Raw genomic sequence first — 41,403 nt, 5'->3', positions numbered from 1 at the left:
CAAAAAACGATATTTACTCAGATAATTCCGCTTTAAGGTTAGATCATTATTGATGTTCCGCATAATTGAATTAACGTTTTTTATTGCTTGTTAATTCTGTTACCGAATTATCTAACCTTTACAATTGCGAGCATAGCGCGGCAATCGCACGGATGCATGGACGCCCTGTATAGCATGCGATTGCCACGTCGCGCCCATCGCACCAGCCCGAAAGCTCCTCGCAATGACATCTGTTTATATTGACATCCGTTTACAATACCGACTTAATGCACACCATCGTTCTTCGCAACTTTGCGAACCTCAACGATATTACCATCGCCCTGCAAAACCGGGCAGCCTTTGGCAAACTCAACAGCTTCATCAACCGATTCAGCTTTTACCGTTACAAAACCGCCGATAGTTTCCTTGATCTCGCCGAAAGGGCCATTGGTAACTACCCCGCCATGGCCAACAATTTTGGCATCGGCAAAAGGCAAGCCGGTACCGCTTACAAATTTATTTTGCGCTGCGATGCCTCCTATCCAATCCATAGTTTGTTTCATCCATACCTGGATCTGCTCTGGAGATGCTACCTTGTTGCCATCCTCGTGCCTGAAAATTAAAACGTACTCGTCCATTTTTTTAGATTTTAAAGGTTAATAAATATATGAATTACACCTCTATATCAAGTGGGACGGAAGGAATAGGACAGGGGGGAGAAAAATATTTTATCTGAATCAGAATTTACAGAATTATAAGATTAACAGAATGAAAAATGCCTACACCTATATTCTGCCAATTCTAAAATTTTGTAAATTCTGATTCAGACAATTCAGCGTTTTTTTACGCCAATGCAAGCTCCGGCTTCAACTCGCTTAAATGCCTGTTGTACCAGTTTACGTGATTGTACTGGGCGTTGATATCGTAAATTTCGGGTTTGAGCTTAAGGAGGTTAATAATATCCTGGCACGAAAAACGGTGGCACACCGGATAAAGCTCTTTAAAAACGCGTTCGATAAAATAGTAATCCTCCGGGTGATCGATGCCGAAACGGTGCGACATGCTGTAGTCTAACCCTGTTTCCCAGCTTACATTGCCTATATTAAAAATGAGTGGATTTTCATATATAAACGGTGAAGTATGCTCCAAACCATATGGGCGACCGGCATTTTCCCAGGCTTTTTTCAAACAGGCCATGGTCATCACCTCAACGTCATTACCATCTGGATAAGTTGCGGGCTGCATGTTGCTTACATAATCGTACTTATCGCTAAAAAAACGTTCAAGTACTTTATCAACAATCCGCGGATCTATAAGCGGGCAGTCGGCCGGGATCTTTACTACCACATCGGCATTAAAAAGTTTTGCGGCCTGATAATTCCTGTCAATCAGGTTAACCAAACTGCCACGGTAGTACGGTATGTTAAGTGCTTCGGCCTCTTTAACTATTACATCATCCTCGGGGCTTTCGGTGGTGGCAATCACAATTTCGGCCAGGTGCTGGATCATGCCCAGGCGTTCAATCATCCTTGCCAATAAACTTTTGCCCAATACCGGCAACATTACCTTACCATATAAACGGCTCGAAGCCATGCGGGCAGGTACTACAATCACTACGCTCTCTACCATATCTCCGGAAAATTTGAGGTTTACTAAAATGCTATTATCGGGTTAAATGTATAATGGCAACATTTAAATATGGCGAAGTTTGCATTATGAAATTGTTAAGCCAAAGCCCATGTAAAACAACAAAACCCGGCACAATCTGGCCGGGTTTTGTTCTAAGTAAATGTTGCTTAATAATAAATAACGTTGGTTTGAATATCCGCGCTTAGTTTTTTACTATCAGTTGCCGAAGCAAGGCCCTGCAACCAAACGGTATATACCGAACCTGAGCGCAAATTAACGTTAGTAAGCGTTGCCAATACGGTAGTAGTACCTTTGCTACGAATGTTAAGCGTGTAGTTATTGCCGGCCTTAATGGTTTTAAAGCCCGAAACACCTTTGTAGGCTTTGTTGGTAGCAAGTACGCTATCTGTTGAAGTAACAAGGTCAACCGCTCCCGCGTCTGAGCTTAGGTTAGCTAAACGGATAGTAGCAAAACCGGCCGCGGGTTGTGAAACCGAATCGGTAACAAAAATAACATCGCGATGGCCGGTAGTGTTGGCTACATACAACGAGTAAAGTTTTTTGGCTACAAGGGTAATAGTGTCTTCTGCTACTTTTTGGCCTGTGGCTGCATCATAAAATGTAGCGGTACGTTTGCCGGGGTTTGCGCGCACATAATCGAGGCCATCGCCATAGCGAACAGGGTAAGCATTTGCCCTGTTAGGCTGTAAAAAAAAGTTAAGACCACCCGCATCAGGCGAGGCGTTAATGAATGATACAAGGGCTACCGGCTGCTCAACGTAATCACGACGATCATCCTTTAAACATGAGCTAAGCGTTGCTGCCAGCAAACATACCATCCCGATGATGCCTGCCCGCCCTGTTAGTTTTTGCTGAACTGTTTTCATAAAATATAAAATATTGGTGTAAACTGATATTTTAAACTTTACGTAATCAGCAGGCATTACGCTACTAATGATCAAAAAAATTTCGGGTGATTGGTTAAGCTAATTACGTTTAGGATTTTGTTTTAGTATGTGAGAGCAAGGAAATTTGAAGCGAAGGCGCGGAGTTTACTCACCCGGCCTTCGCTTCGCTGGGCCACCCTCTCTGCGGCAAGCCGCAAAGAGGGTAAGGAAAATAAAAATCCCCGAAAGTTAAAATCTCCTCTTTACGCAAAGCGTAGAGAGGGGTGGCGAGCGCAGCGATGCCGGGGTGAGTCGGCACCGTTATGCCTATCAACAGCACAATTATATTATCGGCACAGTTCCCCCATCAATAGTAAACTCGCCGCCGTTTAAATAAGCGGCCCTATCAGATACCAGGAAGGCTACAAGTTCTGCAACCTCTTCTGGTTCGGCAGGGCGACCCATGGGGATGCCACCTAACGAATCCATAATTATTTTGAGGGCTAATTCCTTATCGCCTCCATTTTGCGAGGCGATATTGTCGATCATTCCCTGCGCGCCGCCCGTATTGATAAAACCCGGCGCTACCGAATTAACCCTCACTCCTTTCGGCGCGAGTTCTTTAGAGATCGCTTTACTATAATTACTTAGCGCCGCCTTGGCTGCCGCGTAGGGTATTGTAGACTCAAAAAGTGGCATCTTACGTTGGATGGATGAAATGTGCAATATCACACCCTGTTTTTGAGCCAGCATAGCTGGCAGCAATCCCCTATCCAACCTTACCGCAGCCAGCAAGTTGGTTTGCAGGGCATTCTCCCAATCCTCGTCGCTTAATACCATAACGCCGCCACTTGGCGCATCCGAACCGCCGAGGTTGTTGATGAGGATGTCAATACCGCCTAAACGTTTCAGGGTTTCGCTGATCACATGGTCTGTGCCTTCTTTCTTGCTCAGATCGGCCTGGATAAAATATTGCGGATCGATATCATCTGGTTGGGTGCGGGCGGTAGTTACAATGCTTGCACCGGCCTTAAGCAGGCGTTCAAAAATTGCTTTGCCCGCGCCCTTGGTCCCGGCGGTAACCAATATCCTTTTACCGTCAAATTCGCTTGGATCTATGTTAAATTTTGCCTTTGAAATCATTTTATGTCGATTTTTGTTTGTTAGAATGATACAAAGTTCGGCAAGTGCGACAGGCAGGTCAAGTACGGAAAAATGATTCAATACGGATAAATTTATCCGTATTGGTTTGTCAATCCAGCTTTTAAAAACTGATTTTTATGTACGAGAGAAAACTCCCCATACAAGAAGAATGCGGCCTCGACCTTATCCGCGAGGTAATATTTGGCAAGTGGAAAATTCACCTGTTGTATTACATATCGCAAGGCATAAGCCGACCGGGGCAACTGCAAAAAAATATCCCCGAAGCAGCACGCAGGGTGCTCAACATCCAGCTTAAACAACTGGAAGATGATGAGTTGGTTGCCAAAACGGTATATGACCAGCAACCGCCAAAAGTGGAGTACTATCTTACCGATCTGGGCAAATCCATTATGCCCATTGTTAACCAGCTTGGCCAATGGGGTGATGATAACAGCGAGCACCTGCAACGTGTTATTAAAAAGCGTTTATTACTTCCTGAGATAAACTAAGCACCGACTATATATTACACATTTAAGTATAGTTTTTATCTATAGCTATTTTTTAAGTCGATTTTCTATCAGGTGTTGCAGCTTATCTTTAAACTGATCATCAAGTTTGAGGTTTGCCGGTGGATGGGGCATGAACATACTTTTAACCATACAATTGATGATCACCGCTTTTTTTCTGAATATCCTGAAAAGCCATAGCACTGCCTTTTTGCTTTTGTAAAATATAGGATCCATATCTTTTAATTTTGATTGGTTGTATATGGAGGTTAGTCGGGCAGAGGAAGCAGAACCTTACAAAATATTTTTTTTGATAATATTCAACCATGTCATTGCGAGCATAGCGCGGCAATCGCATACTACACAGGGCGGATTTGCTTGCGTGCGATTGCTTCATACCTATCTGGGACGTATTTAAAATGGGTGTCATGCTGAGCTTGTCGAAGCATGGCGGGTAGGGCCTCTGCGCGCGACCCTTCGACAAGCTGCCATTGACAAGTCTATAACGCGTTGATAATCAGGTCTGAAAAAATGTCATTTCCAATGCGATTATTTGTGCGCAAATATACCCCAACTCAGGGTGACAGGCCACCCCGCCTAATGTGATATGCTCATTCATAGGCCTCCGCTTTTAGTTACTCGCAATGACATCTTTTTATGAGAGCGATCCATAAAATGACCTCACTATGAGACGAATTACTAAAACCTTTCAACAATACATTTGTAACTTTAACGTATTAAAACTAAACCCAATTTGATATGGCAACCATCGAGAGCATCCAGAACGCGTATATTGATCATGTATTAACTGAGGGCGAGCAGCCTAAATCGGTGTACATTTTTGCCAAACAAAACCAGATGACCGAGACTGAATTTTACCAGTTTTACGGCTCATTTGAGGCGGTAGAGCAAGGTATCTGGGCCGATTTGGCTAATAAAACCCTTACCGAGATCCGCGCTCAGGAAGTTTGGCTCGGTTATACTGCCCGCGAAAAGGCCTTATCATTTTTCTATGGCTTTTTCGAATTGCTGAAAGGTAGCCGCAGCTTCGCGGTTTACAGCGTTAAAAAACAGCCTAAAGGTTTTACCACACCAAAAGTATTTGCTCCGCTAAAAGATATTTTTGAAGCTTTTGCCGATGAGATCATGAAAGAAGGTATTGAAAGTACCGAACTGAGCGATCGTAAATACTTCTCTAAAAAATATAAAGACGCCCTTTGGATCCAGTTTGTGTTTGTACTCAATTTCTGGATCAATGATAACTCGGCAAACTTTGAAAAAACCGATGAGGCGATTGAAAAAGGCATCAACGTTACGTTCGACCTGTTTCAGCGCTCGCCTATCGATAACCTTTTTGAGTACGGCAAATTCCTGGTGCAAAACGGCGGGATAAAAGACAGGATGGGATTTTAATAATATCATGGCAGATGACAACGCGGGAGCAACTCCCGAACAAAATAGCATACCAACCACCAAAGTTGAGCGCTCGGCAAAGTTTATAAAAACCGGCGTTAAAATTGGTGGTAATTACATCAAGCATTATTCAAAAAAACTGTTCAATCCCGGCATGGATAAGTCGGAATTGAACGAGGATAACGCCGCGGATATCTATCAATCCTTAAGCGAGCTTAAAGGCAGCGCCCTTAAGGTTGCGCAGATGCTGAGCATGGATAAAAACCTGCTTCCGCAGGCTTATGTGGATAAATTCACCCAATCGCAATATAACGCGCCACCGCTTTCGGGGCCGCTTATTGTACAAACCTTTAAAAAGTATTTCGGCAAAAATCCGGATCAGATCTATGATAAATTCAACATCAGGTCAACCAATGCAGCATCAATAGGCCAGGTACACCAGGCCGAACTTAACGGCAAAAAGCTGGCGGTAAAAATTCAGTACCCCGGCGTTGGCGATTCGATCTCGTCGGACCTGAAACTGGTAAAACCATTCGCCTTCCGGATGCTGGGTATGAGCGAGCGCGAACTGGATGTTTACATGAACGAAGTAGAAGAACGCCTGCTGGAAGAAACCGACTATGAGTTGGAAGTTCGCCGCTCTATCGAATTTTCGGAAGCATGCGCTAACCTTAACAATGTTGTTTTCCCAAAATACTACCCAGAGCTAAGCAGCAAACGCATTATTACTATGGATTGGCTGGAAGGCAAACACCTGAAAGAGTTTTTAGCCACCAACCCATCGCAGGAGTTACGGAACCAGATAGGCCAGGCGCTGTGGGATTTTTATAACTTCCAACAGCACGAACTCCGTGCCGTACATGCCGATCCTCATCCGGGCAACTTTATGATCACGCCCGATGGTAAGCTTGGCGTTATTGATTTTGGCTGCATTAAGGTAATGCCCGAGGATTTTTATTATCCCCTTTTCTCCCTTACCTCAACCAATTTATTGGATAACAAGGAGGAAACCATCAAAGCCTTCCGCCAGCTGGAAATGATCCATAAAAACGATACTCCGGCGCAGGTTGAATTTTATTATACGCAATACAAGGAGATGATCAGCCTGTTCGCGCTGCCCTACATTACCGATACTTTTGATTTTAGCGAAACTGCCTTTTTCGATAAGCTATACAGCTTCGGCGAACGCATTTCAAAAATGCCCGAGTTTAAACAGGCCCGAGGTGTAAAGCATTTTATCTATGTTAACCGTACCAATTTTGGGCTATACAATATTTTGCATGAGCTTAAGGCCAAAGTTAAAACGGATACCTATAAACCGCATGTGGTGCTGGAGTATTAATGCGGCTGGCAGTTTTGGGTTTACAGTTAGTAGTCTTTTTAATTGAGTAAATGGGCTATATTTGACCAGATCTACACCCACAAAATGAAATTACATCACCTGTTAATAGTAACCTGCTTTTTGGCGGCCTGCAAATCAAAGCCAACTAAACATGAACAGGATACAACTAAAAGCAAAACGGTTAAAGTTTTACCGGCATCTTTTAAAGCAAGTAGCAAGGTTACCCCTACAGATACATCAGACTTTGACGAGCTGCGTGATGCTTATGCCGACTATTATGTTGTAGTTGCCGATACCGGGCTTAATTATTATACATTAAGAGACAGAATGTTTGATTTAAGCCGCAACGCCGGATTAACCATTGATACCGGCGGGCAATATTACGACAAACAAAAAGATATGATCAGGCTTCCAGATAATGATGAAGATGAGGTTTTGGCCGGAGAATACGTTATGCGAAGATATCCATCTAAAACTTTAAGTCTTGAATATCTTGCATCTTATAAAGATAACTCCGCAGAAAAAACTATCGCATTAGTAACCGGAATTTATGAGAACAAGGCCAGCGCCGATAGCGCCCTTGAAGCCTTGCAACCAAGCAAAACAGCTTTCGCTATCAAATCGCATATTTACATAGGTTGTATCCATTAAATCAAAATTCCCTTAACCGAATTAATAACAATATGCCAATACTTCAAAACACCTTTGTACACCACGTACACTTTTGGCTTAACAACAAGGCCGATAAAGATAAACTGATAGAAGGTTTAAATATCCTGCTCCCTATCCCGCATATCCGCGATATCCATATCGGCGTGCCGGCCGATACCAACCGCGATGTGATCGACAGATCGTACGATGTATCGTTGTTGATATTATTTGATTCGCCCGAGGCGCAGGAAGCTTACCAGGTTGATCCTACCCATGTTATTTTTGCCGAGCAGTACGCTAAGCCGCTGTGTAGTAAAGTAGTAGTGGTTGATAGCGTGAATATTTAAATAATAAAGCACAATAAAATAAAAAAAGTAAGGTTAATAGAGCATAAGTAACCTTACTTTTACACCTTACACAAATAATATGTTCTCTAAACTAACCTTCCTTATTACAGTTGTAGTATTATCGTTTTCATTTTCAAAAACCTACTCGCAAACTGATACAACCCAATATGATCTGGGTCGTTTAAAAGCAAAAAAAGATTTTATCCAAAGTATCACCATTAAGCGTGCAGATCTGCAGCGTCAGCCATTTGCTTCCCTCTCAGATGCTATTAATGTATGGTTTTACGGCACTTACACCAATGCCAATACCGTTGTTTATGTAATTGATGGCAACATTATCAATGATATTAACGCCTACAATATAAATGATATTGAAGAGGTAACGCTGGTTCAAACCGCCTTAAACCAGGTTAACGGGGCCGGTGCGGGCAAACAACTCATATTGATAAAAACCAGGCGTAACCGCTCGGGAAAATCGGGATTGGAGGTTGCCGGGCAAACTAACATTGTTAATATGCGCAACACCACCGGCGATGCTGTTAAAAGCACCGATAATTTTTTTCACCAGTACTATTTATCTGCCTATAAAAATACCTCCGATGTTAACGTTGGAGTATCTGCTACTTATTTAAGAGATATCAGCCCCTTTCTAAAAAGCAATACTGAAAACATTGCTACGCCACTAAACTTAGATCGGTTTAATTTTAACGCCTACGCCGATATTAAATTAGGCGCTAAAAACAGTATCAATGCCAATGCAACTTACGCTCCGCAAGTAACTGATTTGAAATACCAGTCTGTTGTAAATAGTAATACACCCTACCAATCACAATTGGCGGTAAATGATCATATCAAGCAACAACTATTTAATGGAGGACTTGCCTTAAATTCAATCTTAGCTCAAGGACTGCAAAATAAACTTTCGGCTACATACGGCCACTATCAATACAATGGCAATTATAATTTCAACCAAATGCAGGGATCGGATGCTTCCGGTTACCAGGCGGGCATTTCTTCGGCCATTAATAAAGGGCATGATAATATCACATTGATCAGAGATAACCTAAGCTACCACAAATCAGTAGGCGATTTCAGTATCGCCCCATCGGTAGATCTTAGCTATCGTTATACCAAAAGTGTGGTAACAAGTTCAAGTTCATACCTAACTTACTACAACAACGCGGGTTTACCTGCAAGCGCTACTCAAACTACCGATTCTATTACCCAAAAACGTAAGGACTGGTTATTAACGCCATCATTAAGTGTAGCGTACAAAAACTACCTTACCGTTACCGGTGGCGTGGTGGCCGTACTCAATTCAAAAAAAGATATGGGATTGGGTAACGATGCCGACTTAAAACGTATATTTCCTTATGCTTCAGCTTCGTTAAACTTTTCGGCACTTACAGGCATTAAAACCGTAGGCATAAAACTGTATGGCTCATACGCAAAGCAAAACATGTTGCTACAGGCAGATGGGATGCATCTCAATAATTTAAATGAAACTTTCAACACCAGCACTACATTAAGCTATAGTTACCTTTACAGCTATTCTTATACAACGGTAAATTACAACCCGTTAAAACCATTCAATTTTTACATGGCCGGTGCAAACTTTGATATATCACCACTAATAACGGTTAATTACAACTACGAACGTGGTGGCATGCAGGTTTCTGTATTAGTTTATACGCCGCAGCAAGACAATTCTGTAGCTATCACAGAAATGTTTAATGATTCAAAATATACCCGCAACAGCATCGGGATAAACTTCAACATCATTAATAAAGCAACTGCACGTTTTACTACCGGCCTAACCACAACCAATATCAATCAAAAAATAAACGGAACTGGATTTGACGCATCATGGGGCACCAAAATATGGACCGGCGGCTGGGTTAACCGCCTTGATGTAAATAATATTTTTGCAGGACTTGATGTATTGTACCAAACCGGTAAAGGCAACGCCTTATATACCTATGCTTCTCCGTACTCTTCGTTATATTACCAGGCGGTTAACTCTTTTTCCCTGCAAAACATTTACTTTGGTTACAGGCTAAAAAACCATCTGTTTAAAAACCTGGAGCTATTTGCAAACGGCCGTAACGTATGGCAAAACAAAAAATCAAACATTACCGACAACCGTAGGTTTTACGGCCTCGGATTTAAGTTGGGCTTGTAAAACAGCCCGCCTTTTTTGTTGTTTGAGTATGCATGAAGGTATTACTTGCCGGTGCTAACGGATACATAGGTACAAGGCTCATCCCCATTTTGCTGGAGGCCGGCCATGATGTGGTTTGCCTGGTACGCGATAAGCGGCGCTTTCATGAACAAAGCGACTATAGCAACCGGGTTACCCTCATCACCGGCGATTTGCTCAGGGAATCAAAGGTCGAGGCCTTTCCGGAGGATGTTGACGCGGCTTATTACCTGGTGCATTCCATGTCGCAATCGGATGATTTCGCAGTGCTGGAGGCATTATCGGCCCATAATTTTATTATCGCGCTTGATAAAACCAATTGCAGACAAACCATTTTTTTAAGCGGGATAACTAACGATGATAAGCTATCAAAACACCTGCAATCAAGGCGGCATGTTGAAGATGTGTTGCGCGAAGGCAAAGCAGCGCTTACCGTTTTAAGGGCGGCTATTATTATCGGATCGGGGAGTGCTTCGTTCGAGATCATTCGTGATCTTACCGAAAAACTGCCCATCATGACGGTACCGCGCTGGGTGAATACCCGTTGCCAACCCATCGGTATCCGTGATGTGCTGGGATATTTAGAGGGTGTGTTGGTTAATGAAAAATCATTTAACCGCACCTTTGATATCGGCGGACCGGATATATTAACATTTAAGCAAATGATGCTTACCTATGCCGAGGTGCGTAAGCTGAAAAGACATATCATTACCATACCATTTCTCTCGCCTAAAATCTCATCATATTGGTTGTATTTTGTTACTTCTACCAGTTACAGCCTTGCGCAAAGCCTGGTTGATAGCATGAAGAACGAAACCATTATGCGCGATCATAGTATTGATGAGGTTGTACCCCGCCAATGCCTAACCTATAAAGAATGCCTGGAGCTTGCCTTTGTTAAGATAGAGCAAAACTCCATCGTATCCAGCTGGAAAGATGCTTTTAACCAGGGCTATCTCAATCCTGGTTTTATGGACCAGATAAAAGTACCACAAAACGGCACGCAAGAGTACAAGGTAAAAATGCCCTTTGAGCGTGCAAGCGACGAGGTATTTACCAACGTATTATCCATAGGCGGCAACCGCGGCTGGTATTATTGGGACTGGATCTGGAACATCCGCGGTTTTTTGGATAAGATCTTCGGCGGGGTAGGCTCGCGCCGGGGGCGCACCAGCAATGTCAGTATCTCGCCCGGTGATGTGATCGATTTTTGGCGTGTGCTCTTGGTCGACCGTGAAAACAAACGCCTGTTGCTTTATGCCGAAATGAAACTGCCCGGCGAAGCCTGGTTGGAATTTAAAATAATTGAGCGCAACAATAAAAAAAGTTTAAGCCAGGTAGCTACCTTTAGGCCCAACGGATTGTGGGGACGGTTGTATTGGTACGCCATGTGGCCTTTTCACCTGTTTATTTTTAACGGGATGGCGAGGGAGATTATTAATTATCATTGATGGTCATTTCGCGATGCTGTCATTGGGTCATTAAGTCATTTTGATTGCGTGGCGGAGAGGGTACTCACCCGGTCTACGCTTCGCTGGACCACCCTCTCTCCGGCAAGCCGCAAAGAGGGCAGGAAAAATAAAATAAGAAAATAAAAAATCCCCTCTTTACGCGCAGCGTAGAGAGGGGTGACGAGCGCAGCGATGTCGGGGTGAGTAAACGAAGCGACAAGTCCTCATCAAGCAAAAAAATGACCTAATGACGCGAAAGCAAATGCCCCAATGACCGCGCAGCGAAATGATGCGCAGCAAATGATACAAAGTAAAATGACACGAAGTATATTACTAACCGGCGGATCAGGATTATTAGGCAGGCACCTCACCAAGACATTGCAAGCTAAAGGCTATACCGTAAGCCATTTAAGCCGCAAGGCTGGCAATATCCCCAACGTAAAAACTTTTATCTGGGATATTGACAAGGGTATTATTGATGAGCATTGCATTGATGGGATTGATACCATAGTACACCTGGCCGGCTCAGGTATTGCGGAAAAGCGATGGACAGATGCCCGGAAAAAAAACCTGATAGATAGCCGGGTAAAATCCATCGAGTTGATCTATGATCTGCTTAAACGCAAACAGCACCAGGTTAAATCGGTAATATCAGCATCTGGCATTGGTTATTACAGCAACAGGGGCGATGAGCTGATGTATGAAACAAGTGCGCCTACCTCCGATTTTATTTCGCAGTGTTGTGTACTTTGGGAAGCCGCGGTTGATGAAGGCGAGAAGCTGGGCATACGGATCTTAAAATTCCGTACCGGGGTTGTATTGGATAAAGACGGAGGGGCCTTGCCTACCCTTGCACAGCCTATTAAATTATATGTAGGTTCGCCCATTGGCAGCGGCAGGCAGTGGGTTCCGTGGATCCATTGGCAGGATGTGGTGGATATGTACCTGCTGGGTATTGAAACCAATACCATGAGCGGCGTTTATAATATGGTAGCGCCAAACCCTGTAACCAATAAACAGTTGACACAGGCTGTAGCCAAACATTTGCACAAACCTTTGTGGGCGCCCAATGTACCGGGCCCTGTTTTAAAATTGATGCTGGGCGAGATGAGTAGCATTGTACTGGGCAGTACCAAAGTATCGGCACAAAAAATTGAGGATGCCGGTTTTACATTTAAATATGCCGATATCAATACGGCATTAACCGAAATTTATGGATCATAAAACACCTGTAAGCATATTCTGGTTCCGTCGCGATTTACGCTTAGATGATAACGCCGGACTTTACCGTGCCTTAAAAAGCGGCAACTCGGTTTTGCCTGTTTTTATTTTTGATAAAGAGATCCTGGATCAACTGGAAGATAAGGATGATGCGCGTGTTACGTTCATCTACCAAACCATCGAAGATTTAAGCGCCGAACTGCATAAACACGGCGGCAGCCTGCTGGTGCTATATGATAAAGCCTTAAACGCCTGGGATCACCTTATTAAAGAATACACCATTGCCGAGGTTTACACCAATCACGATTATGAACCATACGCCAACAAGCGCGATGAAGCTGTGCGTGAAAAACTGGCTAAACATAACATGCCCTTTAAAACTTATAAAGACCAGGTAATATTTGAAAAGGACGAGGTAACTAAAGACGATGGCAAGCCTTACACCGTTTACACGCCTTATCAGCGTAAGTGGTATAGCAAGCTGAAACCGTTCTATTTAAAAAGCTATCCCACAACAAAATATTTAAAAAATCTGTATCAAACCAAACAGCTGCCCATCCCTACGCTTAAGCATATGGGTTTTGAAAAAAGCGACCTGCCCCTACCCGATAAGCAGTATAAAGATGTGATACATGATTACAAGCAGGATCGCGATTTCCCGGCCATTAAAGGTACATCGCACATCGGCATGCACCTGCGCTTCGGTACGGTAAGCATCCGTCAGCTGGCTCATACCGCCCATGGCTACCAGGATAAAACCTGGCTTAACGAGTTGATATGGCGCGAGTTTTATATGATGATATTGCACCACTTTCCGCATACCATGGATCATGCCTTTAGGCCAGAGTACGACCGGATTGAGTGGATCAACAACGAAAAGCAATTTGAGGCCTGGTGCAAGGGCGAAACCGGCTTCCCCATTATTGATGCCGGCATGCGCGAACTTAACACCACCGGCTTTATGCACAACCGTGTACGCATGATAGTAGCCAGCTTTTTAACTAAAGATCTGCTGATCGATTGGCGATGGGGCGAACGTTATTTTGCCCACAAACTGCTTGATTATGAAATGGCCAGCAACGTTGGCGGTTGGCAATGGGCGGCCGGCTCGGGTACTGATGCGGCACCGTACTTCAGGATCTTTAACCCTGATGCACAAACCAAAAAGTTCGACCCGGAACTGAATTACATAAAAAAATGGGTTCCGGAATATGCCGACTTCGGCAAGTATCCAAAACCCATTGTTGATCACGCTTTTGCACGCGATAGGTGTTTAGCGGCTTTTAAAAAAGCGCTGAAGTAATGTTATTATTTAGTTTGCAACAGCTGATATAACAAAATCAAAATACAATGGAGTATTCGGACCGATAGCTCCTGAGTTACCAGAAGTACCGTAAGCCCACCTTGAAGGAATAATTATCGATACTGTAGCTCCGGAAGTTTGGCCGATCAAGCCTTCCTGCGCTCCTTTGATCAGGCCACTAACGGTAAATGACGTTGACGATGTAGCGCTATCGAATACTGTTTGAGCCTGGTCTAAAAGTTTGCCGGTGTAAGTACAGGTGATATACGAATCCGCATCAATTACATCAGTACCGGTACCTGGCGTAGATATTTTAACATACACGCCATCAGCAGTTTTAGTATAACCTGTCAGGCTGTTAGCTTTCATATAGTTTTTAATAACAGCGTCATCGTAAACCTCCTGGTTCGAGATCAAATTGATATAGTAATCCAAACTTTGGTTACCGCCAACATGCGAGTTGGCATTACTTGAGCTACCTAATCCATAACCATTTACACCGTAACCAATATGTGAAGGAATAATTACCCTTGCAGTTGTTCCTTTATATTTAACAAGGTCATGAATAGCCTTCTGTAACCCTTTAGGCAACGGAGGTGAAGATGTTAACTGACTGCCGCTAATATGGCCCACAAAACCGTAAAAATGATTTAAACTAACCGAATCTGTTGAAATGTATTTACCATCAAGTGTACGCATGGTGTATACAAATGATACGATGTCAGAATAATCAATTGGCGTGGTGCTGGTGCCCGGCGTTAATATTTTGTAATAAATACCCGATGTATCGCCGGTTACTGTATCGCGCTGCATGCCGGTAATACCGTTGGCTGCAATATAATTTTTGATCTGGGTGTCGTCGTACTGTTTAATATCCGGACTGTTCTTGTCTTTGCGGCACGATACCAGGCCTATAGAAATAAGTAATAAGAGCGTAAAAGTAATTTGTTTCATTTATTGTTTATTTATCCCGGCCTCGGGTTAATTTTGCTCCTTTTGGCCCTTATTTTATTTTACCGGATACCGGCTTTTAGTTAGTAACATTATACAATTGGATCTGAAAATCCATTACCGAATTAGCAGGCAGTTTTAACGAATCCTGTGGATACGGCCCATAAGCATAGCGCGATGGCACCAACAATCGCACATTACCACCCGGCTTAATTTGCGGGATCCCCAGCTGCCAGCCTTTTATCACACCACCTAAAATATAGGTAGGGTGAAACTTATCTGTTTGCGCAACCACCGTTCCCGAGGTTAAAATTTTGGCGGTATAACCCACCGTAACCTGGGTCGAGCTGGTGTATAACACATTGCCTGATCCCTGCTCGCCATCTTTAATAACATACCATACACCGGTTGTATCAATCCGTTTGGCATTTAAACCGGCATTGGCAGCAATATAATCGCTAATTATTTTATCGTCAATAGCCTTCTGGTTCTGATATTGCACCACAGGGTCAACACCCGATTTACCGCAACCATATATAATGGCGCTTAACAGTAATAAAACTAACAGTATCCTGTTCATCAATTTAAAAGGCAAATTTATTCTTTTAAAACAGAAAAACGGCAGGTTAACACTTTTTAACAATTAATAAAAAGCCGGAGCCGTTTTAAAACATCTTTCCCTAAGTGTTTTGGAGGTAGAACGTTGGATTTTTATTAAAAGTGTATTGGGGTGGGTCATTTACTTTGTGTCATTAGGTCATTGAGTCATTTTTTAACAGAATTAAAAATACTAAAGCAAATGACCTAATGACTGCGCAGCAATAATGATACGTAGTATAATGACCTAATGACTACGCAGTAAAATGACTTAATGATGCGAAGCTAAAGTGACGCAAAGCATAATGACCTAGTGACTGCGCAGCAAAAATGACGCGCAGCAAAAATTACGGTTTATAATTAACCGTAAGCTTATTCAACTTTTTCAGCGTCTCGATCAGGTGGTTTTTATCCGCTTCGCTGATATTGGCATCAAGGTAATTATTAAACTGCCGTACTATCACACGGGCCTGGTGGCGTTTTTCTTTGCCGAGGGGTGTAAGGTAGATCTTAACCGAACGTTTATCGCCGGCGTTGCTTTCCCGGTAAATAAGCCCGGTGGTTTCCAGCTGGTTCAGCATGCGCGAAAGGCTGGTTGATTTTAAACCCAGCAAGGCAGCCGCCTGTGACACGGTGGTGCCTTCCGTTTCGTCGATATTAATAAGCAGGTAACCGATAGATTGGGTGATGCCAAACTCGGTAACCAACTGGTTGTATCGGTTGGCCATAGTTTGCCACACTATTTTCAAAAAATAGTCGATGGTTTCCTGGTGTTTTACATTGTTATGCATGCATACCAAACGTAAGAAATGGTTATTGAATACGCAAGGGCTTCGCTCATTATGTCATTGGGTCATTAAGTCATTGATCTTGCGTGTAGAAAAATCTAATATTGCAAGGCAAAAATGACTCAATGACCCAATCAAATAATGACCATCACTACCACCCCATCGCCGTATCATCCCCCCTTGGGTCGGCGCCGCCTTCGTAGTAGCCCCATTGGGTTTTTAGGATGGCGTCAACGCGGCCTATGCCATTTCGGGTTACTATTTTGTAGCCTTTGCTTTGCAGTTTGCTAACCGTAGCGCTGTCAACGCCATCACGTTCTATGGTCACTTCATCGGGTAGCCATTGGCTGTGGAAACGTTTGGCGCTTACTGCCTGCTGCATATTTTGGTCAAACTCAATTACGTTTAATATGGTCTGAAATACGGAGGTAATGATGGTGGATCCGCCAGGTGTGCCCACTACCATAAACAATTGACCATCTTTTTCAACAATGGTAGGCGTCATTGATGATAGCATACGTTTGCCGGGCTGGATACTGTTGGCCTTGCCACCAATCAATCCATACATATTTGGTACGCCCGGTTTCGAGCTAAAATCGTCCATTTCGTTATTTAACAAAAAGCCCGCGCCCTGCACAAATATTTTGGAGCCGAAGGTATCGTTAAGGGTAGTAGTAATGGATACCGCGTTGCCCTCCCTATCCACAATAGAATAATGAGTGGTTTGATCACTCTCGTACCCAACAAAACTGCCGGGTTGGATACTGGTACTGAGCGTTGCTGTATCCCAGCTGAAGCTTTTCATGCGCGAGGTAATGTATTCCGGCCTCAGCAAAATATCAACCGGTACTTTATAAAAGTCCGGGTCGCCAAGATATTTGGAACGGTCGGCATATACCCGGCGCTCAGCCTCAACCATCAGGCGGATCGTCGAATCCTGGTTATGGCCATATCGTTTAAGCGGGAACTGCTCAACCGATTTTAGTAACTGCAACAACGCTATCCCACCGCTTGATGGCGGCGGCATGGTGATAATTTTATAGTTTTTATATTCTCCTATAATAGCTTTACGCCAAACTGCATGATAATCTTTCAGATCTTGTTTAGTGATAATGCCATCACCCTGCTTCATTTCGGCTACTATCATATCGGCAACCGGGCCATCGTAAAAGCCATCACGGCCCTTATCACGGATCTGCTCGAGCGTTTTGGCAAGGTCTTCCTGTACCAGTATATCTCCCTCTTTCCAGCCGCCCTCTTTCAGTAAATAATTTTTACCGGGGTTTAGTTTGATAAATTGAGCCGACGCCCAGTTCAAATCAGAAGCGAGGTGTTTGGTTACTTTAAAACCGTTACGGGCAAGGTTAATGGCGGGCTGCACCAGATCGGCCCATTTCAGTTTGCCGTATTTTTTATGCGCTTCAACCATACCAGCAACCGAGCCGGGTACGCCCGAAGCTTTGTGCGTATATAAATTCATATCAGGCACTACATTCCCTGCCGAATCAAGGTACATATTGGCATTGGCACTTCCGGGGCCTTTCTCCCTAAAATCGAGGGTATTGGTTTTTCCCTTTTTTGATCGATACACCATGAAACCGCCCCCGCCTATGTTGCCGGCCTCGGGCAGGGTAACGGCCAAAGCAAATTGCACAGCAACCGCGGCATCTACAGCGTTGCCGCCTTTTTTCAAAATATCAATCCCAACCTGCGCGGCATCCGGGTAGGCACAAACCACCATTCCGTTTTTATATTGGCCGCTATTGTTCTGCCCAAGTTGGCCTTGCACACAACCTGTTGGTACAACAAACAATATGATCAGGAATGATAACAGATACTTTGGAGTATATAATTTACAGGCAAATTGACTCATTATTCAATCTTAATTTTTTCTAAAATAAGCTATTGAGGTTCATAAACCAACAATCAAATAAGTATTCTTTACAACTGAAAATCAAAGCCATACAAGCACAATAGCTATGTTTTTGTTACAAAGTACCATAAAAAAGTAAATTTGCCGTTTACTTACCGGTGCATTAAAGTTTAAAATTGCTGTAAACAAGCAGGCTACTTTTGTGTTACCGCTACATTATCTTTCATTTAAATTCATCTGCATGAACAAATTAACGTACATCTTACTACTTTCCGCTGCTTTCTTATTCATTGGTAAAAAATCGCAGGCACAGGATTATCAAACTGCTATAGGCTTAAAATTTGGCGCTTACGAGGTTGGTCCCTCAATTAAATATTTTACTGATAAAAATACCTCGCTTGAGGGTATCATTGGCATCCGCGATCATGGCGTGGTATTTACTGGCCTGTACGAAAAAAGCACTACAGCTTTTAACGTTGATAAACTGAGCTTTTACTACGGCTTTGGTGGTCACCTGGGTTCGGTTGGCAGCGGCTATTACAAACGCTTTGGCGGCGACGATGAGTACTACAACGGGAAACACATTTTAATTGGTGCAGATGCAGTTGTTGGCCTTGAATATGTTATTCCTAACGCCCCAATTGCTATCAGTCTTGACCTTAACCCACGCTTAGAATTAGCCCGCGGACCATTCTTTGATATCGCGCCGGGATTAGGTATTAAGTATACCTTTTAAGTGATACTGTCTGAATCAGAATTTACAGAATTTAAGAATTAGCAAAATTATAGGTTCCAATAATCCATGATTCTGTTAATTTCAAAATTCTGTAAATTCTGATTCAGACAAAATTAAAAACCCGTGTGATCCCTGAAATAAAATCAGCGAAATCAACGTAATCACAATAATCAACGGTTCAAAAATATGGGCGTTGCCTGCGGCCCGGGCTATCCGTTCCAAGTCCTCGCCTTGCCTGCGCGCTATCCCTCCCCTCACTGCGGGCTTTACACTACTATCCCTAACGCGGCCTGCGCTCAGTTCCCAAAATAGCTTTACGTATTCTTTTAACCGCTTTCGCTACTAAAACTGATTACAGCTATTAAACAATACTAAGCGCCCCTATCTCACTACAACAAACTTTCTCCCATACACCTTTTTGCCAAGCAGCACCTTAATCACATAAACTCCAGGGGTAAGTCTTGACACGTTTACCTGTGTACTGTAATTACCCTTATCTACGTTGCTTTTGGTGCTGTATAAACTTTTTCCGGATTGGTCAACAACCGATAATGTTAAAGCACCGGCGTCCGGAGCGGTAAAAGTTACATTTAAAACATCTTTAGCAGGCACAGGGAAGGCGTTCAGCTTAATTTCACTGTTATCACCCTCGCCACCATCACGGGCATAATAAAACTTGTCCGATTCGGCTACGCAACCATTGGCCAGCGTAACCTGAACTGTATAATTACCGCTTTGTACAGGCTCATAAGTTACTTTCGTTGCACCATCTATAAGCGTACCGTTCAGCAGCCATTGGTTACCATCGGTAAAGCTTGATGTTAAGGTGTTGCCATTCTGTGTAATAATAGGTTTGCTCAACGTTACCGCCTTACGCGTGGCCGATGGACAGCCCAGGCTTTGTACCTTCATATCATAAAAATAGTAGTAGAAACCTTTGTAAGTGGTAGTATCGCCATTGGTATTACTTGCACCGTTACCGGTAATGCTGAAAATGTTACCTATTTTAAAAGGATAGCCTGTTACCCCGCCGTTGTTGCGGTAAAGGGTAGCGTCATCAACAAAATCAACCGAGATCTGGTAGTCGCCTGCGGCGGGTAAAGATAAGTTAAGGTCGTACACCTTGCCCTGGTCGTTAGGATCATCAGGTTGCGCACCGGCCAGTGGGGTGGTACGTGAGGCTACGGCATCGATAGTAGTTGTGGATACGATTTGCCCATTAGCGTTGGCCACGTTAAAAGTTATTTTACCAGGGTTGCCGATGTATAACCTCGCGCTTTGTATCAGCACAGGGGCTGCAGTATGCACACTTACGTATGGCGTAAACTGGTTATACCCACCACCCGAAAACACATTTTTGGTAGCAGGCCCTATCGAACCTTTAAAATCATTAACACCGGCGTAAAAAGTATTGTTAACAGGCGCTTCGGTAGTTATGGCTTCCGCGCCTGCGGCTATCGGCAACACATCATTAGCGTTTTTATACCAAAGCACCGTGCCATCACCCGTACCAAATAATTCATACTGCTGAGTTGTTGAACAATAATAAGCGCTCAGATCGCCAATGGTAGCAGGCGAATTTACGGTGATATCAGCCGTTATTGAGTTATTTCCGGTTACAGGATCACCCGCAAGATTACTGGTAGCTACCACAGTGTACGAAGCACCGGCCACGGCATTGAACTGACCACTTAAAGTAAAGTTATCTTCGGCAGATGGTTGCAGCGTTCCTTTGTAAGTATCGTTGTAAGTCGCTTTTACGTTATTGGCATCGGTAATAGTAACTGTTACCGGAATATTGCTGATAGCCGCGTTACCAAAGTTTTTCAACCTAACGGTAACAGGTGTACTAACCGAACAGGTACCGCCCACTCCCGGACTAACAACGGATATAACTCCGGCATCAATACCGGTTTGCAGAAACTGTACTCGGTAATCCTGCGTTTCACCTTTAGCGTAGTTGCCACAGGCTTTAACTGTAGTAGCATCATCGGTTTCGGTAAGCACCACCCGCATCAGGCTGTAAGCTCCTGCTGTAACCGTGCCGGGTACGGTGATGTTAGTATTATAAGTTCCGGTTGCATTAATAATACCGGTTGTTGCAACCAGTTCGTTATCCTCGAAAGTACCGTTGGCATTCCAATCGATAAAAACCTTAGCGGCTTTATTAAAATTATTACCGCAGGTGCCCAAGGTGAGGCTAAGCGGGTAAGTTTTGGCCTGTTCTAACTGCACGGTTAAATTGGTATAGTCCGAATAGCTTTTGCAGCCCGCGGCCGGCGTATTATCAATATTGGCCAGTTTAACATTGTTCACTCTCGAATCGGCATTAGATAAAGGGGCCGATGCGCAATAAGCCACCCCGCCAACGCCCGTAACAATTAAGGAATACGCCTGCGATCCTGACCTTAACGTGCCTTTATGCGTTACCGTAATTGTATAAGCCCTGCCCGGCACCGAGTTAGGGATATAAACCTGTTCAATATTATCGCGGATATTATCGCCTTTGGTAGCAGCCTGCCCCGGCTTTTCCGGATCGAGCACCCAAGGAGTAAAAGTTGTTGTGCCATCGCTAACCCTGATATCCAAATCGTTTACCAGTTTAGGTGTACGGCTATTGATAACCCCCTCAGTGGTTGCCGTGCCCTCAGGGTCTGTCCACGATATGGTGGCGGCAAGCAGTGTGCTGCCCGATGCTATTACGTTGTAAGTTTGCGTTTGCCCCTGCGATATTGTTTTTTCGCTCACAATGCTTTTGCCGCCATTATCGGTTAACGCCTCGGCGGCCGCCGTCATATTTAGCAATCCCCAGCCAAATTTATAATCGGGGCCAACATTGCCGGCATCAAAAGCGGTATGGCAAACCAGGCCCTTTATTGTGGCCGAACGCATAAACGCGCCGTTGTTTTTCTTAGCATAATATTCCTGTAGTAAATAAAGTGATCCGGTAACATTGGGTGATGCCATAGAAGTACCGGATAATGTTAGGTATGAGGTGGTATTACCAACACCTACCGAAAGTACGTTTACACCATCAGCAACCAGATCGGGTTTGATCCTGCCGTCGTCTGTCGGCCCCCAGCTGCTAAACGGGGCAATTACTACATCGCTACGGTTTTTAGGGCCGTAAAGCAGCGGATACACGGCACCAACGGTTATCCCGTTTTTTGAGTTGCCCGTTGTGCTGATAATATCATAGCCATCATTATTACTGATACCCGCAGGTCGTGCACCTTTATTAACAAAGGTTTGATCAGTTTTACTTTTGTAACCATAGTAGGTTTCACCCACGGCAGGGCCGTTATCCTGTCGGGCATTACCTGCCGAGGCCACAATGAGGTAGTAAGGCGCATTATAGGCTATTTTATCCCAGTTGGCCGTTTTGCTATCGTAAAAACCGAAGTTATAATCAACAGTATCACCGGGCAAGCCACTCCATTCCCAACGGCCGTCGCTATCATTATAGTCCCAGCCGGCAACTATACCGTACGAGTGATTAGAAAGTAACAGGTTGGCAGCGGCGGCACTCATTTCGGTTTCATCGTCATTAAAATCGTAAGACTGTAGGGTTGTTGCCCCGAACGACATGCCTTTTGCCGGAGCATACACTCCTTTAGCTATCATAGTACCGGCCACATGCGTAGAGTGATCAACAATAGCGGCGTTATTTTTAAGTGTAATATTTTTACCCGAAAACTCCTGATGTGCTTTGTAAACTGAACCACCATCCCAAATAGCCAGCTTGTTAGCCAAAAAATCTGACGAACCGGATAAATTCAACCCTAATGAGCCGCCGGGTTGCAGCGTGTTAGTACCTACCGTAGCCGCCGCCGTAGTGTTATTGTGCGTAGTTAAATAAACCGGGAACCCTAATTTATTAAGACCTTGCAAGGTAATAACGTTGCCCCTTTTGTTTCGGCGGACCAATGTCCAGCCATGGGTTTGGGCCAGCGATACGGCTTTATTATATGAAGTTTTATAAGCGGTGCTTGTTTGACTTGAAAGTTTATTGAGTTCGGCCTTGCCGGTAGCACTTACTAAGGGTTGCTGCGCAAAGATGCTGCCGGTTACACATAGCATCAAAAAGCAAAAAGAAACAGCTGTGTAAAGTTTATTCATTGGTTTGAAAGATAGGCAATTTTAAGAAAAATTACCTATCCAGTCATTTACTTTGTGTCATTTGCTGCGCAGTCATTAAGTCATTTGCTTTTCATCGCCAATAGCAAAGCAAAAATGACTTAATGAATAAATGACACGAAGTAAATGACGTGCAACAAATGACCTAATGACGCGAAGCCAATGATCAGCTACGATAGATATTTCCCAACTATCGGCATCCTCCTACCCATACCAAATGCTTTAGGCGATACCCTTAAAATGGGTGGAGTTTGGTAGCGTTTATGCTCGGCCGAGTTGGTGAGTTTAATAACCCTTTTTACAGTGGCTTCATCATATCCCATTCGGATGATCTCGGCAGATGAGCAACGGTTTTCGATGTATTCGGAAAGGATCTTATCCAGCACATCATACTCAGGCAGCGAATCGGTATCTTTTTGATCGGGCCTTAACTCGGCTGATGGCGGTTTAACGATAGAATTGATCGGGATGATCTCTTTTTCGCGGTTAATGTATCTCGCCAAATCAAAAACCTGCGTTTTGTAAACATCGCCTATAACAGAGATACCACCGCACATATCGCCATATAAAGTACCATAACCTACGGCAGCCTCGCTTTTGTTGCTTGTGTTTAATAAGATGTAGCCAAATTTATTACACATGGCCATCAGCAATACAGCACGGCTACGCGATTGGATATTCTCTTCGGCAATGTTGAATGGTAAACCATCAAACTGCGGGTGCAGGGCATTCTCAAACGCTTCGGTAACACTTTTAATCGGCACTACTTCGTGCTTGCAACCCAGGTTCTCTACCAGGTCGAGCGCGTCTTTTAATGAATGATCTGTAGAGAAACGGGATGGCAGCAATACCGCCATTACATTTTGCGGACCTAAAGCTTCGGCTGCCAAAGCACAAACAACCGCCGAATCGATGCCGCCCGATAAACCTAAAATAGCCTGCTTAAAGCCCGATTTATAAAAATAATCCCTGATGCCCAAAATAACTGCCTGGTAGATTTGTTCTATATCGCTTGCCCGCTCGGCTTTGATTGTTGTAGGGTGGTCAAAGCTTAATGTATTATCGGCATTCAGGGTGTAATACGCAAGTGTTTCTTCGAAGTACGGCAACTCGTCAATTACCTTGCCGGTGCTATCAAACACCAACGAACCGCCGTCAAATATTAACTCGGTTTGTGCGCCTACGTGGTTTACATATAGCAGCGGCAAATTATAACGGCTGGCGTTATCGCTCAATATTTCAATACGCTCCTCATCGTGGTTATAAGCAAAAGGTGAAGCAGCAATATTGATCATCACATCCGGCTGTTGATGGATCAGCGTATCCATTGGCCGGGTTATGTAAAGTGGGTTCTCAATAGTGTTCCAAAGGTCTTCGCAAATGGTTAGGGCTATGCGTTTGCCCTTAAAATCGATACAGCTAAATTCTGTTGATGGCTCAAAGTAGCGGTACTCATCAAACACATCGTAGTTTGGCAGCAGGGCTTTATTAACCACGGCTTTCACTTTACCGTCCTCAATAAAATAGGCTGAGTTACTCAGGTCTTTACCCTCGGGTTTGTTATTAGGGGTTGGCAGGCCTATAATGCATGCTATATCAACGCACACTTCGGCTATTTTTTTTGCAGCGTCATCGCACAAACCTATAAACTCGTCGAACTCCAAAAAATCACGCGATGGGTAGCCGCAAACGCATAGTTCGGCAAATACCACAAGGTCGGCGCCCTGGTTTTTAGCCTTGATGATATGATCAATTATTTTTTTGGTGTTCGATTCAAAGTTACCTACGTGATAGTTAAGCTGTGCTAACGCGATTTTCATAAGTATAGTCTGGTGTCTTGTTGGTAAGTCTGTAGCCTTAAGTCGCAAGTACTGAGTCAGAAAAAGTTAAGACTTCCGACTATCGACTTAAGACTTTTGACTATCGGCTTCGCAACATTATGTAAATAAAATTACTTTTGCCTCAATAAGGATAAAAAATGAGCTCTACCCGGTTTATAGCAAAGCAAATTTACTTAATTTTTTCCATCGGCCTGATATTAAGCAGTTGCCATAACAACAAAAAAGTTGATGTGAGCAATATTAAGGTTGATGTTAAGATCGATCGTTTTGATCATGATTTTGATGCCATGCACACCAAACCGATGGCAACCCAGGCCGCTTACCTGCAAAATAAGTATGGCACTTTTTATCCCGATTTTATTCAACGCATTTTACAGGCCGGCAGTACAAAGGATACCGCATATTTTGCAACGCTAAGAAAAGTGTTTGCAGGCAAAGCCTACACCGATCTGAAACATGATGTGGATGCCACCTTTCCCAACATGAATAAGCCGGAAGCCGACCTTACCGAAGCTTTCAAATACGTAAAATATTATTATCCGCAAAAGCGGCTACCAAAAGTTTACGCCTACATTTCGGGCTTCCAGGCACAAACCAGTATCGGCGACGGTTATTTTGCCATAGGTATCGATCTGTTTTTGGGTGCTAATTCAAGGTTTTATCCATCATTAACTGATGCTTTTCCGCATTACCTGTCAAAATGGTTTACGCCGGATAATATTGCACCGAGAGTGGTTGAAGGTATGGCCCGCGAGGATATGTTCCCCGAAAATGATGCTGATAAGTCGCTTTTGAATAAAATGATCTATAACGGCAAGATCATGTATTTTATGGATAAGGTTTTACCCGATATGGCCGATAGCACCAAGATCCGTTACACCACCCAGCAGCTGCAATGGTGCCATGATTTTGAAGGTAAAATTTGGGGGTACTTTTTGGAGGAAAACCTGCTTTATGAAACGGATTATCCAAAAATTCAGAAATACCTTACCGAAGCCCCATTTACCCCTGGATTAGGAGAGCGAAACGAATCGGCCCCTAAACTGGCCGTATGGACAGGCTGGCAAATAGTACGCAAGTATATGGACAAACATCCCGATGTTACCTTGCAGCAGCTGATGATCGATAAGGATGCCCAAAAGATATTGAACGAATCGGCTTATCATCCCAAATAAAAACCACAAAAAAAGCGCCCTCAAAACTGAAGGCGCTTTTTTTATATTGTTTCCCTGTTAGGGGTTTTTACTTCATGATAGCGAAAACGCATTTTAAAGCGATCAGGATACCGATGATCAAAATAATGTTCGAGATTGAAGTGAACATAAAGCCAGTGTTGGCATCGCCGGCAAAACGCAAAAACACGCCTACTATACCGATAATGATAGCAACAGTTAATAATTTGTAGTGACCTTCTGCGTTAGCATTTTCCATTGATTCCATGGTACCTATTTTTAATGTTTCCGCAAAAATAGAAATGTTTACCGAAAATGCGATAAAGTTTTTATGATTTTACGCCACTCGCAAACCATACCGGGTGTTTCCGCTTGTAAAAACGGAACAATCCCCACAAGGCTACCCCTAAAACTATAAATACCCAGGCATTGGCCAGGCCCAATAACAACTCAACAAACATATGCCAGCCATTGCTTAACGCTATGCTCAGCCTGCTTAAAAAAGACAACTGATAGGCCGACGGATCATCGTTAGCTATCATTTCCTGGTGAATTATATTGCTTTGGTAAAAACTTAGGCTAACTACACTGTATTTCACGGCCTCGTCTGTACGCATATTACCAATTTGCTGATCAACCATATCATCCTTAAGCAGCATCACATTTACGGGATCTTTAATAACTACTTTACCCTTCTTTTGCTGAGCTACCAGGTCCTGCCTGTTGCGGAGTTTTAATTTTTCGGAAAGGTAATCGAGCGTACGGTCTTCAATATCCATTTTGCGCAGGGTAACATACATGCCCATGTGGCTAACTTCGGTCATAAAACTTTCCAGATTCTCCGACGGCACTTTCACCGTCATATCGGCATTATTACTTAAAGCCGATATTCGCTTAACCGAATCATCACTTACACGAATATCATTACTTTGCTCAATGTTGGCCTGCATTTGGTGATGCATCACCATGCCGCCATCGCGGGTGGTAAGGGCGGCAATAGCATCGCCGGTTTGCTGTACATTTTTTACTTTGAAGCGCATTTCGGCCGTTTTTACCAGTTTGGTTGGAGCGATGTTGGCCTTTGAGGTATCGGCAACGGCCACCGTATCCGCACTGGTTGATGAGGCTTTATCGTCGCGGATTGCTTCGTAGTTTGAACCCTTACAAGCGCCCAGCAGCAACACACCCGTCAGCAACGCCAGGAATAATTTTGTTTTCATAACTGTTTAATTTTCTTTGGTATACATTGATACCGAAAAGCGATAAAAGGTAACCCTGATAGCTGATTTCGGGAATGATCGCGTTGATTTAGCTGGTTGTTTGAACCGGGATTTGGGTGGATTCTTAGGATGAATGGGAGATTTGTCTAATACGTGTATGCCTGAATATTAAACCGGTTAGAGGTATAACACCAATTATAAAGAAAATGAGTTTTCCTATCCAACCGTCAACAGGTTTGTAATTATTTGTAACGTAAACATGGTTGCGCGAAATATAATACTCCCACCACTCTCCCCGCCACACCGCCAAAACATAATTATTATTCCAATCCAAATCTTTTACTTTGTCCTTTATTTCCGCGTCAACAAACTTTGGCTCTCTTATATAACTTTGGTTTCCGTAATTACCTGTTGAATTATTTTTAATTCGTTCAAATTCGGCAACAGATGGTAACCTGCCATTTACCGATCTGAAACTATCAATGGTAGTAATGTTAGGGTCGATTTGATATTTTATAAAGTCCCGATCTTTTTTTGTTTGATAAGGAGCATCAAACAAAAAGCCGAAACCGACGCCGATGCACACGAGCAACCAAATAACGGCAACGAAGTAAATTATATAATGCGTAAATCCTTTCATACAACTATGGTAGTCAAATTTAGCAATTCACTTTGCAATTCAAAGTGAATTGCTAAAACAGTTGTTGACATGCAACAAAATCGAAAGAAAACGCAACGAACTAAAAATAATTTCGCTTTCCCTTTGTGTTTATTTGTAGATATAAACCATCGTCCTGAACCATGAAAAATCCAAAATCGTATTCTATTCCATTTTTATTATCTGTAGCAATACTTTGCTGTATTATACTACCGGGCTGCAACTTTAGCAGAGGGGCTAAAACAGACTTTGCCACCGGTTTAAAACTTAGCTATAAAGGATTTCGCATTCGGGATGCGATATTGGTAGACGCCAGCGGAAACAAAGTAAGCAGCAATAAAGTGCAGCTTAACACCAAAGTTGCCATAGCCGCAATTGGTGTTGAAAACTACGGATTAAAAGATGGCAAAGCACATCCTGGCCTATCGCTGTTGGTTACCGATAAAAACGGCAAACCCGCGCTTGATGCAGCCGATCTGTTTAACACACCGGAGGGTTACCCACCCGCGCAAGCCGCAGAATTACAAGGAACAATTACTGTTGGCCGCCCGATGGAAGCCGGTCAAACTTACCACGTAAAAATGCGCATTTGGGATAAAGTGACACCAGGCAACGAGATCAATACCGAAGTTGACCTTGTTGTTCAGTAACACATTCATGTCAACCTTTAATTTTCGCTAATGGCATTAATTTTTATGCCGAGAAAATCGGCTATGATCCTCTTGATCATATTGGGTATCATTTGCCTGGTTGATGGTATTTACAAAGGCGATACGACCGAAACTATTGTTGGGGTTGTGATATTGTTATATGCTGTGGTTAGTTTGGTTAGTGGTAGAAAGAAAAAGAGTATTTAGCATTATAATAATTACAGCTTGACGTTACCTTGGTCAGTTAATTCCTCTCTTCTCAAAATATACTTTTCCCGTAGTAATTGTGTTACTAAAAAAGAAACTATACCAACTGCAAATATCCATTCTTCATATTCAATTGTCCAATAAATAAATGGGCTGCTAATGATCAACCATTCTATTATCAGCTTCAATTTAAGATTTTTCTGGTTAGGAACTATTAATATCAAATCTGTAATAAATAGTGCTCCTAATAAAAAAGCCCAGAACATCATCCCGTAACCTAAAATAGCGATTAGAGCAGCTAATGTTGCCTGAAATATATTATAGGATAAGTTGGCATCCGTTATGGTAAGTATGATCGTAAACAGGAACACACTTCCAAAAATTCCTGACAGGTTTATCCAGTTTGATAATATAATTTTCATATGCCTATTTTGACTTCAAATCGCCTTTTGTAAGTTCAAAAAGGGTTCCTTGCTTAATTTTAGCAATTTCATTATTGGCTGTTAGTATGATCAGGTAAATTGCCTTATTAAACTTTTTGATCATGATTTCTGAGGATATCTTTATCCTTTCTTCTTCATACTCATACTTTACCTCCATGCAAAAATCCTGCACACCATTCTTTTGATATTTTATATAAAAATTATTTGCTTCAGAATAGTAGTAAACTAACGAATCGTTATTGGCAATCTCGGTTGTATTGTTTCCAAACAAATTCAAAAATATCCCTGAAACTTTATCCTGAGGCCCTGTTCTGTAAAGCAGATCATATTTGGTAAAAGCATCAGCAATATTAAATAGATAAAAATCTGTTGGTCGAGTGTCATCACTTGTTAATGTGGTTATTTTCTTCAGATTTATATTTTGAGGCGCATCAATTTGATAAACACATATACTAAATTGTTTCCCATAGTCAAACAGTGATACAGGGTTGCGGTCTCTGCTCACCATAGTTTTATCCAACTTTAGTTTACTGGGATCATTAAACAATTTTAAGTACTTAGGAGGAATTGTAGCCGTAATCTTGATATTGTCAATCGCATTAGCAGCAGCAACAGATCGGCTATTACGCCAAAATACAACGATTAAAAAAACGATAAATAAGACAATACTTAATACCAGTGTTAAAACTATTTTTTTCATTATGCTAAAGCAATTTAGACTATTTCAATGAAAATTAGGGTAGCGTTAAAATTGACTGAAGTTCTAACTGGTTGAAGTTTGCCGATAGCGTAACCTCAGCCAATCCCTTTTAAAATCATAGATAACAAAAAAGGCCTTCCTCACGGAAAGCCTTCTTCTATATAAAAGTACTCTTAAACTTAGTTTCCGCCTGAAAGGGCCGCCGCACCGCTCACGATCTCGGTAAGCTCGGTAGTGATGGCTGCCTGACGAGCCTGGTTGTATGAAAGTTTCAATGCTTTCAAAAGCTCACCGGCGTTTTCGGTTGCTTTATCCATCGCTGTCATACGGGCACCGTGTTCAGACGCGTTCGAATCCAAAACTGCGCGGTAAAGTTGGATCTTGATATTTTTAGGGATCAACTGCTCAACAATTTCCTGTTGTGATGGCTCAAGGATGTAATCAACGTTAGCTGCTTTGGCTTCTTCCTTTTTCTCAGGTTTTGGCACTGGCAGCAATTGCTCGGTGATGAGGTATTGTACAGCCGCGTTACGGAAGTGGTTATACACCAATTCAACACGATCGTAATCACCGTTTACAAAACCCTGCATAATGGCCTCGGTAATTTTTGAAGCATTTTCAAAGTTCAGATCCGAGTACAGCTCGTTGTTGTTACCAATAACGTTGTATTTACGCCTTTGATAAAACTCTTGCGCTTTTTTACCGATAGCAACGATTGATACGTTACCGGCAGCTAATTGCTTAGGATATTTCTCAGCGATTAAGTTATTGGCAGTTTTAATAACGTTAGTGTTGAATGCACCGGCCAAACCACGGTTTGATGATACCACAACTACCAATACACGTACAGGCTCGCGCTCTTGCAGGTAAGGTGAAGTGTTATCCTCCAAACTTGCCGACAGGTTAGCCAACAAATCTTTCAACTTACTTGCGTAAGGGCGTAGTTGGATAATAGCGTTGGTAGCACGTTTCAACTTAGCAGCCGAAACCATTTTCATGGCTTTGGTGATCTGCTGGGTTGATGATACAGATTTGATCCTGTTTCTTACTTCTTTTAAATTAGCCATTCTTTACGATGTGCAAATTTTTTTTAATGTGCAGATATGCAGATGTGCAAATGTGCAGTTTTATTTAAGTGCGGAAATACATAGCGTGCATCTTTAATCTGCACATCTGCATATCCGCACATCTAAAAAATTAATACCTTGCCGATAGTTCTTTAGCTACTGTTTCCAGTACGCCGGTAAGCTGGTCGTCAAATTTACCTGCTTTAAGGGCAGCTAAAACTTCTGGGTGACGCGCTTCTAACTGATCAGTAAATTCAGTTTCAAATTCCCTTACTTTATTTACCGGTACGTTACGCATTAAGTTTTTAGTACCTAAGTAAATGATAGCAACTTGTTTTTCAACAGTTACCGGAGAGTATTGACCTTGTTTAAGGATCTCTACGTTACGGATACCTTTGTCCAACACGTTTTTGGTTGAAGCATCAAGGTCTGAACCGAATTTAGAGAAAGCCTCTAACTCACGGAACTGAGCCTGGTCAAGTTTCAAGGTACCAGCAACTTTTTTCATTGATTTGATCTGCGCGTTACCACCTACACGTGATACCGAGATACCTACGTTGATAGCCGGACGAACACCAGCGTTGAACAAGTTCGACTCTAAGAAGATCTGACCATCGGTGATCGAAATTACGTTGGTTGGGATGTATGCAGATACGTCACCAGCTTGTGTTTCGATGATAGGAAGCGCTGTTAATGAACCGCCACCTTTAACGATGTGTTTGATCGACTCAGGAAGATCGTTCATTTGCTGAGCGATCGAATCGTTTGAGTTGATTTTAGCGGCACGCTCTAATAAACGGCTGTGCAGGTAAAATACGTCACCAGGGTAAGCCTCACGGCCCGGTGGACGACGTAATAATAACGAAACCTCACGGTAAGCAACAGCTTGTTTTGACAAGTCATCATAGATGATCAGGCCTGGACGACCAGTATCACGGAAGTACTCGCCGATAGCGGCACCGGCAAACGGAGCAAAGAACTGCATGGTAGCAGAATCTGAAGCGTTAGCAGCAACGATGATAGAGTAAGGCATAGCGCCGTTCTCTTCTAACGTACGAACGATGTTAGCAACAGTTGATGCTTTTTGTCCGCAAGCTACATATATACAGATAACAGGCTGGCCTGCATCATAAAATTCTTTTTGGTTGATGATGGTATCGATACAAACCGCAGTTTTACCGGTTTGACGGTCACCGATAACCAACTCACGCTGGCCACGGCCGATAGGGATCATCGCGTCGATGGCTTTGATACCGGTTTGTAATGGCTCGGTTACCGGCTGACGGTAGATTACACCTGGTGCTTTACGCTCAAGTGGCATCTCGTAAGTTTCGCCGGTGATAGGGCCTTTACCATCGATAGGGTTACCAAGGGTATCCACAACGCGGCCTAACATGCCTTCACCTACTTTAATAGATGCGATCCTGTTGGTACGTTTAACGGTATCACCTTCTTTAATATCGTCAGATTTACCTAACAATACCACACCCACGTTATCTTCTTCAAGGTTAAGTACGATGCCTTGCAATCCTGTGCCAAATTCAACCAACTCGCCCGACTGTACTTTAGTTAATCCATAAACGCGTGCGATACCGTCACCCACCTGGAGTACAGTACCCACTTCTTCTAATTCAGATTCTGACTTGAAGCCGGCCAACTGCTGACGCAAAATTGCTGATACTTCATCTGGTCTTACCTCTACCATTGTTTAAAATTTATTTAGAGTTTTACTTTTAATACTTATTAATTATGCTTTCGCAGCAAATTCCTTTTTCATTTTCTTAAGGCTTGCGGCAATGCTGGTATCTACCTGCCTGTCGCCAACGTTAAGTACAAAACCACCGATCAGTGCGGCGTCGGTTTTGGTTTCAAGCACCACCGTACCGCCAATAGCAGCCTGTAACTCGGCAACCAAAGTAGCCTTGTTAGCATCCGAAAGTGTTGTTGCCGATGTAACCTTTGCTTTAGTGATATGATTTTTCACATTGTAAAGGTTAATGTACTCACCTGCGGTAGCGAATAAAACCTCGCCACGGCCTTTGTTAACCATCAGCTTAAAAAAAGCTGTAGTTACTTTATTAACCTTACCTGCAAATATCTCGTCAAGAATTTTTACTTTTTTTGATTGAGATATGATCGGGTTGGCCAATACGGCTACCAGCTCGGGGCTGCCCTTCAGGGTTTTAAGAAAAAGGTCCATATCGGCTTTGATCTCCGCAACAATACCTTGTTCCTGGGCAAGATCAATGATCGATTTGGCGTACCTGGTTGCTACCGTTATTTCTGACATGCTGTTTTAATTTCGGATTTCGAATGTTCGATTTCGGAATTTTTTATTTGAATTAAGGAATTTAAAATTTGGATGCCGAGGCGGACGTAAATCCGAAATCGAACATCCGAAATCCTTACAATTTAACTTCTTTCAACAACTGGCCTACCAGTTCGTCTTGTTTTGCCTGATCTTCAAATTGTTTGCGAAGGATTTTCTCAGCAATTTCTAAAGATAAAGTAGCAACCTGGTTTTTAACATCGGCTAAAGCGATAGCTTTTTGGTTGTTAATTTCAACACGGGCAAGCTCAATCATACGTGCGCCTTCTTTGTGCGCGGTTTCTTTAGCTTCGCTAATAATGTTTTCTTTTACCTTACGGGCTTCAGAAAGGATCAGGTCACGTTCAGCACGGGCTTGTTTAATTAACGATTCGTTCTCGTTAGTTAAACGGCTCATTTCTTCTTTAGCTGCTTCAGCTTTTAATAAAGCATCTTCGATAGAACGCTCACGCTCGCCAATGGCGGCCATAATTGGTTTCCAGGCAAAAGCCCTTAATAATACAAGTAAAAATACGAAAGTGATCGATGTCCAGAAAACCAAACCCCAATCCGGCAATACTAACTCCATTTATTTTATATGATAACGTTATACTATATTTCTATTAAATCAACTTGAAATAAAGGCCGGGTAGTGTAACCAACCGTTGCACCGCACCGGCCCTTATTAAGGGGGTAAAATTATTTGTTACCCAACAGTGCTACGATCACACCGAACAGAGCAACACCTTCAACAAGTGCTGCAGCGATGATCATGGCAGTTTGAATTTTTGAAGCAGCTTCCGGCTGACGAGAGATACCTTCCATCGCTTTACCACCGATTTGACCGATACCAATACCTGCACCGATAACTGCTAAACCTGCACCTAATGCAGCAATACTTCCAACCATTGTTTTTAAATTTAAATGAATATAGTGTTATTATTAATTACAATTGATTAATGATGATGCTCTTCAACGGCGCTACCGATAAACAACGCGGTAAGCATTGTAAAGATGAACGCCTGCAAGAAAGCAACCAGCAACTCCAACACATCGATAAACAACGCGAAGGCTACGGATACCGGGGCTACAGCCACCGTACCGAAAATAAAGATCAATGATACAAGCGCTATCACGATAACGTGGCCTGCCATAATATTGGCAAACAAACGCACCATTAACGCGAACGGCTTTGAAATGATACCCGCAAGCTCAACTACCCACATAATAGGGTAAAGCCAGAACGGAACATCAGGAGCAAAAATGTGTTTCCAGTAGTATTTGTTACCGTTAAAGTTAACTACGATCAAGGTAATAACCGCCAGCACAAAAGTTACCGCGATGTTACCTGTAAGGTTTGAACCTCCCGGGAAGAAAGGCACCATACCGATCAGGTTATTGATCAGGATAAAGAAGAACATGGTTAACAGCAACGGCATGAATTTGGCGTATTTGTAACCGATGTTCGGCAACGCAACCTCATCACGAATGAAAAGAATAAGCGGCTCCATTAATGATTGCAAACCTTTTGGCGCTTTGCCAACACGCTTTTTGTACGATCCGGCAACTGTGAAGAAAATTATCAGCAATAAAATTACTGATAACCACATTGAGCAAACGTTACGGGTGATTGACAGATCAAACACCTTAGCACTTTCATCAACGGTTTTACCATCGGCGGTAACAGCTTTTACTTTGTCTTTAACTAAAGCATAAGTGTGGTACTTTCCTTGATAAACTTCTTCGCCTTCATGACCAAATTTTGAAGCCATGAAAAACTCCAATCCTCCATCGGTATAAAGGAGCACCGGCAGCGGTACGGCAATCTTTCCACCAATGTGGAAATAATGCGAATCGGCAATGTGTTCAAGGATGGTTGCGTTGGCATCAAACTTTTCCTTTTCGCCGCCTTCAGCAGCAGTTTCGGTAGCTGGTTTTTCTTGTGCGGCCTGTACTTTTACTGTTACAAACAGCGAAAAAACGCTTAAAATGATACCTAAGGTGATTTTTTTTGAGTTCAAAATAGGGCTAAAATCCATTAGCAGAGAGATTTTTACTTTAATTTTTGGTTGCGCAAGGTACATAATAAGCCGTAAATTTCAAAGGCGAGGTTAAAGAAATATACGTAAAAAAAATTGGCGACAAATATCACCCCGTTTACTTTGATTTTAATCAGAAAAAACAGGCAGAAAAACATGCTTGCCAAAAGCTTGATCATGGTGGCCCCGAGAAAAGTTTGGGTATATATTTCGGCGTTAACCTTACCTATAATTACTATTAAAATAATGGTAACAAAAGTAAGTCCGGTTATGAAACCGAAGATCATCCAGAAATGAGGATCGAGCCAGTTAGCATGTGCCGACTTGCTGATCAAAAACGGAGGAGTTGCAATAACTACCGCGAATAACAAAAACGATAAAATAACGGTAGATAGTTTCAATTTTTAACAGATCTGATAACGATGAACAAAGAGATGAATACCCCGATAAGTGCCAGTACCGCGGTTGCCCACTTTACATCGTGCTTACCGGCTTCATCAATTTTATAACCGGCGTATGTAAAAATGCCAATGATAACAATCATCTGGAAACCCAGGCTACTATACTTAGCATAGGCACTTAAAGGCCTACCTGCTTCTTTTTCTGTATTTTGTTCATTTTCCGGCATGCGCAAATTTATTAAACCTATTGTATAATCTTTAGTATTTTAGCAATGCTTTTTAAACCACCGTATTACATTGAGGCGAGGAACATCAACCATTATATATAAAACCGGCATTTTTTTTCTGTCTGCTTTAATAATTATTGCAGCCGGCTGCTCGCTCGAAAAACAAAGCGGCTTTAACCGCGCTATGCAAAATCTTACGGCACATTATAACATACTGTTTAACGCCAACGAGATTTTGAGGCTTAAACAGGAAAGTTATGCTGCCGCCTTCCCTGATGCCTACAACGAATTACTAAGCGTATATCCCGATACCACCGCCCAAACGGCCACTCCTGATAAAGACCTGGAAGAAGCCGTAAAAAAAGCCAACAAGATCATCAGTATAAAAGAGCAAAGCCATTACCTGGGCGATGCCTACCTTGTTTTAGGTAAGGCACGTTATCTGGAGGCAAGTTACTTTGATGCTGTTGAATATTTCAACTACGTGATTCGATCCTTTGGTGAAGGAAAAGGGAACGCCAGCCTTAAACAGGAAGCTTTAGTATGGAAAGCCCGCGGTTTGATGTATCTTAATCAATTGCCCCTGGCCCAAACCACTATTGATACCGCTATACAAAACATCAACCCTAAAAAAAGTATCACGGCCGATGTTTATGCTACTAAACTGCAGTACGATATCATCACCCAAAACTATACCGAAGCCGAAGAGATGGCAAAACAAGCCATAAAATACAGTCACGAAAAAAACCTTACACTCCGGTGGACATTTATCCTGGCCCAGCTACAGGAACTTAATCAAAAAGCAGGCGACGCGTACCAAAACTACACCCGGATTGTAAAAAGCAACGCCAGTTTTGAAATGGCTTTCAATGCTAACCTTAACCGAATCCGCATCCAGGATAACCGCGATGGCGTTAAGATCAGCAAGATCGACCTGTTACGCTCATTGTTGAAGAATGAAGACAATGCCGATTTTTATGATCAGATCTGGTACCAAATAGGCGAGCAACAATTTAAAGCGGGCGAAATTGATAACGCCATCAAAAGCTATAAAAAATCGGTGCGGGTTAGTACAAAAAATCAAAACCAAAAAGGCCTCTCCTATTTACGCATTGCCGAAGTTGATTTTAAAAACAAAGCTGATTACGCCGCCTCCAAATTGTATTACGATAGTACCCTTGTTAACCTGTCGCCAAATTATCCCGGCTACCAACTGATCCGTAAGAAGGCTGATAACCTACAAATCCTGACCAAGCTGCTCGAAACTATATCGCGCGAGGATACCCTGCAAATGCTGGCTGCACTGGATGAAAAAACACGCGACGCCCGTATTGATGCCATGGTTGCCCGTAAAACCAAGATCCAGCAACAAGCCGCCCTTGCCGATGCCTCCAATACCAATAACGGCACTATGCAAAACGCGTTCGATCGTAATAATAACGCGCAATCATCCAATTCATCAAATAACAAAAACAGCGGCAGCAACTTTTATTTTTATAATAGCAGCGCCATAAGCCAGGGCTATAATGATTTTAAAAGGCTTTGGGGCAATCGTAAACTGGAAGATAACTGGCGCAGAAGCAGGCGATCAAACGCCGGTATCCCTACAGGCAACAGCGGCATAGCCCAAACCCTGGATCCTGATGCTCCGGTTGGTAGCCAGGCTTATAATACCACCAATGTGTCGGCCGGCGCTTACCGTCAGGAGCTTACCAAAAACCTGCCGCTTACACCGGCATTGCTGCAACAATCAAACATGCGCGTTTATGACGCTTATTTTGAGATGGCCAATTTTTACCGTGATGTTTTAGAAGATAAAAAGGAAGCCATAGCCACCTACGAAGCCTTGTTGACCCGTTTCCCTCAAAGTAATGATAAGCCATCTATATACTATAACCTATACAGGCTTTATGCCGATATCGACGTTAATAAATCTACCGATTATAAAAACCGGGTGCTTAAAGAATTTCCGGAAAGCATCTTTGCCAAGGTTATCCTCGATCCGGATTATGCCCGCAAGCTTGATGATGTTAACGCCGAGTTTAACGGCTATTACAACCAGGTTTATGAACTGTACGCTCAAAAACAATATGCCAAGGTAGTTAGCAGTGCCGATGATCTGCTTAAAAAATATCCCGACAACCGTTACGCGCCACAGCTTTATTATTTAAAAGCTATAGCGGCCGGTCATCAGGAGAAGCTGGCACCTTTCCAAACCGATCTGCAATTGATAGCAGCCAAATATCCGCAGGATAAACTGGTAACTCCGCTGGTCAATCAGCACCTGGCCTATATCGATTCGAACAGGAATGAAATAGCCGCGCGCCCTGTAGTGTTATATAATGATGATCCTGACGAGATCCCTTTTACCCCGCCCGTAGCTTATCAAAAACAAACTGAATATCGTAAGCCTTACGTTGCCGAAGCTGTAGTACCACAGGTTCGTATTGAACGGCCAACTGATATTGCCGGCAACAAGGCTCCGGGAGCCAAAATTGATCCGCAGGCGGCACCGCAGTTACCTAAACAGTTGGGCAATGTGCAGATCGCACTTCCTAAACATGATATACCGCTTATCTCTAACGCTCCGGATATTGTAGCGCAGCCTGCACCTCAGCAAAAAGATAGCGCGATCACTAAACCGCCTGTAGCCATCACCAATACGCCTACGGTAAATTACATGTTCAGTAAGCGGGATACCAGCTTTTACTTTTTTGTTGTAAATGTGGCCAGCGGTACAACTAATTTAGCCTCATCACGTTTTGGTATCGGGCAGTTTAACCGTACCCATTATGCTAACACACGTATATTTCACCTGATAAAAGGTGTAGGTGCCGATAACCAACTGATATACGTTGGCCGTTTTTATAGTTTGGCCGATGTTAAGGAATACGCCCGGGCAATTATCCCGCTGTTGCCTGATATTATGAAGGTACCAAAGGATAAATACAGCTTTTTTATCATTACCAAGGAAAATCTGGATAAATTAGCAACCCAAAAAACATTGGAGAGTTATATTGACTACTACCAGAAATTTTATTAAAAAATGAGAACCAACAATACAAGGTTTAACTCGAAAAACACACTGCAACCCGCGGACATAAGAAGATATAACTGGTACATATGGCGATTGGTAATAGCGCTTTTCGCTTTTGTGGTGATCATGATCACGCTTACAATTTTTGATGTATTTGGCCAGCTACCATCCTTCCGCGATCTGGAAAATCCCAAAAGTAACCAGGCTACCGAGATCATCTCGTCGGATAAGCAGGTGTTGGGTACCTACTATGTTCAAAACAGATCAAACGTAACATACAAAGAGCTTTCCCCAAATGTAATTAACGCACTGGTAGCTACTGAGGATAAACGTTTTTACGATCACTCGGGCATTGACTTTGGCCGTAGCTTTACCATTTTCGCGCATTTGCTTATCGGGCAAAAACAGGGAGGTAGTACAATTACCCAGCAATTGGCACTAAACCTTTTTTCGGAGCGCTCTGCAAATCCATTTAAACGGATCATCCAGAAATTACAGGAATGGGTTACCGCGGTTAAGCTGGAACGCCACTATACTAAGGAAGAGATCCTGACCATGTACCTTAACACGGTTGATTTTGGCGCTTATAATACATACGGTATTAAATCGGCAGCACGTACATATTTCAATACTACGCCAGATAAGCTTACTCCCGATCAGGCTGCTTTGCTAATAGGTATGGTTAACGGACCCGGCATTTACTCGCCCATTCGCCACCCGGATAACGCCATAAAAAGGCGCAACCTGGTACTTAACCGCATGGCCGAACAAAAATACCTTAGCGATGGCCAGGCCGAAGAGTTTAAGCAAAAACCTCTTGGTTTAGATTTTCACCAGAACAATCATTTTGATGGCCTTGCACCTTACTTCCGCTCGGTATTGAAAAAAGAAGTTCAGAAGATCTTTAAAGAGCAAAACATTAACCGCCCGGATGGCAGCCCTTATGATCTGGATCGCGACGGCCTGAAAATATATACCACCATTGATGCCACCATGCAGCAATATGCGGAGGATGCGCAAAGAGAATATATGAAAGATCTCCAGGCACAGTTTAATGATCATTGGCGCGGCCGCAACCTGTACAAAAGCATCCACAACTTTAAGTTTTTGCTGGATCAGGGGATGCAAAAATCCGACAGGTACAAGCAGCTGAAAGCACAGGATAAAACCGACGAAGAGATCCAGGAGAATTTTAATACCAAAACCTCCCTCAACCTGTTTACCTGGCATGGCAATATCGATACCATGATGCGCCCTATCGATTCGATCATTTACAGTAAAATGCTGCTCCGTAACGCCCTCATGAGCATGGACCCTACAACAGGCTACGTTAAAGCCTGGGTTGGCGGTACCAACTTCGAGCATTTTAAATACGACCAGGTAAAGAGCGGTACACGCCAGGTGGGTTCAACAGCCAAACCATTTACTTATGCTGTAGCTATTGATAATGGCTACTCGCCTTGTATGAAGATCAATAACGTGCCAGATACCATCCGTGGTTATGGTACGCCTTGGTGCCCGCGCTCATCGCCATCAGAAACCTTACCGGGTTTCATTACTTTGAGGCAGGCATTAGCACACTCACAAAACTGGGTAACAGCCCACGTAATGGGCGAGGTTAAACCCGAGCCGGTGGTTGAACTCATTAAAAAAATGGGCATTACCAGCGCGGTTCCGCCATATCCGTCTATTTGTTTAGGTACGTTTGATGCTTCAGTTTTTGAAATGACCGGTGCTTATTCCGCATTTGCCAACCATGGCCTTTGGACAGAGCCTACTTATATACTCCGTATTGAAGATAAAAATGGCAACGTGTTGTACACCCATACCCCGCGCGTAGTACAAGCCATGAACCCGCAAACCGCCTACGTAATGACCTATATGCTTAAAGGTGTTATTGAAAACGGAACAGGTTCAAGGCTTGCTTACAAATACGGTTTACGCAACCCTATTGGCGGTAAAACAGGTACCACTCAAAACAACTCGGATGGTTGGTTTATCGGCATCACCCCGCAATTAGTAACCGGCTTATGGACAGGTTGCGAAGACCGCGATATCGCTTTCCAAAGCACACGTCTGGGCGAAGGTGCCAATAGTGCCCTCCCTATCTTCGCGTTTTACATGAAGAAGGTTTACGCCAATCCGGCACTTGGCATCAAGAAAACGGTAGATTTTGATGCGCCAGCTAATGGTGTGAGCATTGAAATGAATTGCGATGTATATAACCAGCAACAGCAAGGCAACAACAGCGAGGTTGACAACAAGCTTGGTTTTTAATT

At 43.1% G+C, this 41,403-nt stretch carries 39 protein-coding genes; 15 read left to right on the top strand and 24 right to left on the bottom strand.

The window, feature by feature from the left end; all coding sequences use genetic code 11:
• Window positions 1-263 precede the first annotated feature (263 nt).
• From AAFN85_RS15930 to AAFN85_RS15915, 4 genes are all read right to left on the bottom strand, one after another.
• Window positions 264-617, bottom strand: coding sequence for a YciI family protein (locus tag AAFN85_RS15930; protein ID WP_347528586.1), 354 nt, complete (start codon window positions 615-617; stop codon window positions 264-266).
• 205 nt (window positions 618-822) lie between these two features.
• Window positions 823-1,608, bottom strand: a complete 786-nt coding sequence (locus AAFN85_RS15925; RefSeq protein ID WP_347528584.1) for a glycosyltransferase family protein — start codon at window positions 1,606-1,608, stop codon at window positions 823-825.
• Between the two features lie 167 nt (window positions 1,609-1,775).
• Window positions 1,776-2,495 (bottom strand): DUF4397 domain-containing protein, encoded by a 720-nt coding sequence (locus AAFN85_RS15920; protein ID WP_347528582.1) that lies wholly within the window; start codon window positions 2,493-2,495, stop codon window positions 1,776-1,778.
• 342 nt (window positions 2,496-2,837) lie between these two features.
• Window positions 2,838-3,638, bottom strand: coding sequence for an SDR family oxidoreductase (locus AAFN85_RS15915; RefSeq protein ID WP_347528581.1), 801 nt, complete (start codon window positions 3,636-3,638; stop codon window positions 2,838-2,840).
• A 137-nt stretch (window positions 3,639-3,775) separates the two neighbouring features.
• On the opposite strand from AAFN85_RS15915, the gene AAFN85_RS15910 reads away from it, so the two are divergent.
• Window positions 3,776-4,147, top strand: a complete 372-nt coding sequence (locus AAFN85_RS15910) for a helix-turn-helix domain-containing protein (protein ID WP_347528579.1) — start codon at window positions 3,776-3,778, stop codon at window positions 4,145-4,147.
• Between the two features lie 45 nt (window positions 4,148-4,192).
• Here AAFN85_RS15910 and AAFN85_RS15905 read toward each other — a convergent pair whose 3' ends face one another.
• On the bottom strand, window positions 4,193-4,381 hold the full coding sequence (locus AAFN85_RS15905) for a hypothetical protein (RefSeq protein ID WP_347528577.1): 189 nt from the start codon (window positions 4,379-4,381) through the stop codon (window positions 4,193-4,195).
• Between the two features lie 522 nt (window positions 4,382-4,903).
• Between AAFN85_RS15905 and AAFN85_RS15900 the strand changes: the two genes are divergently transcribed.
• The 8 genes from AAFN85_RS15900 to AAFN85_RS15865 all read left to right on the top strand — a co-directional run bounded on the left by AAFN85_RS15900 (window position 4,904) and on the right by AAFN85_RS15865 (window position 14,072).
• Window positions 4,904-5,557 carry a TetR family transcriptional regulator C-terminal domain-containing protein gene (locus AAFN85_RS15900; protein WP_347528575.1) on the top strand — a complete coding sequence of 218 codons (654 nt, stop codon included), beginning with the start codon at window positions 4,904-4,906 and terminating at the stop codon, window positions 5,555-5,557.
• Between the two features lie 7 nt (window positions 5,558-5,564).
• Complete coding sequence (locus tag AAFN85_RS15895; protein WP_347528573.1) at window positions 5,565-6,899, top strand: AarF/ABC1/UbiB kinase family protein; 1,335 nt, start codon at window positions 5,565-5,567, stop codon at window positions 6,897-6,899.
• An 84-nt stretch (window positions 6,900-6,983) separates the two neighbouring features.
• Window positions 6,984-7,550, top strand: coding sequence for a hypothetical protein (locus AAFN85_RS15890; protein WP_347528572.1), 567 nt, complete (start codon window positions 6,984-6,986; stop codon window positions 7,548-7,550).
• A 32-nt stretch (window positions 7,551-7,582) separates the two neighbouring features.
• Window positions 7,583-7,897 carry a Dabb family protein gene (locus tag AAFN85_RS15885; RefSeq protein WP_347528570.1) on the top strand — a complete coding sequence of 105 codons (315 nt, stop codon included), beginning with the start codon at window positions 7,583-7,585 and terminating at the stop codon, window positions 7,895-7,897.
• 79 nt (window positions 7,898-7,976) lie between these two features.
• On the top strand, window positions 7,977-10,079 hold the full coding sequence (locus tag AAFN85_RS15880; protein WP_347528569.1) for a hypothetical protein: 2,103 nt from the start codon (window positions 7,977-7,979) through the stop codon (window positions 10,077-10,079).
• A 32-nt stretch (window positions 10,080-10,111) separates the two neighbouring features.
• Window positions 10,112-11,548 carry an SDR family oxidoreductase gene (locus AAFN85_RS15875; protein ID WP_347528567.1) on the top strand — a complete coding sequence of 479 codons (1,437 nt, stop codon included), beginning with the start codon at window positions 10,112-10,114 and terminating at the stop codon, window positions 11,546-11,548.
• A gap of 315 nt (window positions 11,549-11,863) precedes the next feature.
• Entirely contained in the window at window positions 11,864-12,772 is a 909-nt protein-coding gene (locus AAFN85_RS15870) for a TIGR01777 family oxidoreductase (RefSeq protein WP_347528566.1), read from the top strand.
• Window positions 12,762-14,072: a deoxyribodipyrimidine photo-lyase gene (locus tag AAFN85_RS15865; RefSeq protein ID WP_347528564.1), complete on the top strand. Its 1,311-nt coding sequence runs from the start codon at window positions 12,762-12,764 to the stop codon at window positions 14,070-14,072. The genes AAFN85_RS15870 and AAFN85_RS15865 overlap by 11 nt, the downstream gene beginning before the upstream one ends.
• Window positions 14,073-14,081: 9 nt before the next feature.
• On the opposite strand, the gene AAFN85_RS15860 is transcribed toward AAFN85_RS15865, so the two are convergent.
• The 4 genes from AAFN85_RS15860 to ggt form a co-directional block, all read right to left on the bottom strand.
• Complete coding sequence (locus AAFN85_RS15860; RefSeq protein ID WP_347528562.1) at window positions 14,082-15,026, bottom strand: FKBP-type peptidyl-prolyl cis-trans isomerase; 945 nt, start codon at window positions 15,024-15,026, stop codon at window positions 14,082-14,084.
• 76 nt (window positions 15,027-15,102) lie between these two features.
• Window positions 15,103-15,603, bottom strand: a complete 501-nt coding sequence (locus tag AAFN85_RS15855) for an FKBP-type peptidyl-prolyl cis-trans isomerase (RefSeq protein ID WP_347528560.1) — start codon at window positions 15,601-15,603, stop codon at window positions 15,103-15,105.
• Window positions 15,604-15,967: 364 nt separating this feature from the next.
• Window positions 15,968-16,411 (bottom strand): MarR family transcriptional regulator, encoded by a 444-nt coding sequence (locus AAFN85_RS15850; RefSeq protein WP_347528558.1) that lies wholly within the window; start codon window positions 16,409-16,411, stop codon window positions 15,968-15,970.
• 148 nt (window positions 16,412-16,559) lie between these two features.
• The gene (ggt, locus tag AAFN85_RS15845; protein ID WP_347528557.1) at window positions 16,560-18,281 is read right to left on the bottom strand and encodes a gamma-glutamyltransferase; all 1,722 of its coding nucleotides are present in this window, start codon (window positions 18,279-18,281) and stop codon (window positions 16,560-16,562) included.
• A 241-nt stretch (window positions 18,282-18,522) separates the two neighbouring features.
• Here ggt and AAFN85_RS15840 point away from each other — a divergent pair, with 241 nt between their 5' ends.
• Window positions 18,523-19,017: a hypothetical protein gene (locus tag AAFN85_RS15840; protein ID WP_347528556.1), complete on the top strand. Its 495-nt coding sequence runs from the start codon at window positions 18,523-18,525 to the stop codon at window positions 19,015-19,017.
• Between the two features lie 381 nt (window positions 19,018-19,398).
• Here AAFN85_RS15840 and AAFN85_RS15835 read toward each other — a convergent pair whose 3' ends face one another.
• Both AAFN85_RS15835 and AAFN85_RS15830 read right to left on the bottom strand, forming a co-directional pair.
• Window positions 19,399-23,136, bottom strand: coding sequence for a S8 family serine peptidase (locus AAFN85_RS15835; protein ID WP_347528555.1), 3,738 nt, complete (start codon window positions 23,134-23,136; stop codon window positions 19,399-19,401).
• A gap of 188 nt (window positions 23,137-23,324) precedes the next feature.
• Window positions 23,325-24,974, bottom strand: a complete 1,650-nt coding sequence (locus AAFN85_RS15830) for an NAD+ synthase (RefSeq protein ID WP_347528553.1) — start codon at window positions 24,972-24,974, stop codon at window positions 23,325-23,327.
• Window positions 24,975-25,132: 158 nt separating this feature from the next.
• Here AAFN85_RS15830 and gldB point away from each other — a divergent pair, with 158 nt between their 5' ends.
• Window positions 25,133-26,170, top strand: coding sequence for a gliding motility lipoprotein GldB (gene gldB / locus AAFN85_RS15825; RefSeq protein ID WP_347528551.1), 1,038 nt, complete (start codon window positions 25,133-25,135; stop codon window positions 26,168-26,170).
• Window positions 26,171-26,237: 67 nt separating this feature from the next.
• Here the strand turns inward: gldB and AAFN85_RS15820 are convergent, their stop codons facing one another.
• From AAFN85_RS15820 to AAFN85_RS15810, 3 genes are all read right to left on the bottom strand, one after another.
• Window positions 26,238-26,435 carry a hypothetical protein gene (locus tag AAFN85_RS15820; protein WP_347528549.1) on the bottom strand — a complete coding sequence of 66 codons (198 nt, stop codon included), beginning with the start codon at window positions 26,433-26,435 and terminating at the stop codon, window positions 26,238-26,240.
• 61 nt (window positions 26,436-26,496) lie between these two features.
• On the bottom strand, window positions 26,497-27,387 hold the full coding sequence (locus AAFN85_RS15815; RefSeq protein ID WP_347528547.1) for a DUF4349 domain-containing protein: 891 nt from the start codon (window positions 27,385-27,387) through the stop codon (window positions 26,497-26,499).
• Between the two features lie 124 nt (window positions 27,388-27,511).
• Window positions 27,512-28,027 carry a hypothetical protein gene (locus AAFN85_RS15810; protein WP_347528546.1) on the bottom strand — a complete coding sequence of 172 codons (516 nt, stop codon included), beginning with the start codon at window positions 28,025-28,027 and terminating at the stop codon, window positions 27,512-27,514.
• A 161-nt stretch (window positions 28,028-28,188) separates the two neighbouring features.
• Here AAFN85_RS15810 and AAFN85_RS15805 point away from each other — a divergent pair, with 161 nt between their 5' ends.
• Complete coding sequence (locus tag AAFN85_RS15805) at window positions 28,189-28,695, top strand: hypothetical protein (protein ID WP_347528544.1); 507 nt, start codon at window positions 28,189-28,191, stop codon at window positions 28,693-28,695.
• A 30-nt stretch (window positions 28,696-28,725) separates the two neighbouring features.
• Entirely contained in the window at window positions 28,726-28,902 is a 177-nt protein-coding gene (locus AAFN85_RS15800; protein ID WP_347528542.1) for a DUF308 domain-containing protein, read from the top strand.
• An 11-nt stretch (window positions 28,903-28,913) separates the two neighbouring features.
• On the opposite strand, the gene AAFN85_RS15795 is transcribed toward AAFN85_RS15800, so the two are convergent.
• The 10 genes from AAFN85_RS15795 to AAFN85_RS15750 form a co-directional block, all read right to left on the bottom strand.
• Window positions 28,914-29,324: a hypothetical protein gene (locus AAFN85_RS15795; protein ID WP_347528541.1), complete on the bottom strand. Its 411-nt coding sequence runs from the start codon at window positions 29,322-29,324 to the stop codon at window positions 28,914-28,916.
• 4 nt (window positions 29,325-29,328) lie between these two features.
• Window positions 29,329-30,045, bottom strand: a complete 717-nt coding sequence (locus tag AAFN85_RS15790) for a hypothetical protein (RefSeq protein WP_347528540.1) — start codon at window positions 30,043-30,045, stop codon at window positions 29,329-29,331.
• Between the two features lie 179 nt (window positions 30,046-30,224).
• On the bottom strand, window positions 30,225-31,112 hold the full coding sequence (gene atpG / locus AAFN85_RS15785) for an ATP synthase F1 subunit gamma (RefSeq protein ID WP_347528538.1): 888 nt from the start codon (window positions 31,110-31,112) through the stop codon (window positions 30,225-30,227).
• A gap of 130 nt (window positions 31,113-31,242) precedes the next feature.
• On the bottom strand, window positions 31,243-32,817 hold the full coding sequence (gene atpA / locus AAFN85_RS15780; RefSeq protein WP_347528536.1) for a F0F1 ATP synthase subunit alpha: 1,575 nt from the start codon (window positions 32,815-32,817) through the stop codon (window positions 31,243-31,245).
• 42 nt (window positions 32,818-32,859) lie between these two features.
• Window positions 32,860-33,402 (bottom strand): ATP synthase F1 subunit delta, encoded by a 543-nt coding sequence (atpH, locus tag AAFN85_RS15775; RefSeq protein ID WP_347528534.1) that lies wholly within the window; start codon window positions 33,400-33,402, stop codon window positions 32,860-32,862.
• A 115-nt stretch (window positions 33,403-33,517) separates the two neighbouring features.
• Window positions 33,518-34,009: a F0F1 ATP synthase subunit B gene (atpF, locus tag AAFN85_RS15770; protein ID WP_347528533.1), complete on the bottom strand. Its 492-nt coding sequence runs from the start codon at window positions 34,007-34,009 to the stop codon at window positions 33,518-33,520.
• A gap of 110 nt (window positions 34,010-34,119) precedes the next feature.
• A complete protein-coding gene (gene atpE / locus AAFN85_RS15765) occupies window positions 34,120-34,329 on the bottom strand; it encodes an ATP synthase F0 subunit C (RefSeq protein ID WP_110585792.1) in 210 nt (69 codons plus the stop codon).
• A gap of 47 nt (window positions 34,330-34,376) precedes the next feature.
• A complete protein-coding gene (gene atpB, locus AAFN85_RS15760; RefSeq protein WP_347528530.1) occupies window positions 34,377-35,441 on the bottom strand; it encodes a F0F1 ATP synthase subunit A in 1,065 nt (354 codons plus the stop codon).
• Between the two features lie 32 nt (window positions 35,442-35,473).
• Complete coding sequence (locus tag AAFN85_RS15755) at window positions 35,474-35,860, bottom strand: hypothetical protein (RefSeq protein ID WP_347528529.1); 387 nt, start codon at window positions 35,858-35,860, stop codon at window positions 35,474-35,476.
• Window positions 35,857-36,087: an AtpZ/AtpI family protein gene (locus tag AAFN85_RS15750; protein ID WP_347528527.1), complete on the bottom strand. Its 231-nt coding sequence runs from the start codon at window positions 36,085-36,087 to the stop codon at window positions 35,857-35,859. The genes AAFN85_RS15755 and AAFN85_RS15750 overlap by 4 nt, the downstream gene beginning before the upstream one ends.
• A gap of 70 nt (window positions 36,088-36,157) precedes the next feature.
• On the opposite strand from AAFN85_RS15750, the gene AAFN85_RS15745 reads away from it, so the two are divergent.
• Entirely contained in the window at window positions 36,158-39,130 is a 2,973-nt protein-coding gene (locus AAFN85_RS15745) for a hypothetical protein (protein WP_347528525.1), read from the top strand.
• A gap of 3 nt (window positions 39,131-39,133) precedes the next feature.
• On the top strand, window positions 39,134-41,401 hold the full coding sequence (locus AAFN85_RS15740) for a transglycosylase domain-containing protein (protein WP_347528523.1): 2,268 nt from the start codon (window positions 39,134-39,136) through the stop codon (window positions 41,399-41,401).
• Window positions 41,402-41,403: the final 2 nt, after the last annotated feature.

The sequence above is a fragment of the Mucilaginibacter sp. CAU 1740 genome, from assembly GCF_039839285.1.
Lineage (GTDB): Bacteria > Bacteroidota > Bacteroidia > Sphingobacteriales > Sphingobacteriaceae > Mucilaginibacter.
Note: the sequence above shows the minus strand (reverse complement) of the source record. Positions and strands in the feature narration are given on the sequence as shown.

Excerpts from the sequence above, each read along its gene's own strand:
- AAFN85_RS15930 (WP_347528586.1), bottom strand. The coding sequence starts at position 617 with ATGGACGAGTACGTTTTAATTTTCAGGCACGAGGATGGCAACAAGGTA.
- AAFN85_RS15925 (WP_347528584.1), bottom strand. The coding sequence starts at position 1,608 with ATGGTAGAGAGCGTAGTGATTGTAGTACCTGCCCGCATGGCTTCGAGC.
- AAFN85_RS15920 (WP_347528582.1), bottom strand. The coding sequence starts at position 2,495 with ATGAAAACAGTTCAGCAAAAACTAACAGGGCGGGCAGGCATCATCGGG.
- AAFN85_RS15915 (WP_347528581.1), bottom strand. The coding sequence starts at position 3,638 with ATGATTTCAAAGGCAAAATTTAACATAGATCCAAGCGAATTTGACGGT.
- AAFN85_RS15910 (WP_347528579.1), top strand. The coding sequence starts at position 3,776 with ATGTACGAGAGAAAACTCCCCATACAAGAAGAATGCGGCCTCGACCTT.
- AAFN85_RS15905 (WP_347528577.1), bottom strand. The coding sequence starts at position 4,381 with ATGGATCCTATATTTTACAAAAGCAAAAAGGCAGTGCTATGGCTTTTC.
- AAFN85_RS15900 (WP_347528575.1), top strand. The coding sequence starts at position 4,904 with ATGGCAACCATCGAGAGCATCCAGAACGCGTATATTGATCATGTATTA.
- AAFN85_RS15895 (WP_347528573.1), top strand. The coding sequence starts at position 5,565 with ATGGCAGATGACAACGCGGGAGCAACTCCCGAACAAAATAGCATACCA.
- AAFN85_RS15890 (WP_347528572.1), top strand. The coding sequence starts at position 6,984 with ATGAAATTACATCACCTGTTAATAGTAACCTGCTTTTTGGCGGCCTGC.
- AAFN85_RS15885 (WP_347528570.1), top strand. The coding sequence starts at position 7,583 with ATGCCAATACTTCAAAACACCTTTGTACACCACGTACACTTTTGGCTT.
- AAFN85_RS15880 (WP_347528569.1), top strand. The coding sequence starts at position 7,977 with ATGTTCTCTAAACTAACCTTCCTTATTACAGTTGTAGTATTATCGTTT.
- AAFN85_RS15875 (WP_347528567.1), top strand. The coding sequence starts at position 10,112 with ATGAAGGTATTACTTGCCGGTGCTAACGGATACATAGGTACAAGGCTC.
- AAFN85_RS15870 (WP_347528566.1), top strand. The coding sequence starts at position 11,864 with ATGACACGAAGTATATTACTAACCGGCGGATCAGGATTATTAGGCAGG.
- AAFN85_RS15865 (WP_347528564.1), top strand. The coding sequence starts at position 12,762 with ATGGATCATAAAACACCTGTAAGCATATTCTGGTTCCGTCGCGATTTA.
- AAFN85_RS15860 (WP_347528562.1), bottom strand. The coding sequence starts at position 15,026 with ATGAAACAAATTACTTTTACGCTCTTATTACTTATTTCTATAGGCCTG.
- AAFN85_RS15855 (WP_347528560.1), bottom strand. The coding sequence starts at position 15,603 with ATGAACAGGATACTGTTAGTTTTATTACTGTTAAGCGCCATTATATAT.
- AAFN85_RS15850 (WP_347528558.1), bottom strand. The coding sequence starts at position 16,411 with ATGCATAACAATGTAAAACACCAGGAAACCATCGACTATTTTTTGAAA.
- ggt (WP_347528557.1), bottom strand. The coding sequence starts at position 18,281 with ATGAGTCAATTTGCCTGTAAATTATATACTCCAAAGTATCTGTTATCA.
- AAFN85_RS15840 (WP_347528556.1), top strand. The coding sequence starts at position 18,523 with ATGAACAAATTAACGTACATCTTACTACTTTCCGCTGCTTTCTTATTC.
- AAFN85_RS15835 (WP_347528555.1), bottom strand. The coding sequence starts at position 23,136 with ATGAATAAACTTTACACAGCTGTTTCTTTTTGCTTTTTGATGCTATGT.
- AAFN85_RS15830 (WP_347528553.1), bottom strand. The coding sequence starts at position 24,974 with ATGAAAATCGCGTTAGCACAGCTTAACTATCACGTAGGTAACTTTGAA.
- gldB (WP_347528551.1), top strand. The coding sequence starts at position 25,133 with ATGAGCTCTACCCGGTTTATAGCAAAGCAAATTTACTTAATTTTTTCC.
- AAFN85_RS15820 (WP_347528549.1), bottom strand. The coding sequence starts at position 26,435 with ATGGAATCAATGGAAAATGCTAACGCAGAAGGTCACTACAAATTATTA.
- AAFN85_RS15815 (WP_347528547.1), bottom strand. The coding sequence starts at position 27,387 with ATGAAAACAAAATTATTCCTGGCGTTGCTGACGGGTGTGTTGCTGCTG.
- AAFN85_RS15810 (WP_347528546.1), bottom strand. The coding sequence starts at position 28,027 with ATGAAAGGATTTACGCATTATATAATTTACTTCGTTGCCGTTATTTGG.
- AAFN85_RS15805 (WP_347528544.1), top strand. The coding sequence starts at position 28,189 with ATGAAAAATCCAAAATCGTATTCTATTCCATTTTTATTATCTGTAGCA.
- AAFN85_RS15800 (WP_347528542.1), top strand. The coding sequence starts at position 28,726 with ATGGCATTAATTTTTATGCCGAGAAAATCGGCTATGATCCTCTTGATC.
- AAFN85_RS15795 (WP_347528541.1), bottom strand. The coding sequence starts at position 29,324 with ATGAAAATTATATTATCAAACTGGATAAACCTGTCAGGAATTTTTGGA.
- AAFN85_RS15790 (WP_347528540.1), bottom strand. The coding sequence starts at position 30,045 with ATGAAAAAAATAGTTTTAACACTGGTATTAAGTATTGTCTTATTTATC.
- atpG (WP_347528538.1), bottom strand. The coding sequence starts at position 31,112 with ATGGCTAATTTAAAAGAAGTAAGAAACAGGATCAAATCTGTATCATCA.
- atpA (WP_347528536.1), bottom strand. The coding sequence starts at position 32,817 with ATGGTAGAGGTAAGACCAGATGAAGTATCAGCAATTTTGCGTCAGCAG.
- atpH (WP_347528534.1), bottom strand. The coding sequence starts at position 33,402 with ATGTCAGAAATAACGGTAGCAACCAGGTACGCCAAATCGATCATTGAT.
- atpF (WP_347528533.1), bottom strand. The coding sequence starts at position 34,009 with ATGGAGTTAGTATTGCCGGATTGGGGTTTGGTTTTCTGGACATCGATC.
- atpE (WP_110585792.1), bottom strand. The coding sequence starts at position 34,329 with ATGGTTGGAAGTATTGCTGCATTAGGTGCAGGTTTAGCAGTTATCGGT.
- AAFN85_RS15750 (WP_347528527.1), bottom strand. The coding sequence starts at position 36,087 with ATGCCGGAAAATGAACAAAATACAGAAAAAGAAGCAGGTAGGCCTTTA.
- AAFN85_RS15740 (WP_347528523.1), top strand. The coding sequence starts at position 39,134 with ATGAGAACCAACAATACAAGGTTTAACTCGAAAAACACACTGCAACCC.